This is a genomic window from Glaesserella sp., from assembly GCF_041817755.1.
Classification (GTDB): Bacteria; Pseudomonadota; Gammaproteobacteria; order Enterobacterales; family Pasteurellaceae; genus Glaesserella.
The window spans coordinates 1-56,551 of the sequence record NZ_JBGYBX010000032.1; the positions used below are offsets into that span (position 1 = coordinate 1).

Here is a 56,551-nt window from a genome sequence, read left to right on the forward strand (position 1 = left end):
TGGTGGGGGCGAATGAGCATTTTTATAATCATCTGTTATACGGCATTACCGTTACCGAATTTATTGACGGTAAGAAAATCAGTTGCACTGTGCCGATTATTGACTGGGAAAACCCTGAAAACAATCGGTTTCATTTTACTGAAGAATTTAGCGTAGCGAACGCTAACGGTTCATCGGTGCGTACGCCTGATTTAGTCTGTTTTGTCAATGGCTTGCCGCTGGTGGTGATTGAAGCCAAACGCCCGGACGGCAAACCGAAAAGTACCATTGAAGAAGGCATTTCTCAACATTTACGCAATCAACGCCCTGCCGAAATTCCCCACCTTTTTGCCTATGCCCAACTATTGTTAGCCGTTAATGGTTATGACGGGCGTTACGCCACTTGTGCGACCCCTGCCAAATTTTGGGCGGCGTGGCGTGAAGAAGAACAATCCGAGTTGGAAATGAGCCAACTCAAAAACCTTGCTATTTCTGCCGAAAATCTGACCGCTCTTTTACCAAAATCTGACGATCAGGCTTGGTATCAACAGCTCACCGCTCAGGGAAAATTAGCCGTAACAGGGCAAGACAGCTTGCTGATTAGCCTGTTACGCAAAGATCGTTTGTTTGAGGTGATCCGCTATTTCAGTTTGTTTGATCGCAAATCGCACAGCCGCATTATCGCCCGTTATCCGCAAGTGTTTGGGGTGAAACGCTTAATCGATCGGGTAATGTCGCAAAGCGAAAAAGGGGCGAGAAACGGCGGCGTGATTTGGCACACCACAGGTTCGGGCAAATCGTTTACGATGGTCTTTTTCTCGAAAGCCTTATTGCTCCACCCAGCCCTAAAACAGTGCCGAATTATCGTGGTAACGGATCGGGTGGATTTAGAACATCAGTTGAGCAGCACTTTTTATAACAGCGGTGAACTGGCAACCAAGCGAGATCGTAAGAATGCAATGGCAACTACCGGCAAGCGACTAGCCGAGCAAATCGGTTCCGGCAATGAACGCATTATTTTTTCGTTAATGCAGAAATTTAACACGGCGATTAATCAAGCGGAATGTTTTAATCCGAGTGCGAATATTATTGTGTTGATTGATGAAGGACATCGCACCCAAGGCGGAGAAAATCATATGGCAATGCGGCGAGCCTTGCCTAATGCGGCTTTTGTTGCTTTTACCGGCACGCCGTTGTTAAAAGACGATGAAACCACACAAAAATTTGGCAACATCATTCACGCTTATACGATGCAACGTGCGGTGGAAGATAAAGCGGTAACGCCACTGCTTTATGAAGAGCGGATCCCTGAATTGTCGGTGAATGAACAGGCGATTGATAACTGGTTTGAGCGGATCACCAAGTCGTTAAACGAAGAGCAAAAAACGGATTTAAAACGTAAATTCTCGCGTAAAGGGCAGATTTATCAAGCTGATGACCGTATTCATTTAATCGCTTTAGATATTGCGGAACATTTGGCGAATAAAATTCCGCAAGGCTTAAAAGGTCAGCTGGCGTGCGAAAGCAAAGCGACAGCAATTCGTTATCAGCGGTATTTGGACGAGATTGGGCTGTTTGAAAGTGCGGTGGTGATCAGTCCGCCTGACAGCCGTGAAGGAAATACGCAGCTTGACGAACAGGCAAGTGATGAAGTGGTGCGTTGGTGGGCAGCCAACGTGCAGGGCGATGAAGAACGTTACACGCAACAAGTGTTAAGTCGTTTTGCCGATCCTGACAGTCCGTTGCGTTTACTAATTGTGGTGGATAAGTTGCTCACGGGCTTTGATGAGCCGAGCAATGCAGTGTTGTATATTGATAAGCCGTTAAAACAACATAACCTTATTCAAGCAATTGCACGGGTAAACCGCTTGCATAAACAAAAAGAGTACGGGCTGTTGGTGGATTATCGGGGCATTTTAAAAGAGCTGGACACAACGATTGCCAAATACCAAGATTTAGCCAACCGAACACAAGGCGGTTATGCCATTGAGGATTTAGCTGGGCTTTATTGCTCAATGCAAAGCGAATATCTGCGTTTGCCGAGTTTGTATCAAGCACTTTGGGCAATGTTTGCCGAGGTTGAAAATACAATGGATCTTGAACAACTTCGCCGCCAGCTCATTCCAACTATGCAACTCGACCCAACAAGCGGTCTGTTTTTCGATAAAAACAGCAAAATACGCGATGATTTTTACCGAGCTTTAACTGCCTTTAACCGCTGTTTACAGGTGGCATTGCAGTCGGAAACCTTTTATCAAGACAAAAACTTTACCGATGCCGACCGCACTTTATATAAAAACACCGCCGCCTTTTTTGCCCAACTACGCCGTTTGGCACAACAGGACGCCGGCGAGCAAGTGGATTATCGCGAATATGCCCATCAAGTTGAGCAATTAATCGATAAGCACGTTGTTGCCTTAGGCGTAAAAGAAGCAGACGGCATTTATGCGGTCAATAAAATGGGCAAAACGGAATATCAAACGTGGAACGACACCAAAACACGCAACGAAGCCGATAAAATTCGCTCTCGTATTGCTCGTAGCCTTGAGATTGATTTTGACAACGATCCTTATGCCAAAGCCCGTTTTTCCGAATTATTGCAACAAGCCATTGAAGAAGCCGAAGCCTTGTTCGACCACCCGATAAAACAATATCTGCTGTTTAAAGAATTTGAAGAACAAATGGCAGAACGTAAATTGCCCGATATTCCCGACCGTTTTGGCGGCAACTATGCGGCACAAGCCTATTTCGGTGTATTTAAAACAGTTTTACCTGAAACCCTATCGCAAGGTGAAGGCTTTTGGGTAGATTTGGCATTTGAGATCGATCAGGCGGTTTTACGCTGTTTAAGCGAACATTCCATCAACCTTGAACAAGTGGAAAAAGACATTCGTAAACAGTTACTGCCGATGATATTTAAAATCTGCCAAGCCAACGGCAGCGGTATGTTACAAGCCAAAGAGATTGTCGAACGGATAGTACAAATTGTGCGAGTTGGGCGTTCAAATGGATAAGTTTGATCGGGTTATCATTCCTTATGGCGACCAGCATTTTACCGTTCGCTTAATCAAGAATGCCAAATATAAACGGCTACGCCTAACCGTGCAGCCCACGGGCGACATTATTGCTTATGTGCCGCCACAAGCGGTCAGAAATAAGCTAATTTTTGCCATTAGCAAACAAAGTCAATGGATTGCCGACCAGTTGCAATTTTTTCAACAAACCCCACCGCTTGTTGAACGGCAATATATCAGCGGCGAAAGCCATCGTTATCTAGGGCGACAATATCTGTTAAAAGTATATGAAACGCCAAATAAACCCAACCAAGTCCGCTTATGGCGTGGGCAGTTGGAGGTGTCTGTGCGAGGAAAAACAGCACGACAAGTCCAACAATGTTTGGATAAATGGTATCGACAAAAAGCCAAACAGATTTTTGCCGAACGTTTAAATTGGCTGCTACCGCAAACCTTTTGGGTTACGACAATCCCTCACATTCGCTTACGCACAATGGAAACCCGTTGGGGAAGTTGCTCCGTTCAAGGCTCACTATGCCTTAACCCCCACCTAATCAAAGCCCCGAAAGAATGCATTGATTATGTGATCTTGCACGAACTCTGCCACTTCGCCGAACACAACCACAGCGAACGTTTTTATCGATTAATGGGGCAAGTGATGCCGCAGTGGAAGGAAGTGAAGATGAGGCTGGATCGAGTGGTTTAAGAAATGGAAATGCAAGCAGTAGGATTTGAAAAGAAATTTGCAAACTGAAAAAACTTCGCAAAATCCGACCGCTCTTTATAAAAAGCCCGAAAGTAAATGCCGTTTGAATGTAAACTCAAACAGCATTTTCCTTATTTCATCAATCAATTCCTGCATACTTTTCACATAGTCAATCGTAGGAATGTTATTGCCCAAACATCTTCCAAAACGGCACGACTTCAATGGTTTTGTTCTCTACAATCATCTTATCTTCCTGATCAAAAGTGATGATTATGCCTTGTTCAAAATGGAAGAAATTCATTGCGTCAATCAATCCATCACGTTCACGAGCGATATTTTCTGCACTTAATTGCCAGCAAACTTGGATAAGTTGTACGGGCGAGCTGTTTTTACATACCACAAAATCACATTCTTTGTTGTTTTCGTTGTAATAATACAGCTCTGAAAATTGTCTTCTTAGCGCCCAAAATACTGCATTTTCTAGCTTTCTTCCTTGATCTTGAGTGAAAGACGGGCTGATGACACGCTGCAATCCATTGTCTATGAAATAGGCTTTGCGCGGATTAGCCAGTTGTGTTTTGTAAGAATAGGAAAACTTCGGTAGCAAGCTGATCACATAGGCTTGCTCTAAATGCGAGAGATATTCCTGCACAGTGGCGGTGCTTTTGACTTCAAGGCTCTGTTTGAGTTTGCTGGCGGTAATCAAATTGCCCACGTTGCCAGCTAAGAAAAGCAGCAAACGCTTCATTGAACGCTCATCACGAATACCGAAACGCACGATAATATCGCGATACAAAATGTCGTTGATAAGTACATTCAAAATCTCGTCTTCATTGAATTGCAAATATTGCGGAAAGCCGCCTAGATGAAGATAATCCGCCACGGTATCGGCATTTTTTTCTTTGCCAAGAAACTCGCAAAACTCCAAAAAAGAGAAAGGGAAAAGCTCACGACTAATGTGCCGCCCCGTAAGTTTTGTACCGAGTTCACGACTTAATAAAGAGGCATTTGAACCTGTTACCACCACTTGATAGCCCTGATCGAGCTTGCCCCGCACGTAAACTTCCCAACCCTCAATAATCTGAATTTCATCAAAATAAAGCGTTTGGATTTGGGCATTCTCCGCAATAATTTCATCTAACAATGCAAAATCGCTAAATTCAAAATTAAATAATTGCGGTGTATCAAAATTGAGAAAGAGATAGCTGTTTTCCGTTTGTTTTTCAATGAGTTGAGCTAATAACGTACTCTTTCCGCTACGGCGAATACCCGACACAACCAAAGCAAAATCAGGTAGCACTTTAATACTGCTAAGCATTTGACGTGGATATGTTTTTTGTTCCAACAACTTACTCTGCTGAGTTTGAATGGCTTGTTTTATCTCTGTTTTTAATAACATTTTATCCCCCAACAAATCGTTTAATGCAAACGAATAAAACTATTCAATAATAATGAACAAAACCGTTCAATACTAATGAACAAAATTCTATACCTAAAAATAAGTTGATTCAAATGGAAAATGTTTGTAGGTCATTGTGTCGCTAAAATCTTTTAACTACACAGTTCATCTCATAAAGAAAAGCGGTGGGATTTGAAAAGAAATTTGCAAACTGAAAAAACTTCGCAAAATTCTACCGCACTTCACCTCTAAATCCAGTAAATTTTAAGACTATTTTTTCCTTGTCTTTTCTCTTTCTCACACCTAAAATAGCATTTTATTTAGTAATTTTTAAGACTATTAATATGAGTAACTTCGACAAACTAGGCAAACGAATCAGTGAAGTAGATGCCACAATGGACGCTTGGATTGCTAAATTAGGCTTAGGTTATAACCATTTTGCGGTGCTGTATTCGTTGGCGGCGGCGGAAAGTGGGCAGTGTACGCAAAAGCAGATTTGCGATGAGTGGCTGTTGCCGAAACAGACGGTGTTTAACGTATGCAAGGAATATAAGGAAAAAGGCTGGATTGAGTTTAGCGAAAGTGCGGTGGATAAACGGGAAAAAATGATGCGTTTAACCGCAGACGGCAAGGCGAAGGCGGAACCGGTTTGGCAGGCGACACAGCAGTTGGCGGATAAAACTTTTGCAAAATTAGGCGAGAAAAAGACCGCTCAACTGTTTGCTTTATTGGCGGAATTTTGCACGGTTTGCCGTGAGCAAATCGACAAAACGGATACGGTGGCTTGATGTCCTTAGAAAATCTTGAAACCACCCTTGAACCAACAATGTTCCGTTCGCTCAAAAACCTTGCTTTGCAACATAAAAAACGGCTGTTCGCCACATTCGGCTTGGTAGCGGCGGAAAATTTGCTGTTGTTGATTTATCCTTTGGTGGGCAGTTTTGCGGTGAATGCGGTGCTAAACGGGCAACTGGTTTCCGCGCTCGCTTACGCCTTGATGGTGCTGATTATTTGGGGCGTGGGGGCGGCTCGCCGTGCGGTGGACACTCGTGCCTTCACTCGTATTTACACGGAACTTGCCGTGCCGGTGATTTTAAACCAGCGGATTAAAGGCATGGACACTTCAACCACCACCGCTCGTGTGGCGTTGTCCCGTGAGTTCGTCAATTTCTTTGAACACCATTTGCCGACCTTGATTACTTCTGCGTTTTCGATTATCGGGGCGGTGGTAATGTTGCTGTTGATTGAGTTTTGGTCGGGCGTGGTGGCATTGTTGATTGTGGTGGGCTTTGGCTTGCTGTTGCCCCATTATGTGAAGGTCAATGACCGCCTGTACTTCAAACTCAACAACCGCCTTGAAAAAGAAGTGGATAGAGTGGAACGTGCCAAAAACAGCGAGCTGATTAAACATTATCGCTTGGTGGAGCGTTTCCGTATCCTGATTTCCAACCGAGAAGCCCTGAGCTTTTTGTGTATCGGTGTGGCAATGTGCGTGCTGTTCGGCGTGACGCTCACGGTTTTAACCCTCAAACAAGGCGTCACCGCAGGGCATATTTATGCGGTGATTACTTATCTCTGGACCTTCGCCATCAGCCTTGATGACGCACCAAGATTGGTGGAAGAATTGTCGAAGTTGAAGGATATTGGGAAAAGGGTGGAAGTGGCGTGATACAGGCGGTCGCCTTTGCAAAAACTGTTGCAAATTCGACCGCACTTTACGTTATTTCAAACTACTTTTTTGCCACCGTAAAACGTTTAAACAAGTGCGCCTGTTTTTCCGCGTCATCGGCAATGGCAATGGCTAAATCTGCTACGCTGATGCCTGCCGGCGCGTCGCCAACCATCAGTAAATCGTCGCCGCCCAAACGGTATTCGCCCGTGCGATCTTCGCTGAAACCGGCATCGGCGCCTAATAACGCCGGTGGAGAGATAAACGCCCAGTTGACATCACGGCGATCACGCAAGTCGCTGAGCAAATTACGCGCCGCATTAGCCCCGGCAAAAATCTCTTTCGGGAAAGCGTCTGTGTCAATCAGTTGCACATTCGGTGCAACATATAAGCTACCCGCTCCGCCAATCACTAATAAATACGGCACTTGTGCCGCTTTTGCTGCTTCGGTAATCGCATTCGCTCCACGAGTAAAATCTTCGGCGATATTTGGATTTGTCCAACCTGGGTTAAACGCACTCACTACCGCATCAAACCCTTTTAACTGCTGTGCAAAATCCGCAGAATTTACATCAAAACTGACCGCTTGCACGTTGTCCGCTTTTGCCACTTTGTCGGCATTGCGCGCAAACGCGGTGACTTGATGACCGCGACGAGCTAATTCTGCTACGACTGCACTACCTACATAACCTGTTGCACCGATAACTGCGATTTTTTTCATGTTGTTTTCCTTCTGTTAAGTTGATTAAGATTGCCGATTGGCTGATGTGATGCAGTATATATCCATAACTTACTTTTTAAAAGTACTTACAAAAATGTAAGCTTGAAAATAATTTTTAACCGATTGAAACTAAAAGGAATAGATTTGAAAAATTTTTCGTAGGGCATGTTTGCTAACGCATCACGGATTGCTGACAAAGTTAATTTTAATAAATAACCTAGCACAAGCCGTGCTAGGTTCATTAAACCCAGCCCCGCCGGGGCTGAATGGAAGAGCCGCAGAGCGACTCAGATTAAATAACCCTATACGGTTCGTATGGGGTTTGTCAGTGGTTTGGAGCGCATTTGCCAACGCACCATTTGCGATTTGTTGTAAAAAAGGCATTTAAACGCCCCCGACAAGCGATCGTTTTCACAAAACGTTTTGCAAACCGACCGCACTTTCTTATCCCCCCGCCTGCACACTCGGGGCAACGCCAAAATAGCGTTTGTACTCTCGGCTAAACTGGCTGGGGCTTTCATAGCCGACTTGATATGCCGCCTCGGCGATAGGTGGATTTTCTTGACAAATCAATCGCTTAGACTCCATTAAACGCAGTGATTTTTGATATTGCAACGGCGACAGTGTGGTGATTTCTTTAAAATGATGATGAAATCCCGAAATGGACATTCCGCATAATTCCGCCAGCGTTTCTATGCGCACCGTTTCACGAAAATGCCGTTGCAAATACCGAGTGGCTTTGGCGATTTTTTGCGTATTAGACCCAAAACTGACCATCTGCTTCAGTTTGTTGCCTTGCTCGCCTTTAAGTAGCCGATAATAGATTTCCTGTTGAATCAGCGGTGCAAGAAAAGCGATGTCGCTTGGATTTTCGTGCAAGAGTAATAAGCGCTCAAAAGCGTTTTCCAATTCGTTATTCAAATGCCATTGCGTGAAAGCGGTCGGATTTATCTCAGATTTTGCAATGGGTAACTGTTGTTCAAACAGAATTTGATTGACTGTCTGCAAATCAATTTTCATTGATAACACCACAAAAGGTTCATCGGGTGTTGCCTTAACAATCTTACCGCACATCGGAATATCCACAGGGCAAAACATAAAATGTCGCGGATCAAACAAAAAAGACTGCTCTCCCAACCGCACTTCACGCTCGCCGTTTATCACAATGCAAATACTCGGCTCTTGTATCACATTTTCATAGGAAAACGGCTGATCGCTATGATGAATAACCAGTCCTTTAATCGGAGAATGATAGGTCTGATTATGCGGAATGATATGAAGCAGTCGCTGTAAAGTGTTTTCTGAAAACATCATCATTTAGAGAATTAGGCAAGCATTTTGCAGAAATCATATACGCCCATTAATAGAAAATCAATAGAATAGAGTTCAACATTTATTCAGGAGGACGAGTGTTGCTATCGCTTTGCAAATAAGTTAAGACAGCACACCAGCCTAAACCTTTAACCCAATAAAACAAAAGGAAAAAATATGAAAATTTTTTACAAAACATCAGCAACCGCAACCGGCGGGCGGGACGGACGCACTCAAGTAGATGACGGCTCCATCGGCTTTGATTTGGTGAGTTTTCAAAACGAAAGCGGCAAAGCTGGCACCAATCCTGAGCAACTTTTTGCCATGGGCTACGCTGCCTGCTTTGACAGTGCAATGAACCATGTTGCCCCGAGTTTGGGTTTAAAACCCACTTCATCCAGCACCACCGTGGGCGTAGGCATCGGTCAAAAAGCAGACGGTGCATTTAGTTTGGATTTGGATATTACGATTACTGTTGCAGGTTTAAGCGTAGAAGAAGCAAAACAGTTGATTGAAAAAGCCCATGCCGTCTGCCCTTATTCTAATGCTACACGCGGAAATGTAGATGTGCGTTTGCATGTGAATGTAGTTCAGACTTTTGATTTGTGATGCTGTTTAAGATTGAATAAAAGATAAACGGTGGGATTTGGGGAGAAATTTGCTAATTGCAAAATCTCGCTAAAATCCCACCGCCCTTTTCCATCCATCTACCCCAACAACCCCCGATAAATCTCCCAATCCACATCTTTAAACACATTAAACACCACGTTCATTTGTGGGTTGTCGGCTAAAAAGGCTTTGACGGTTTTCACCGCAATTTCTGCCGCCTCTCGATTAGGGAAACGAAATTCGCCTGTGCTGATACAACAAAAGGCAACGCTCTCAATACCGTGTTGCTTGGCGAGTTCTAGGCAAGAGCGGTAGCAACCGGCGAGCAGTTCGCCATCTTTTGCCGATAACGCACCGATGATAATCGGTCCGACCGTATGCAAAACGTAATCGGACGGCAAGTTAAACGCTGGGGTGATTTTTGCCTGCCCTGTGGGTTCTAAATGCCCTTGTTTCGCCATCAATTCGGCACAAGCAAGGCGAAGTTGCACGCCTGCTTGCGAGTGAATGGCGTTGTCGATACAGGCGTGCAAGGGGTGAAAACAGCCGAGCAGTTGGCTGTTTGCCGCATTCACAATCGCCCCCACTTTGAGCCTTGTGATGTCGCCTTTCCATAGGTAAATCTGCGGTTGAATAGGCGTTAAATCCGCCAGCGACACCACGCCTTTTTCCGCCACTTCTTGCTGTAACAGCTTATCTTGCAACGCCAAAAATTCCGCTGTTTCCGCTTGCGGCGGACGAATGTTCATCAAGGCTCGCAACAGTTGGCGTTTTTCCGTTGTTGATGTGGGAATATTGATATCGGGATCAAGGAATTTGATAAGTTGTGTTACTTTATTTTCCATAAGATTTTCCTTTGTAAACAAATCTCCCCTAACCCCTCTTTGCTAAAGAGGGGGATCAGATCGAAGAAGATTATAGGTTCATCTGAAAATCAAAAATTGTTTTGAAGAACTTTAATATTAAATTGCTGCTTGCTCTAATTCCCCTCTTTAGCAAAGAGGGGGTAGGGGAGATTTATTCGCTTACGCTCACACTTCGTGCCGTTGCTAAAGCAACGTTCAAACGCAAGCGTTTGTGGCAGAATAAATTTACGAAGAAAACAAATAATCAGCCTGACGTTGTTAGCCAATGTTGCAAAATATAGGCACAATCTTCCGTAAGAGAAATCGTCTGTTTCGCCGTTTCCGCAAAGCCTTCGGGGTGATCCCGATTTAACCGAATCAGCGTTGCCTGCGGATTGCGGTAGGTCATCTGTTCAAAAGGGTAACGAATAATGGTCGGCGTGTTAAAGCCAATCCCCAGCTCCAAATACACCGTGTTGCCCTGCATTGCTTGCTCGGCAAATGCGGCATAACGCTGTTGGGCGGCGTGCCATTGTTCCGTTTCCACAAAACGGTGATCGACACGTAAGTGCATCGCCATTTTGCCGCCACACACAGGGCATTTCGGCACAAGTGCGGTGGGAATTTGGCAATTTTTTTGCTGCGAACGCCATTTTTGCACCAGCGTTTCGTTGTCGTAAACCTGCGAATGGTAAGGCTTGGCACATTGCAATTCGCCGTAATTGCCTTGCACTTCAAAGAGTTTATCAAGGTCAAAGCCTGCTTTGGCAAACTGGCTATCCACGTTAGTGGTAATCACAAAATAATTTTTGTCTTTCACCAAGGCAAGCAGCTGTTGATACAAGGGCAACGCCGGCGGCTCAAAACGGTTCGCCCAAATATGCTCCGCCCAATACGCCCATTTTTCTTCTTCTGTTTCAAAGGGATAGAACGCCGCCGAATACATATCCTGCATACCGTAACGCTGGATAAACGGCTGAAAACGTTGGGTAAACCGCTCGCCGCTGTACGTTAAACCTGCCGCCGCAGAAAAACCTGCTCCCGCACCAATTAAAATAAAATCTGCATTTTCAATATGTTGTTTGGCTTGTTGTAACATCTTAAACCTCCCGATAAGCAATGTCGGCAATCTGTTGTTCAAATTCGGCAATAGACATCGGCGTTTCGCTTTTGATTAAACACACATTGTCCAGCCGCCGCACCAGTTTCATCGTACAGTCGTCAAACCGCAACACCACCGAATAAAAATCAAAAAAATCGTACGCCGTTTCTTGCACCTTGCCATAATTTTGCAAAGCGGGCGCAAGCTGAAAATAACCGTGAATAGCTTGCTGCCGATTGTCAAACGCCACTTCTTCCAAATAAAAACGCTGTTGATTGTGGGTAATCGTTTTAGCAAAACGGAAGGTGCCGAAATGCAGTAAACGCGGTTTCTGCCGAACCGCAAAAATAAAGATAGCACTCAAAATGAGTAATAAGATAAACAGCATTTTGTTTTACTTCCTAAAAGTAAGTAATTTGAGAGCAGTATAGATGCTTAACTTATTTTATGGAAGTACTTACAAAAATGTAAGGTTTGGGGTTTAATTCTAACTTATTGAAAGTTAAGGAAATGAATTTTGAAAAATTTTCTAGTAGGGTGCGTTTGCTAACGCACCTTTTGCAATTTGCGATAAAAAGGTGCGTTCATACGCACCTTACAAGCGGTAAGATTTTGAGAGAAATTTGCAAATGGCAAAATCTCGTGAAAATCCCACCGCACTTTTATGTATAACGCTTTTTCAAGATTTCCGTCAAGCGGTCAAATACAAACAGCACTCTTGGCGAGGTAATGGTTTGATAGGGGCGGTATAGGTACAGCTGCCATTTATCAATGGGAATTTCGGGGAAGAGTTTGACTAACTCGCCACTGGCAAAGTAAGGCTTGCAGAACAGCTCGCTGATAAAGCCCACCAAATTGCCACGCAATACAGCTTTTAGCTCGCACTCGGGATCGGAGCTATAAAAAAGCACTTCTCTCGGTAGCAATTTTTGCTCGTCATTCATTGTTAAATCCCACGCACGCCCTGTTTCTACGTTAATCGGCAAGGAAAACGGGAAATTTCGCTGTAAATCGTCTAAATCTTTCGGCGTACCCAATCGCTCCAGTAATTTCGGGGACGCCACAATCCAGTCTTGCAAATCAGCAATTTTTCGCACGATAAAATTCGGGTTCGGTTCAGGTCCGATACGCAAGCCAATATCAATGCGATGTTCCACCGCATCAAATTTGGTCATATCCTCACGCCAATCAATCACCAACTGCGGATAGGGCGCAAGTGCGGTCAACAGTTCGTCCAAAATCTTGTCATTCTCACGCCAACGGGGAAAAGTAATCCGCACCACGCCTGCCATTTCGTCTGTCTGTTGCTTGCCGAGTTTGAACAGATTATCGGTGTCCGCCAGCAACTGTTTTGCCTTAATCAAGAATTGCTCACCAAAATTGGTCAGCCGAATTTGGCGCGTATTCCGCTTAAACAACTGCTCGCCCAATTCCTGTTCCAATTCCGCAATCACACGAGTAACTACCGAAGGCGAAACCGCCAACTGCATTGCCGTTTCCCGAAAATTCAGTGTTTCGCTAGCAAGGCAAAAATATTTAATCGCATCGAGTTTGTTCATTTTATTATTCTCTTTTTGACAATAGACAATTCTATTTTTATTGATTGTAGTGCAATCACCCGCCCACTACAATACCCCCATCAAAACCAAACAGGAGAGCAAAATGAACAACATTGAAAACAAAGTCGTGATTATTACGGGTGCAAGTAGTGGTATTGGTGAAGCGACCGCTTATAAACTGGCGCAAGCAGGTGCAAAATTGGTGCTGGGCGCACGCCGTGAAGATAAACTTCAAACCATCGTAAACAACATTAAAGCTAACGGTGGCGAAGCGGTGTATCGTGTGACCGATGTGGTTAAACCGGAAGACAATCAAGCCTTAGTGGCGTTAGCCAAATCCGCCTTCGGCAAAGTGGATGCGATTTTCTTGAATGCAGGGCTAATGCCAAACTCTATGCTTTCCGCGCTTGAAACGGATAATTGGAATGCGATGGTTGATGTGAATATTAAAGGCGTACTCAACGGAATTGCCGCTGTGTTACCAACGTTTGAAGCACAAAAATCAGGACATATTTTAGCAACCTCTTCCGTTGCAGGTTTAAAAGTGTATCCTGGCTGTGCCGTCTATTGCGGCACGAAATGGGCGGTTAAAGCGATTATGGAAGGACTGCGAATGGAAAGCGCACAAGCAGGCACGAACATTCGTACCGCAACCATTTATCCAGCGGCAGTGCAATCGGAATTAGTGGCAAGTATTACTAATCCTGAAATGGCTGAAGCGATGCGCGGTTTATATGATACTTACGAAATCCCCGCCGAACGTGTGACAAACGTGGTGGCATTTGCGTTAAACCAACCCGAAGATACCAATATTTCTGAATTTACACTGGGTCCGACTACTCAACCTTGGTAAATTTCTATTGTGGGGGCAAATTACATTTGCCCCAAAACAATCGTGAGGACATCCGGGCAAATATGATTTGCCCCTACAAATGATTTCGTTATAGGTGTAACACAATGAAAAAACTGGCTTTTCTATTAGGACTAACAATGAGTTTATCAACCCAAGCCGAGCCGATTATCCGTATTTTTGAAATGCAAATCCGCCCCGAAAGCGTGGAAAAATTTACCGAATTAGGCAAACACAATATTCGCCAATCGGTCAATACCGAGCAAGGCGTATTGGGAATGTATGTGATGACCGACAAAACCGACCCAAACAAATTTTATATCGTGGAAGCCTATGCCGATGAAACCGCCTATCAAGCACACCGTGCTTCACCCCATTTTCAAGCGTGGCTCAATGGCGCAAAAGAGATGATTGTGTCACGTAAAATGATTGAAACCAATCCTGTGGTGTTTGGTTCAAAAGCGGTGGGTGTGCCGTAAGTATGATTAACGTCTTTTTAAGGTAACAACCAATGCGAACAGGACTACTCGGCTTATTGCTTTCGATCTTTATGACCCAGAACGCTGCCATAGCAGCCGAAAATACCGTTAAATATCAAGGAAATACAATGAATATCACCATTGGACAATCTACGTTCAACGCAGAATTAGCCGACACACAAGCAGCAAAAGAATTGACTGCACTTTTGCCTTTAACGCTCAATATGCAAGATCATTTGCACAATGAAAAATTTGCCGAACTACCAAAATCCTTAAGCCGCCAAGACCAAGCGGTCGGTCGGATTGAGGCCGGCGATATTATGCTTTGGGGCGGCGATACCTTAGTGGTGTTTTACGAAAGTTTCCATTCGTCCTATCGTTATACCCGTTTAGGCAAAATTCAAAACGCGGACAAACTAAAAAATGCGGTGGGAACAGGAAAGGTAAAAATGACTTTTGCACCTTGATCTTTGAACATTAACGTGAAAAGTGCGGTCAGATTTCAGCGAGTTTTTTCATTGGCAAAAACTTCTTAAAATTTGACCGCACTTTTTCTGATTTTTAGTATTTCAACACTTCGCCTTCTTTCGGCACAGCAACCTTGCTTAATTTATGTTCTTTCACAAATTTTCGCATTTCATCAGAAGTAACGGCAGCGTGATTGACGGCATCCATATGCACGGTAATGATGTCAGCTTTCGGGGCGGCTTGGCGAGCTTTGGCGACATCGGCTTTACCCATAATAATGCTGTCTGAAAAACCTTGTAGTTGAGCGTAGCCTGTATTCATTACGATGACTTCAGGTTTATAGCGGTTGAGTGCAAAATCCACATCTTCATTCCAAATGGTGTCGCCTACGATATACAGCGTTTTTTCGCCGTCTGCTTGCATCACCACGCCCATTGCCTCGCCTGCTAATTCAGCTAGCTGCGGAATAGCATACATTTGATCCGTGCCGTGTTGTCCGCCTGTTTTGCTTAATTTCACCTGGTTAAATTCGGTATTTTTGCCGACTACACGCACATCTTTAAAACCTTGTGAACGGATAATTTGTGCATCGCCTGCATTTTGTACGAAAATCGGTAAGGTTTTCGGTAACACTTTTTGTGCGTATTCGTCCCAGTGGTCGGCGTGGGTGTGGGTAACAATCACGGCATCTACGCCTTCAAGCACTTTTTCTACAGGTTCTTTCATATCAATCAACGGATTACGTTTTTGGCTGTTGATGGTGCCTTCAAAGCCTGCGTAACTGCCTTTCGGTGCAAGATAAGGATCGACCAAAAATGTACTGCCTGCCATTTCAATTTTAGCGGTGGCGTTACGGATATGTTGATAGCTAATTTCAGCATGAGTCGTGGTTGCAACGGTGGTTGCTATTAAAGCAAAAATAAGAGATTTCAGTTTCATTGTGTTTCCTTTTGTAAAAAATAAGATAAATTAAACCGCTTGTTTACGATGGGGGTATTATGAAACCAATGAGAAATGAAAAACATTGACTTATAATTCAAAAATCGTAAAAATCAGGTCAAATTTATTCAGCGAGTAAAAAATGTCTATTCCAACCGTTGCCTTAGTGCTTTATCCCCAATTTAGCCCTTTTCATTTTTCCGTGCCTTATATGGTGTTTTCTACCGAAATTGACGGCAAGCCGCTATTTAACGTGAAAGTGGTCGCAGAAAACCCAACAGTTACTCAATCCAAGCCAGCCATTATTCAGGCAGACGGCGATTTGAGTTTGTTGGAACAAGCGGATTTGGTTGTGATGATCGGTTGGGACAAGTTGGAACAAATGCCGTCTGCCGCCTTAACGCAGGCATTGCAGCAAGCGGCACTGGGTGGTGCAACCGTTGTAGGATTGTGTTACGGCGCTTATCCCCTTGCCTATGCAGGTTTGTTGAACGGCAAAAAAGCCACTACGCACTGGCTGGGCGAAGCGGATTTCAAGCAACGTTTTCCGCAAGTGAAATTAGATTGCAGCGCCATTTATATTGAAGATGAAAACATCATTACCTCCGCAGGCACAGCGGCAGGGTTGGATTGTTGCCTAGCGATTGTTCGCCGCCAATATGGGGTAAAAATTGCCAATCAACTGGCGCGTTTGTTGGTCATCTCGCCCCATCGGGAAGGCGGACAAGCACAATTTATTGAACAGCCCATCACTCGTAAAACCGCCAATGAAAACATCAACGAATGGCTAGACATGATGCGAGCCAACCTAAACGTAGATTATTCCATTGACACACTCGCCGAAAAGTTAATGATGAGCCGTAGCACCTTTACCCGCCATTTCCGCAAAGCAACGGGAATGGCATTGACCGAATGGCTGATTGAAGTGCGGTTACAAAAAGGGCGAGAATTATTAGAAAGCACCAAACTCGGCATTGAAGAAATCGCCCATCAAATCGGTTTTCATTCCGCCACCGCCTTCCGCCAGCACTTTAAAGCGAAACATCACATCAGCCCGAAACAGTGGCAAAAACGGTTTCAGGCTGACTGAAAGCTAAAAGTGCGGTCAAATTTCAGCGAGTTTTTTCATTGGCAAAAACGTCTTAAAATTTGACCGCACTTTATCGGTTCGCCACTAACTTTTCGCCCGAACCAACACCGATGTCATACTGAGCGATCCTGCGATCAATTCATCATTAAACAAAGTGATGTCGTCGTTTTCATCACGCTGCGCCATCACATAAAGCAACGGCAAATAATGATCGGGAGTTGGGACGGAAAGCGCAGCGCTTTCGCCAAACTGCTCAAAATGGATTAACGCCTCATCATTATGTTCGTGCATGGCTTGATTGATTTCATCTCTGAACTGATACGCCCAATCGTAACCGGCGCCCACTTGATCGATATGTTCCCAACTGATCGCCCTTAAATTATGCACAATATCGCCGCTGCCTAAAATCAACACGCCTTGTTCGCGTAACGGACGTAATTTTTTCGCCAATTCATAATGCCATTGCGGCGATTTAGTGCGATCCAAACTGAGCTGAACCACGGGAATATCCGCCTCCGGATAAAGATATTTTAACACCGCCCAAGCGCCGTGATCGAAGCCTCGAGTCGGATTAATTTCCACCTGTTCGGGCGCCAGTAACGCTTGAATATGTCGAGCAAATTCAGGATCGCCTTTCGCCGGGTAAACAATCTCGCTTAATTCAGGCGGAAAGCCGTGGAAATCGTAAATCATCGGCGGATTCTCCGCCCCCATCACTTGCAATTTTGCGCTATACCAATGAGCGGAAATACATAAAATCAACTTCGGTTTCTCAAAGGTTGAGGTAATCTGTTGAAAACCTTGGTTAAAGATATTTTGCGGATCCAACGCATTCATCGGATTGCCGTGTCCGACAAAAAGTGCGGGCGATTTTTTCATTGTATTATTCCTGATAAATTGAAGGTGAAAATAGGATAAACATATTTCGACCGAAAGAGAATTTAGTAAAACTGAAGAGACAATTCAGCCGTACTGCCATTTGCAAATTTTCACGAAAATCCGACCGCTTGTTTTTATTTTATTTTTCCCTCTTGCGTTTTCATTTTTCCGCTCTATAATAAATGACTAATTAATCATTTAATGGAGATCGATATGGCTCGTCCGTTAAGTTCGGATAAACGCAATACTTTAATTCAAGCGGCAATTCAGACGATTGCGACGCAAGGATTATCGGCAACCACGGCGTTGATTGCAAAAAATGCCGGCGTGGCAACAGGATCGTTATTTACCTATTTTGAGAGTAAAGAAACGTTGCTCAATGCCACTTATTTGGAGATTAAACGCCACATCGCCCAAGCGGTAATGCCGAATTTTCCGCAATCGGAATTTGCATCGCAGTTGTTACATTTATGGAATCACTATATCGATTGGGGTATTGAGCACCGAGAAGCACGCCAAACCTTGCAACAGTTAGAGGTTTCAACCATTCTTACGGAAGAATCTCGACAAGAAGCGAAGCAGATCTTTTTGCCGATGCAACAGATGTTCAGTACAGCGGAAGCGGATAAGCTTTTTTTCCCACCGCTGGAGTTTGCAATCAAAATGATGGAAGCGATGGTTGAAGCGACGATTCAGCAGATTTTACAAGAACCGACCAAGCGTGATATTTATAAAACGCTCGGTTTTACCATGATGTGGAAAGCGATTTCTCATCACTAACAGGCAAACAAGCGGTCAGATTCCGCTTATTTTTTACCAATTTAATTGACTGACCAATCATTTATTTATAAGGGTTACATATGACACAAACAGCATTAATTACCGGCGCATCAAACGGTATCGGGTTGGAACTGGCAAAAATTCACGCACAAAAAGGCGGCAACGTGGTATTGGTGGCGCGTTCTGAAGACAAATTAGCGCAACTGGCTTATGAATTGGAAAGCCAATACGGTATAAAGGCGTGGGTGATTGCGCAGGATCTCGCACAGCCGAATGCCGCTCAAACGATTTTTGAAATGACGGAAGCCCTAAGGCATTACGGTGGATATTTTAATCAATAATGCCGGTTTTGGCGGGCACGGTCTTTTTTTTGAACGTGAATTGATAAAAGAGCAACAAATGATCCAAGTAAATATCACCGCTTTAACCGAACTCAGCCATTTTTATCTGAAAGGCATGGTGGAACGCCGTCGCGGTAAAATTTTAAATGTGTCGTCAACCGCCAGCTTCTTACCGGGACCGTTGCAAGCGGTCTATTATGCAACGAAAGCCTATGTGACGTCCTTCAGTCAAGCGATTGCCGAAGAAGTGGCGAAATTCGGCGTGACTGTCACCGCACTTTGTCCGGGAGCTGTGGATACAGGCTTTATGATTGCTGGCGATTTACAAGGTGTAAAAACGTTGGAGAATGCAAAATCCGCAAAATCTGTTGCCGAATGTGGCTATCAAGCAATGTTAGATGGGCAGTTGGTGGCATTTAATGAAGGTAAATTAAAATTTGCTATTGATTGGGTATTTCCATTTTTACCACGTAAAATGGCACTTAAACTTTCTCGTAAAGCGATGGAAAAAAGCCAATAAGGAGGCTATATGCAGGCGATGATCATCGGTGCTACAGGCGCAACGGGGCAGGCTCTCGTTCAGCAGTTACTGGACAATCCCGATTATTCGCAAGTGATCGTGTTTGTGCGCAGAGCAATGTCGTTGCAACACCCTAAATTGACGGTGGAAGTGATTGATTTTGACCAACCGCAAACGTGGCAAGATAAAGTGCGTGGCGATGTGCTGTTTTCTTGTTTGGGCACCACGCTTAAAGCTGCAGGCAGCAAAGCCGCGCAATGGAAAATCGACTATCAGTACCAATATGATGTTGCCAAGATTGCACGCCAAAACGGCGTGCCACGTTGTGTGCTGGTGTCATCGGGCTATGCGGACAGTCGCTCTCGTTTCTTCTATACGCAAATGAAAGGGCAACTCGAGCAAGACATCATGCAACTGGGCTTTCCGCAATTGCTGATCTTCCGACCGCCGTCGCTGATTCGCCCGAATACCGACCGAGCCGGCGAACGTTGGGCGATTAGGGTGTTAAACGGGTTGAATAAAATCGGCTTGTTGCAAAACATGAAACCGATGCCGACCGCTGTATTGGCTAGCGCGTTAATTCAAGCGGTTAAACAGAAACCGTTCGGTACTTTTATTTTTGAAAGTGTGGAGATTTGGAGTCTAGCAAAATGATAAAACGGGGCAAATGCCCCGTTATTTATTATTTACTGACAGCTTGTAACAGCTCATTAGCCGCTAAAATACCTAACGCATTTGAGGCTAAAGGGCTGTCACCGGTTAAGAGCTTGCGATCTTGATGAACTTGACCGCTAATGCCCTCGTTCATCACTTTTACGCCTAATTGTGTCAGTCTTTCCGCTAAGAGCCATTGCAATTTGCCCGGCATATAGCCAATTTCAATATTCGCCCCTTCGTCTAAGGCATCAGGGAAAACACAAATTTCATAATCTTTGAACGGATAATTTTCCGCTTTTTCGTCCACAGTAGCCGCTAATAATGCCGCTGGTCCGTGGCAAAGCGTGATGATATGTTTATCTTGCGCCAATGCCCAATTTAGTACCGATTTTACCTCACGGCTGAATGGAATAGCGTGTAAAGCCGCGTGTCCGCCCGGAATAAATACCGCTAAATACGGCGAGTTTTCTGCCGTTACATCAGCCAAAATATCCGCCAGTTTGCTTGGCTTTTGTAATTTCGGTAGATAAGTGTGATACAAATCCATCACCGCTTTATCTTCCGTTGGCATTGCCCACATTTCTAATTTCACCGCATTGCCCGATAAAGTCGCCACATCAATTTCAAAACCAGCGTGATGAATATGCAACATTGGCAATAAAGTTTCTATTGGGTGGTTACCTGTTGAGAACAGTTTGCCGTTTTTCATTTCTAAATAACGTTCGTCAGAGGCGATCATCAAGACTTTATGTTTCTTACCTTGATAGGCTTTTTCAAATTTAAAACCGTCAAAGTCTGATACTTTGGTGGTATAAAGGCTTAACGAATAATCCGATGGAAAAAACGCATTGTGTTCTGCACGGTCCGGAACGGGTTGTTTGTTTAGTTCAGTCATAAATTGATCCGTAAATAAAATACGTAAAATGTTAATGTAGACGTATTGTAATTCAGTTTTTATCTAAATAGAATGCACAAAACTGGATGCCTTACATTGTTTTTGTATTGCGAGTGAAACCTTAAATTTTCGTGAAACTGCTCAGCGCCTTGCCGTTTCGCCACAAGTTGTGAGCCGAACAATCGCAGAATTGGAAGCTGTACTAGGAGAACCTCTATTTAAACGTAATACCAGACAAGTGAAATTAACCGAATTTGGTCAGCAATTTTTACCAAAAGCCTTACAATTTCTGCAAGAGGGGGAGCGCCTATTTGCTTCATCTCAAATTAGCGAAAAACAATTACAAGGTTTGGTTCGGATTACCTTACCGCCTTTGCCACAGAACGATCAAATTTTATTTGCATTGCTACAAGCGTTGGAACCGTATCCTAATTTGGTCATTGATTGGCAAGTAAACTTAGATAAGCTAAAAGCTGTGGATGATCAAATTGATATTGGCTTACGTATTTGTCTTGCTCCCGAAGAAGATTGGATTGGTCTACCTATTTGTCAGTTACATGAAAAAATTGTGGCATCACCTGCCTTGATCAAGCGGTTAGATTTACCGAAAACTTTGCAAGATCTTGAAAAACAGTATCCATTAAGCGTGTTATTCAACCCTAAACTAAAACGTGCGTGGAAATGGCAAATTAATTCATTGCAATATCTTCAACCTACTAATCCTGTTTTTATCAGTAGCGATATGTTCAGTGAGTTACAATCCGCCTTGTCAGGGAGAACCTGTTCTCAATTGCTGAATATTTTATGTGAACCTTATCTTAAATCAGGCCAACTTGTGGAGCTTTTTCCTGAAGTAGAAAAACAGACGTGGCTACTATATTTATATCGACCTTATCAAACATCCACGGCTCCACGGGTATTAAAAGTGTTTGAATTGTTAAAAGAGATTTTGGATAAGCAATTTAATGAAAGGGCGTAACATTTCAATGAAACGCCCTCGGCTGTTAGTCTTTACTTTGCAAAATCCCCGCTAAATTCTCTTCCAACCAATCGACTAAATCTGCCAGTTTTGTTCCCGCTTCTCTGCCATAATCGGTCAGCGAATATTCCACGTGCGGCGGGACGGTGTTATAGGATTTGCGAATCAGCATGCCGTCTTGTTCCAACTGTTGTAGCGTTTGGGTCAGCATCCGTTCGCTCACGCCTTCAATCTCTTTACGGATTTCGCTGAAACGTCTGGTGCCTTTCATCAATACGATCATCACCAACACGCCCCAGCGGTTGGTCAGATGCTGCAAAATCTGTCTGGAAGGGCAATTTGCCGCTAACACATAGCCTCGTCCAGCTAAATCAGAAAATTTTTCCATTTTTATTTCCTTTAATTTCAATCAGCTAAAAAACACTTCAAGCTTACGTTTTGATAAGTACTTTCTAAAAGTAAGTTATATGCATATAGTACGCCACATCAGCCGATTTGGCAATCTTCATCAAGGGAACAGAGAGGTGTGTAAATGTTTTACGGTGGCAAGGGGGTTGCCTGATGAGACAGCACGCCGTCGGTGACAACCAAGTGTAATCCTTAACGGCATGATTCGCCGAGTTCGGCTGTGGGAACGTGCAACAAGCGGTCGGATCCGAGCAAAAATTTGCAAATTTCACGCTGTTTCCGACCGCTTGTAAAGAGGCTCTCGCTTAGTTTAGCTTAACGCCGCCGGTGCCGAAGGCTTCCATATGAATTTGTTCGGGGGAAATGCCCAATTCGACTAACGCATTATGCTGCGCTTGCATAAAGAACGTCGGACCGCACAGGTAATAATCGGCATCGGGCGGTAATATCTCGCGCGGGACTTGGGTTAAATCTAAACGACCAATCATATCCGCTTCTCCCTCATTTGCTTCTTCGTAGGCGACGAAACTGCGGACATTCGGGTACTGCGCTTTGATCTGTTCAAGATGCCCTTTCATGGCGTGTACCTTGGCATTACGGCAAGCGTGAATAAAACTCGTCGCTTGCGGAATGCCCGCTTCAACCAGCTGATTTAGCATGGCAATCATCGGCGTTAAACCGACACCGCCGCTGATAAAGACGTTTTTCTTGTCTTGATTGATTAAAAAGAAATTGCCGGTCGGTGCGGTAACGTCAATTTCATCGCCTTCTTTTAGATTGTGCAAGGTATTTGAAACCCAACCTGCGGCAAAGTCCCCTTTCGCCTCTTCACGTTTAACCGAAATGCGGAGGTGATCGGCTTTCGGGCTATCCGATAACGTATACTGGCGTGGCTGTCTTAAACCGAGCTCTTCAACGAACACCCTGACCGACACATATTGCCCCGCTTTGTATGGCGGTAATGCGCCGTTGTCCGACGGTGTTAAATAAAAGGAGGTGATTTCATCGCTCTCTTGTACTTTTTTGGCGATTTTAAACTTGCGCCAGCCCAACCAGCTGCCTTGGGTTCGGGCATGTTCGTCGTAAATGGCTTTTTCCGCACCGATCAATATGTCGGCAAGCTGCCCGTACGCCGCCGCCCACGCCTCGATCAACGGGTCGTCCATCGAAATATTGAGCACTTCACTGATGGAGTGCAGCAAATTCGTGCCGACAATATTGTAATCGGGCGCCTGAATTTCCAAGCTGACGTGTTTGTGCGCCATTAATTCGATCGCCGGTGCCAACACCGACGGGTTTTCAATATTTTCCGCATAGGCTAATACCGCCCCGGCAAGTGAGCGGGCTTGAGCGCCGCTACGTTGATGCCCGAGGTTGAACACTTCTTTTAATTCAGGGTGATTGCCGAGCATACGATTATAAAAATAACCGGTAAGCGCCACGCCGTTTTCTTTTAACACGGGAACAGTCGCTTTAATTAATTCGATTTGTTGAGCGGTTAATGCCATTTTCTTTCCTTTTGGTGAATATTGTTAAAAAGATGTATTTATAATATATCTTTTAATCACAATTGCGCAACCATAATTTAAAATACTAAACGGGAAAAATCATTTACACTATAGTAAGTAATAGATTAAAACGAGAATGACTGATGCAATTAAGTAAATTTACCGATTATGCCTTTCGCGTGTTAATGTACGTTTCCCGTCATCAAGATGAATTGCATACCATTGCCGGTTTGGCGGAAAAATTGAACGTGTCGCAAAACCACTTAGTGAAAGTCGTGCATTTTATGGCAAAGCAACATTGGCTGATTACGATGCGCGGAAAAGGGGGCGGTATTAAGGTGTCTGCCGCGGCGTTGGCAATGCCGGTGGGGGAAGTGATTCGAACTTTACAGGGCAATCCGCAGTTAGTCAGCTGTGATGCGCCCGTGTGTATTTTAAAATCCGGCTGCCGCTTAAAATCATTGTTGGACGAAGCCCTTGAGCAGTTTTATCAATCGCTGAACCGCTACACGATTGCCCAATGCGTCGATTCGGCGCAACCGATTGAGCTGATCCCGCTGAAGCAATAATCGATTCGGCTCGACAAGCGGTCGGATTCGGGCAGACATTTGCAAATTTCGGCGCCAAACAGACCGCTTGTTTTTACCACAAACTTCGCAGGGTATCCCAATAATCCAAGCCCTTTAACAAACACCACCCGATCACAAAGAATTGTGCCGTCCCGAGAATAATCCCCCAAATGCTGGCGAACAGTACGGTGTGAAACGAGAGTTTCATCGAACCGGCAAGTAACGGCATGAATTTGGAGAGCGGGCCGGTAATGCGGGCAATAAAAATCGCCGTGCCGCCGCGCTTGAGCATTAAACGGTAAGCCCGACGGTAATGCAAACGGCGTTTGGCACTTTTACGGACAAAACGGGTTACGATCTGCTTGCCATAAAAGCGTCCGATCACATAGCTCACGATGTCGCCGATTAATGCTCCCGCCCAAATCAGCGGAATCAACCACCATTCACCGCTTTTTGCCACCACATAGCCGCCGGCGATAAAAAACAATTCGCCCAATACAAACAGGCTGGTACCGATAAACGCATCGGCAAAGGCGCCGGCGAATAAGACGACGGGCATCCAAGGCGAGGCGAGCAAGGCGGTAAGCCAATCCGGTAATGCGTCCATTACACTTTATCGTAATGACCGAACGGATAGTGAATTTCGTTATTGCGCAGCTCACCGCGCCACATCCGCAGGGTGTTGGCTTTTAAATAGACATAGCCCATTTTGAACAAGCCGTCTTGATTCAAACGGCGGGTGTTGAATTCAAAAAAGACCGGCAACATGCGGAATTTGACCGTTTTAGACGCGCGATTGACGTAATCGCAGTCTTCACACAGGGTAATTTGCGTATCGAAGCCGCCGAGCATTTGATGAACGGATTTGGTAGAGAAAATACAAGCCCCCGTACACGTCGGGAAGGTGTATTGGGTTGCCACCATGCCTAAATCAAATAAACGTACGCCGATACGGTTGAGTAAATGCGGTTCGGTACTTGTCATTCTGCCGGCGCCAACGAGTAAACGGCGTTTGATTAAGGCTTGCAAGGCTTTTTCTAAAAAGTCGGGAGCAATACGCACATCGGCGTCGAAAAAGACAATCCGCTCATATTTGGCATGTTCCGCCCCGGTATTGCGTCCAAGACTGTGTCCGCGGTTTTGCATCACGACGGTGCGCAAGTCCAACCGATCTTGGTAAGAGCGGGCAATATCCACAGTGTTATCGTCACTATTGCTGTCTACCACCAAAACTTCAAAGTTTTTGTAACTTTGTGTAGCTAAATCATTAAGAATATTCCCGATATTTTGAGATTCATTTAAGGTGATAACTACTACGCTCAGCGGGCAATCATCTGAAAAAAGTGAAGAATGGTTCATCGTTTGCTTTCCTATTTATAAATCTATCTCTATCAATAAATACATCTTAATAAAGAGATATTAAAAAAATCTGAAGAAAAATATAATCGGACAACGTTCGCCGAAAACATCTTGGTACTATACGGCGTTTTTGCAAAATACTGCGCGGATCACACCGCTTGTCGCTGAAAAAATAAGCAGCCATCTCAATACGCTCACACCATTGGATCTTTGACCCGTAAATATTGCCGTAGTTTCAGACTGTTGTACGGAAAACGCTTAATACGTCTCCTTATCCCTCAATAAATGTGCATTTCCTTTACGGCGTAAAAAGCCCGAACGGTCAAAATACTCAATGAGCTGTACGGTCAGTTTACGTCCGTATTGAATTTCATCTCTAAGCTGATTTACCGAAATTTCGCCGTGTTGTTCAATGAAATTTTTGATGATCTGAGCAAATGCACTGATCTGTTCGTGTAATAAGAAACGGTCTTTGACAATCGGCACCAAATAGCCCAACTTCCCTGCTTTATATAGCAAGTTACGCATTTCTGTTTCGTCTATGGACAGTTCGGAAGCAATATCTCTCACCCATAAGGCTTGATTAGTTCGTTCAAAGAGCGGTCGGATTTCCGCCCAAATTTGTAATTCGGCATCGGTGAACTCAATGCGGTGTGTCGGCGTATGAATCCAACCGCGGGTTTGTGCCAAGGTTTTATTCGCAATTAGATCATCAATCAACGCAAAAGTAAGCAGTTCAGGTTGCTCTAACGCAGCCATACGATGTAAGCGGGCTTTGGTGACTCCAAGCTGATCGCTATGCTGTTGATGATACTCTTCGAGCTTCGCCACAATATGTTGCTGGATACGGGTTTTAAATGCACCGTTAAACAGATGATTCGCATCGAGGTAGTAATCCGATTTCTCTGCCAGCTTTTCTAAATCGGTAGCAAAAATCTGTTCCGCCCATAATAGTTGGGTTAAATTCACGGCTTTATGTTGTAAATACAGTTCAATGCGTTCCGGATAGGTCGTGCAGTCAGCTAGCTGTGAAAGATAGCTCAAACGCGCTTCACTGCGTTTATGACGTTTCGGCGAGTGAATTTCGATTACTTCCGCACCGGCAAGCGTTTGACTATCATCGCCGCTACGCAGAATAAGTTTATCTTCTAAAGCGATATGCAACGGCACGTCTAGAATCAGCTCGGCTATCGCGGTGTCATTGGCAAGACATTGGCTTCTATCCAGTAAATTTAACTTGGCGGTAGTGTGGCTGGCAAAGTGGTAGAGATGCACAACGCTGTTTTCTTTTAAGGCTTGTGCCGCCGTTAGACGAACGGTCATGCGGTCGCAAGCAAATTGGGGATCTTGCTGTGTAATCCAGTCGCCACGCTCAATCTGCTCTTTTTCTACATTGGCAATATTTAAGGCTAAACGTTGCCCTGCAACCCCGATTGACGCTTCGTTATTTTGAGCGTGAATGTTTTTTATCCGAACTTTCGGACCGCTTGAGAGATAAAATTCATCACCGATAGCCACTTTCCCTGCGACCGCAGTCCCCGTAACTACCAAACCTGCACCTTTCACATTAAATACACGGTCAATCGCATAGCGGAACGGTTTATCTATTTGTGTGCTTTGGTGATTAAGGCTGATCAGATAGCGCTTTAACGGCTCAATTCCCTCGCCTGTCTGAGCCGAAGTCACAAAGAAATGTGCTGAAGCTAAAAATGGATAACGCTGTTTTAATTGTTCGATCAGCTGGGTAGTGCGAGTCGCTTCTACTCTGTCCGCCTTGGTGAGTACGACAATAATCTGCTTAAAATTCAACAGGCGAAGAATGGCAAGATGTTCTTCCGTCTGCGGTTTAATCCCCTCGTCTGCCGATACTACCAACAAAGCGTGTTGGATACCGCCAAGCCCTGCCAACATATTAGACAGAAATTTTTGGTGACCCGGTACATCAATAAAACCCAAAATATCATTTTCAATCGACAAATATGCATAGCCAAGATCAATCGTCAGCCCCCGTTTTTTCTCTTCAGGCAAGTGAGCAGTGTGAGTGCCTGTTAAGGCGTGTAAAAGTGATGTTTTGCCGTGATCGACGTGTCCTGCGGTGACGATGATCATAGTTCCTCCAACATAAAAATAAGTGCCTCAAACTCCGCCACACTTCGAACATCCAGCCACATTTTTTGTTGTGCAAAACGAGCAATGATCGGGTTTGGATAAGCTTTAAACTGTTTTTCTAATTCAAGTAAATCGCTCTGTTTGTCTGACGAAATAGTCACGGCAAATGATGAGATTTTTTCTGTCGGTAACGCCCCACTGCCGATTTGAGCTTCACTCGGTTCGATTTGCAAAATATAGTGCGAATCTAACCGCTTGTAGAGCGCCTCTTTTAAACGTTCAGCCTTGTGTTGCAAGGTATCGAGAGATTGCGTCAGCAAGTGTAAGGTCGGTAAATCGTTCGCTAAACGATCGGGGAAAAGATAGTGGCGTAAGGTAGCTTCTAAGCCTGACAAAATCACTTTATCACAACGTAAAACCCGTTTGAGCGGGTGTTGTTGAAGCTGATCGATCAAGGCTTTTTTCCCGACGATAATCCCGGCTTGTGGTCCGCCAAGTAGCTTATCCCCTGAAAACGAGACTAAATCCACACCTGAAGCCACTTTTTGTTGCACCATTGGTTCAGCAGGCAAATTCAGGGCTTGCATATCAGTGAGCGAGCCACTGCCTAAATCGCTGATCACAGGCAGATTAAACTCTTTGCCTAATTCAACCAATTCTTCTTCACTCACGCTCGAAGTAAATCCTTGAATTTGATAATTACTGGTGTGAACTTTCATTAAAAAGGCGGTATTTTCGTTGATGGCGTGGCGATAATCTTTTAAATGGGTGCGATTTGTCGTGCCGACTTCAACCAGTTTGCAACCCGCCTGAGCCATAATATCGGGGATTCGGAAAGCTCCGCCGATCTCAATCAATTCACCACGAGAAATAATCACTTCTTTGCCTTGAGCAAACGTGGCTAACATTAACAATACGGCGGCGGCATTGTTATTTACTATACAAGCGGCTTCCGCTCCTGTCAGTTGCTGCAACAGCTCGGAAATATAGAGATCACGATGACTGCGTTTACCCGCGTCAATATCAAACTCCAACGCCACGTTATTTCGCATTGCGCCGGTGGCGGCTGAAATCGCTTGCTCCGACCACAAACCTCGACCGAGATTGGTATGCAATACGGTACCTGTAAGATTAAAAACCTTTTTGATTTCAACTTGTTGAAGCTGATTTAGGCGTGTTTCGATCACGGAAAAAATAGAGGTATCCGAATCAATAAAATCAGGCAGTGAATGCGTTTGCTGGATTTGTTGACGAATTTGCTCGATAAGATGACGGGCTTGTGCCACAACGGCGTTGCGACCAAAACGTGTAACCAGGCTTTTACCTTGGGGCGTTTGAAGTAATTTGTCTATTGAAGGAATAACGCGAAATAAATTCTGCATATAAGAAATCCATTGAGATATTTTGCACAATTCTAATAAATTCAGTACAATAGCGCCACTTTTTCGGAGGTGTGTCATATCCGGTGATGTGGCAGGACTTCAAATCCTGTTGAGGACGCCAGCGTTCTCGGGTGGGTTCGACTCCCATACGCCTCCGCCAATTCATCCTTCCCCGCTCAAATAGCTCAATTCCTTTTTAAATCAAAATAATCCATTTGTAACGGTTTCTAAAATAATGCGATAAGCGCTCAATACAATAAGCTGAATTTGTTATTTCTTTCAATCAAAAAGGCTGAATCCGATAATCGAATTCAGCCTTTAAACTCATTTTCTAACTCTAACTATTAGAAAAATAGGTTAAGCTTTTCAGCTTAAGAAGTTATTACATAGAAACTTCTTTTGAACCTTGAACTTGGATTTCAACACGACGATCCGGTGCTAAACAAGCGATTAACGCTTTACGACCTTTAACCGCATCACAAGTGTTACCTGTTACCGGATTCGCTTCACCGTAACCTACTGCAGTTACGCCAGCCGGGTTAACACCTTTAGAAACGATGTAGTTCGCAACGGTTTCCGCACGACGTTGTGAAAGTTTTAAGTTAGCTGCATCTTTACCGATACGGTCTGTGTAGCCGTTTACTTGCACTGCCGGGTTCGCTAAACCTAAACCGGAAATTTCAGTATATGCCGCATCTAACGCTTGTGCTGCAGCCGGTTTTAAGTTTGCTTTACCGAAGTCAAATAATACGTCTGAGCTGAATGCGAAGTTTTTAGTCACCACTTCAGGTGCTGCTACCGGTGCTGCACCTTGACCGAAACGGTATGTTAAACCCGCAGATACAGAATGTGAATCCGGGCTATATGTTGTATCATCATTCCAACCTGCTTTTGCAGCTGCTTTTGTGTAGTTACCGATACGGCTTAACCATTGGTATTCAACACGGAACGCTAATTCCGGAAGAATTGCATACTCCACACCTGCACCTAATAATAAAGAAGTTTTTAAATTATGCGCTTTGTCTTCAGTGTCATAGAATTTATAGTCATTACGTACTAATGCAGCACCGACTTTACCGTAAACGTCTAAACCGTTTAATACTTCATAGCTTGGTTTTAAGCTTAAGTGTGTACCGTGCGCAGTATGTTTGAATACTCGAGTTTCTTGCTCGTTACCACGAACACGACCAAAGTAGTCATAACCTAACTCAATAGCTAAGTTATCAATAATTTGATAACCGCCGAATACACCGTAAGTTACTGAGTTACGGTTAATACCAAAACCTCTGCCATTGTTAGTCTCAAATGGCTGGTAACGTGAATCGTTAGCGTACTTAGAATCAAGTTGATTTACGTCGTTGTGGAATGTCGCCCAACCCGCTTTCGCACCCACATAGAAAGTATTTGCTTGTGGCGCTGCGTTTACTGAGGTAACGGCTAAACCAGATACAGCTAATGCAATTAAAGATTTTTTCATTTTGATGATCCTCTATTTAATCGTCATCGGAATAAATAAACAGCGTTAAAGATTTTAACGCTAACTTAACCTTTAGAACATAATGTACTAAAGGGGCTTTTTATAGTCGCCTTTATTATATCAATAAAAAAATAAAAAAACACAATTATTTTTTTTAGTAAATTAATATAAACAAAAATGCCCGTATAAACGGGCATTTTTCAATTTTTCAAACGGTTCACTTACATAGTAACTTGTTTTGAACCTTGGACTTGGATTTCAACGCGACGATCCGGTGCTAAGCACGCGATTAATGCTTTACGACCTTTAACCGCATCACAAGTGTTACCTGTTACCGGGTTCGCTTCACCGTAACCGACTGCCGTTACGCCGGCCGGGTTAACACCTTTAGAAACGATATAGTTCGCAACGGTTTCCGCACGACGTTGTGAAAGTTTTAAGTTAGACGCTTCTTTACCGATACGGTCTGTATAGCCGTTTACTTGTACTGCCGGATTATCTAAACCTAAACCGGAGATTTCAGTGTATGCTGCATCTAATGATTGAGCTGCAGCCGGTTTTAAGTTTGCTTTACCGAAGTCAAATAATACGTCTGAACTGAATGCGAAGTTTTTAGTCACCACTTCAGGCGCTGCTACCGGTGCTGCACCTTGACCGAAACGGTATGTTAAACCCGCAGATACAGAGTGGATATCCGGGCTATAGCGATAGCCTCCGGCTACTGCATTGTCATCATCACCTGCTTTACGTAATGCTTTGTCTAAGTTACCGACACGGCTTAACCATTGATACTCTAAACGGAATGCTAATTCAGGGAGAATTGCGTACTCAACACCCGCACCTAATAATAAAGAAGTTTTTAAATTGTGTACTTTAGAACGAACACCGGTTTCTGCATCGACTTCTTTATAGTCGTTACGAATTAGCGCTGCACCCACTTTACCGTAAATATCTAAGCCGTTTAATACTTCATAGCTTGGTTTTAAGCTTAAGTGCGTGCCGTGAGCTGAATGTTTGAAAAGTTGTTTTTCGTTACCGTCTACTTGTGCGTTGCCACGTACACGACCGAAGTAGTCATAACCTAATTCCACCGCCAAGTTATCAATAATTTGGTAACCGCCGAATACACCGTAAGTTACTGAGTTACGGTTAATTCCGTACCCCTGAGCATTACCACTAGTATCTTCGTTACCCACTACAGTGTAGCGTGAATCATTTACATATTTAGAGTTGAATTGGTTAACCCCATTGTGGAATGTCGCCCAACCCGCTTTCGCACCCACATAGAAAGTATTCGCTTGCGGCGCTGCGTTCGCTACTGATGCAACGGCTAAACCAGATACAGCTAATGCAATTAAAGATTTTTTCATTTTGATGATCCTCTATCTAATCGTCATCCAGATTTGACAAAATACTTAATACTAAAATCTTACCTATAGCATTAAGACTTTAATGCCCTTTCTATTTCGCAAAGATGAAAAGAAAGTCGAAATTCCGAGCGCATTCGTCTTTTATAAATGACTAACAAGCAAACCAATACACCAACTTGTCTACTCAGAATCACTACATTATTCCCGTCTTTATCGGTTAACTCCTAAAAGGCAAGAACGGCTTCATTATTACCATTAATCTTTGTAAAATCAATTTATTAGGCAAATTATAATGTAATAAAGTGTAAAAATAACTTCTTTTGCTTCTCAATTGAAAGCTTACGTCAATTATGCCTTATTATTTTTCATCAATTGAAAATCTTGCTAATATCTCACCAGCTTTTTTAACATTGATAGAATTATGATCCCACGCCTTGCAAACATACCCCAACTTAAGCCGCTCGTTCAGCAATATTTGACTGAACTCAAACAGCAACATTTTAGCGGTGATATTGCTTCCAATTATGCTGATCGCCTTTCTCTCGCCACCGATAACAGTGTCTATCAGCAACTGCCCCAAGCGATTTTGTTTCCGAAATCCGTTGCCGATGTGGTGATTTTAACCAAACTGGCACAGAAAACCGCATTCCAAGCCTTAACCTTCACACCCCGTGGTGCAGGTACCGGTACGAACGGGCAGTCGCTGAACAACAATATTATTGTTGATCTCTCTCGCAATTTAACTCAAATTTTGGAGCTGAATGTGCAAGAGCGTTGGGTGCGAGTGCAAGCCGGCGTGGTGAAAGATCAGCTTAATCAATTTCTCAAACCGCACGGGCTATTCTTTTCGCCTGAACTTTCGACCAGTAACCGAGCCACCTTAGGCGGAATGATCAACACGGACGCGTCGGGGCAAGGTTCGTTGCAATACGGCAAAACGTCCGATCATATCTTGGCGGTTAAAGCGGTGTTGATGAACGGCGATATTTTAGAAACACAAGCGGTCAGATCCGATGATTTTTTTGCAAATCTTGATCAGCTTAATCTCACGGCGAATGGCAAAAAATTACATAGCGAGATTTTCCAACGTTGCCAAGCATTACGCCCGACGGTGCTAAAAGAGCTACCGCAACTGAACCGCTTTTTGACGGGCTATGATCTGAAAAATGTGTTTAACGACGATCTCTCCGAATTTAATTTAACCCGTATTCTCACCGGTTCCGAAGGCTCGCTTGCCTTTATTTGTGAAGCCAAACTCAATCTTCTTCCTCTTCCTGAATACCGCACGCTGATTAACATTAAATACAATTCCTTTGATGCGGCGTTACGTTCCGCCCCTTTTATGTTGCAAGCCCAAGCCTTATCGGTTGAAACGGTGGACTCAAAAGTGCTGAACCTTGCCAAACAAGATATTGTGTGGCATTCGGTGTCGGATTTGCTCACCGAAGATGAACACAATCCGATTTTGGGAATTAACATTGTTGAGTATGCTTCCAATGATAAGGCTCAGAATGAAGAACGGATTGCCAAGCTATGCCAAGCCTTAGATGAAAAAATCCAAGACGGCACAAGCGGTATCATCGGCTACCAACTTTGCAACGATTTGGCTTCGATTGAAAAAATTTATGCAATGCGGAAAAAAGCGGTCGGTTTGCTGGGCAATGCAAAAGGTTGGGCAAAACCTATCGCTTTCGTGGAAGATACCTGCGTACCGCCTGAGCATCTGGCAGATTATATTGTGGAATTTCGCCGACTGCTCGATGATCACGGCTTAGACTATGGTATGTTCGGACACGTTGATGCAGGGGTGTTGCACGTTCGCCCAGCCCTTGATTTATGCGACAAAGAACAGGTTGCCAAATTTAAAGCGATTTCCGACCAAGTCGTTGAATTGACGGCGAAATACGGCGGTTTGATTTGGGGCGAACACGGCAAAGGTATGCGTTCTGCCTATGGCGAGCGGTTCTTCGGCGAAACATTATGGAAAGAGTTGCGTTACATCAAACAGCTTTTCGATCCGCAAAACCGCTTAAACCCAGGCAAAATCTGCACACCGTTAGACAGCCAAGCCAGCCTTTATCCGATTGACTCGCAAATGCGTGCCGATCTGGACAGACAAATTCCTATTCAAGTGCGAGAAGCCTTTAAAGGGGCAATGAATTGCAACGGCAACGGTTTGTGCTTCAATTTTGATGTACACAGTACAATGTGTCCGTCAATGAAAGTGTCGGGCAACCGCCTGTTTTCACCGAAAGGGCGAGCAGCGTTAGTGCGTGAATGGCTACGTTTACTGGCGGAACAAAATGTTTCCCCTGATGAATTGATCTTTGAAAAACAGCAAACCTCGGCGAAATTAGTCGATTTTGCGAAGAAAATCCGCAATCAGTGGCGAAAATCGCAAGAGTATGATTTTTCCCACGAAGTGAAATCAGCAATGGATACTTGCCTTGCTTGTAAAGCCTGTGCCAGCCAATGCCCGATAAAAATTGATGTGCCGACATTCCGCTCACAATTTAACGAACTCTATCACCGCCGTTATCTGCGACCACTGAAAGATTATGTGGTGGCAAACCTCGAATTTGTCGCACCGCTAATGGCAAAACAGCCGAAGTTGTTTAACTTTTTCAGTGCCAATAAACTGGCTGAAGCGGTTGCAGGTAAAACAATTGGAATGGTCAATCTGCCGGCGTTATCCGTGCCGACCTTACAGCAACAGTTAGTTGAAATCGGCTATCAAGGCAAAACCTTAGCACAACTGGAGCAAGAAACAGCCGGGGCAAATCCGGCGGAAATTTGCAAATACGTGATTATCGTACAAGATCCGTTTACCTCTTATTACGATGCGAAAGTCGTCGCCGATTTTGTTCAGCTCACCCAAAAGCTCGGCTTCAAACCGATGGTATTGCCGTTTAATCCGACAGGGAAAGCCCAACATATTAAAGGCTTTCTACAGAAATTTGCCAAAACCGCACAAAACCAAGCGGATTTATTAAATCGGGTAGCAAAATTAGGGATAACGATGGTCGGTGTCGATCCCGCATTAACCTTGATTTATCGTGAAGAATATCAACAAATTCTAAAAGAAACCCGTGGTGAATTTAAGGTGTTGCTGGCTCACGAATGGCTGTCGGCTCAACTGAAAAACGGCACTCTCGACCATTGCAAAAAATCAGCCGAAACCGACCGCTTGCCGTGGCACTTATTTGTACACTGTACCGAAAGCACCTCGCTTCCAAACAGCTTGAAAGAGTGGCAACAGATTTTCGCCCATTTCGGCGAAACCTTAACGGCGGAAAATATCGGTTGTTGCGGAATGGCAGGCACATTCGGACACGAAACCAAGCACCTTGCGATGTCAAAAGGGATTTACGCACAATCGTGGCAAGTTAAGTTACAAGGCAAAACCTTATCCCGTTGCCTTGCTACTGGCTACTCTTGCCGTAGCCAAGTGAAACGAATGGAACATCAGCTACTCAAACACCCTGTACAAGCGTTGTTGGAAGTGATTTGACCTAGATAAAAAATAGGCATAAAATAGAAACAAGGAACGATTGCCGTCGCCCCTTGCCAGCGTTATCTGCTACATTATTCCAGTTGTGTCACCTTTGATCAACAAGCACAGTAGAATAACGACGAGAAATAAAAATAACTTCTTCATAGTTTTTATCCTATGTTGAATAAACTTAGGATCTACATTAACAGCCCGTCAGGTGCGAACTGGCGGACTGTCTAGCAGATCCGCCTCTGTTTTATTATGTTCAAATAATAAAACATTGGGGAAAAATTATACACAAAGCCTGTTTATTTGAACAGGCTTTTGTTTTATCTATATACGGAAAACACAAAATGATTTGGAAAAAAAACACAACAATTGAGCAACTTAATCAACTCTGCCAACACTCTGCTATTTCGCATTTAGGCATTGAATTTACCGCTCAACAAAACGATAGTCTAGAAGCGACCGTGCCTGTCGATCACCGCACAACACAGCCATTCGGCTTATTACACGGCGGTATTTCTGCGACTTTAGCGGAAACTTTAGGATCTGCAGCTGCATTACTTTGTTGTGAAGAAAATCAAACTCCTGTCGGTACAGAGTTGAATATCAGCCATTTAAAAGCGATAAAAAGCGGAAAGGCAACCGGCACAGCTACCCCGTTACATTTAGGCAAAGAGAGCCAAGTGTGGCAGGTGGAAATTCGAGATGACGCACAAAATTTATGTGCCGTGGCGAGAATCAGCGTTCGCCTACTCCTTCAACGCTAGGCATTCATATAAACCGCTAAATTAAAAGTAAAGCAACCAGCCGTTCTGCCGAAAAGAGCAGCGGAACCCGCCCTCTTTGCCAAACCGGAATGCGGTTCTCCTGCCAAATTTTTTTCATCTCTTCTCGATGGGTTTTGCCGTAACACTCTACCTTGCTTGGATAGCGGTTGGTTAGGCGAAGTGGGGTTTGTTGTAACGCTTCTGGCAATAACAAGCGGTGAGATTTGCCTGATATTTTGTAAATAATCTCTGTGCCGTTGCGTTGAACAATGCCAAGCGAAGCGGGCAGTTGAATTTCTTCACTTTGCGGTGGCAGTTCCAACTCAAAATCATCTATCTCTGCTTGAATAGGGGTAATGAAGATCTGCTGTTGGTAACGGCGAATAAGATGTTGTTCAAGTTTGACCTGCGGATTTTTATCGGCTTTTGCCAAAATGAGATGTTGGATAATCTGTTCTAGTTGAGCCACGCTTGGCATTGCAAGGTGAGCCTGTGCCAGCCACAAACGGACAAGCTGTTGTTGCTTTAACAAAGAAAAATGCTCAAAGCCGGTGATGTCTAAACCGCCATTTTGTAGCCGACTAGCCAGTTCGGGGTGTAGCAATTCTTCAATCAGTTGTTGTTGCTCGGCACAATGTTGGCTTGAGCGTGCCACCATTTGATTAAACTGTTGCCAACGTTGATTGAGCAAAGGTAACGCTGTTTGACGTAGGAAATTGCGGTCAAAATCGGTGTTGAAGTTGCTTTCATCTTCAATCCATTCCAGTTGATGTTGTTCAGCATAAGCGAGAATGTCGGTTTTATTGAAGCTGAGAAGCGGTCGGAAAATCGCAATATTTTGCCAAAAACTGACCGCTTGCATTGCCCCTAGTCCTTGAATACCGCTTCCTCTTTTTAATGCAAGGAAAAAGGTTTCAACTTGATCGTCAAGATGATGTGCAGTTGCCAACATTTCATTCCGTTGAATATGCTGTTGAATGGCTTGATAGCGCGCTGTTCGAGCATTGGCTTCCAGCCCTTGCTTGCCTTGTACTTGAACCTTGCAGACAGTCAAAGGGATTGCCCACTGTTCGCAAAGCTGTTCACAGAATGTTGCCCAGCTATCTGCATTTGGGCTTAAGCCGTGATGGATATGGATTGCCCTGAGCTTAAGGCTAAGGGCTTGGCGAGCTTGTGCGAACAGATGCAGTAAGACTACCGAGTCCACCCCACCGCTTAAACCGATGAAGAAAGCGGTCTGATTAGGGCAATGTTTTGCAAGTTGTTGCTGGAGCTGTTGGTGCATTGCCGTGCCTATACTTGTAGCCAAAAGGTGACAGGCCCATCGTTCTGTAAGCTGACCTGCATATCGGCGGCAAACTGTCCCGTTTGGGTATGGATTTTGAGTGCCGCTTGTTGATGAAAATAGTCGTAAAGTGTTTGAGCGAGTACTGGAGTTGCCCCACGAGAGAAACTCGGGCGTAAGCCTTTTTGGGTATCGGCGGCAAGGGTAAATTGGGACACGACTAATAAACTTCCCCCTGCTTGCTGAACGTTTAGGTTCATTTTGCCTTGTTCATCGGCAAAGATACGATAGTTCAAGACTTTTTCCAGTAAGCGATCTGCCTTAGCCTGATCGTCACCTTGCTCAACACCTAATAATACTAATAGTCCCGTTGAAATTTCGCCGACCGTTTGGTTATCCACTTCCACTTTCGCCCATTTTACTCGTTGAATTAATCCGATCATGTTGTACTTTCCTCTAGGGGGTTGGCAAGTTCACCGCGTTTAATCATCCCCATATCTTTCAATACCGAGGCAAATTGCCCGCCAAGTAACACCACATTCCAACTTAAATGAATCCACACCATCATGATCGGAATCGTTGCCAGCGCCCCGTAAATCGCCTGATACGACGGAAACGTCGTGATATACCACACAAACGCTTGTTTACCGAGGGTAAAAAATAATCCGGCAAACAGCGCACCGATGGCGGCATGTTTAAAATTCACTCTCGTATTCGGTACGATCCAATAGACCAAAGCAAACATCAGCCATGTCAGCAAAAACGGTACGAATTTCAATAAATGGTAGCCCAGCGAAAACACGCTTTCACGGTTAAACAGTTGTAATGAAAAAATATAAGAACTCACTGCAATACTGGCACCGGCTAAAATCGGTCCTAAAATAAGCACAATCAAGTAAATGCCGAATGACCATACCATAGAGCGTTGTTTGGTATTATGCCAAATTTCATTCAAGGCATTGTCAATACTGGAAATCAACAATACGGCAACCACCACTAACCCCGCGATGCTGATCATCCCCATTTTTTTCGAGTTTTCCACAAACAGATCAAGATACTGCTGTACCATATCGCTGGCGCTCGGTGCAAAGTTGTCGTAGACCAGTTCTTTTAACTGTGCGGTCGCCTGCTCGAAAACCGGTAATAGCGTAAACACCGAAAACACTACCATAATCAGTGGGACAATAGACAATAACGAGGTATACGTCAGATAACCGGCATAAACCGAAATTCGGTTTTGCTGAAAGCGGTGGATAAAGAGTTTAAAAAAGAAGAGAAGATTTGTCATATGATTTCCCCTTGAAGTGGAGAAGTTTAGCATAGCTTAATGGCTTGTGGCACATTCAGTTGGGGTTTTGTCTGCTTGTATTTTTATTGTTCAAAGTATACACTTGTGCTATACACTACAATTTATGGAGAATTAATATGGAAGCATCTGTATTTATCACAAATCGCACCCAAGCGGTGAGATTGCCAGCAGAAATGCGTTTTGCAAATGATGTGAAAAGAGTATCTGTGCGAGCTATAGGCAATGAACGTATCCTAACGCCTATTAATCATCACTGGGATAGTTTTTTCTTGGGAGGAGCTAAGGTTAGTGATGATTTTATGGCAGAGAGAGAAATCAGTGTTCAGCCAGAACGTGAGGAATTTTAATGCTCACTTATATGCTTGATACCAATATCGTGATTTATGTCATCAAACGTAGACCGCTTGAGATACTAGAGAAATTTAACCAAAATGCAGCTCGGCTTTGTGTTAGTAGCATCACTGTGGCAGAACTGTATTATGGGGCAGAGAAAAGCCAATTTCCTGAACAAAACCTTGCAGTCATTGAAGACTTTTTATCTCGATTAACGATTTTAGATTACACGAATAAAGCCGCCGCCCATTTTGGCAATATCAAAGCAAATCTAACGAAACAAGGCAAAATGATTGGTGAAAATGATCTTCATATTGCCGCACATTCAAGAAGTGAAGGGCTAATACTTGTCACAAATAATTTGCGAGAATTTGAGCGTGTCGAAGGGCTACGTTTAGCTAATTGGGTGTGAGTTTGATTTTAACCAGTAGTCAATTTTTTAATAGAAAATGGTAGGGACGCCACGCTTAGCCTCCCTAATTTTGCATTTCAAGAGGCTATTCTCTCGTCAAATAATCCCCTTCACACACCCATTTATAGGTCGTGAGTGCTTCTAGCCCCATAGGTCCACGGGCGTGTAGTTTTTGGGTGCTGACCGCCACTTCTGCCCCTAAACCAAATTGTGCCCCGTCGGTAAAACGAGTGCTGGCGTTGATATATACCGCCGCCGCATCGACTTGTTGAACGAACTGGCGAGCCAGAGCATAGTTACCGGTTAAGATCCCTTCGGAGTGTTGGCTACCATAGGTACGAATATGCTCAATCGCTTGCTGAATACCATCTACAACCACCACACTTAAGTCTAACGACAGCCACTCTTGGTGTAATTTCGCTTGATCAAGCGGTCTGATTTGCGGATTTTTTTGCAGATCTTCAGAAAAATCATCGCTATGCAATGTCACTTTCAATTGGCAAAGATGTTCCGCAAGTTTCGGTAAAAACTGATCTGCAATCGCCTTATCGACCAACAAGGTTTCTAGGGTGTTACAAGTACTTGGGCGTTGGGTTTTCGCATTGGCAATCACATTCAGCGAACGCTCTAAATCCGCACTGGCTTCCACATACAGGTGACACACTCCGATACCACCGACAATCACAGGGATAGTCGAGTTTTCTTTGCAGAACTGATGTAAACCCGCTCCACCACGCGGAATAACCATATCAATGTATTGATCCAACTTGAGCAATTCGAGCAATAAAGCACGGTCAGGATCGGTGACGGCTTGCACGGCTAATTTCGGTAAGCCAGCCTGCTCTAGGGCAGATTGTACGACTTCAACCAAAATCGCATTGGTAAATTTCGTTTCTTTACCGCCTCTTAAAATCACCGCATTGCCTGTTTTCAAACAGAGCGAAGCAACATCAATGGTCACATTCGGACGAGCTTCGTAAATGGTCAAAATCACCCCTAACGGCACTCGTTGGCGTTCGATTTTCAACCCGCTATCCAACACACCGCCGTCAATTACCTGCCCGACAGGATCGGCAAGGCTTGCCACATTCCGCACATCATTTGCAATCCCACGAATACGCTCAGGTGTTAGCAACAAGCGGTCGATTATCGCCTCTGAAATCCCTTGCGACTTGGCATAATCAATATCCTTCGCATTGACCGCTAAAATCTCCTCGGTACACTGTTCCAACGCATCGGCAATGGCGAATAGGGCTTGGCTCTTTTGAACATTGCCAAACTGTGCTAACTCAACGCTCGCTTGTTTGGCTAGTTTTGCAATTTCAATCATTGTCATAAGAAATTCTCATCAAAAAAATAATGGCGATTGTAGCACAGCTTGAAATTTTTTTAGGGGGTGAAATGTGCTAAAGTAATATTATTGATTTTTAACCTATGAATGATGAGCCAATGAAGCCTTTAATCCAAATCCTACCCCCCCAACTCGCCAACCAAATTGCCGCAGGTGAAGTGGTAGAGCGTCCTGCGTCTGTGGTTAAAGAGTTGGTGGAGAATAGTTTGGACGCAGGGGCGACACAAATTCAGATCGATATTGAGAAAGGCGGATCGCAGTTGATCCGTATTCGGGATAACGGCTGTGGAATAGGCAAACAAGATCTTGCCTTAGCTTTGGCTCGTCACGCCACCAGTAAAATTGCAACGCTTGAAGATCTGGAAAGTATTTTGAGTCTTGGCTTTCGTGGCGAAGCCTTAGCCAGTATCAGCTCGGTGTCCCGTTTAACGCTCACTTCTCGCCCCGAATATCAGGCAGAAGCGTGGCAAGCCTATGCACAAGGGCGTGAAATGGAGGTTGAAATCAAGCCTGCTTCTCACCCTGTCGGCACGACTATTGAAGTGGCTAACTTGTTCTTCAATACCCCTGCCCGTCGTAAATTTTTGCGTACCGATAAAACGGAATTTGCCCATATTGATGAAGTGGTTCGCCGTATTGCATTGGCAAAACCGAATGTGACTTTTACGCTGACCCATAATGAGAAAAAAGTGCGTTACTACAAAGCGGTGGCGACACAACAGCTTGAACAGCAACAAAAACGGGTTGCAACGATTTGCGGTGATGAGTTTATTCAGCAATCGGTACATATTGATTGGCAACACGACGATCTACATATTTACGGCTGGGTCGGCTCGCCAAGTTTAGCGAGAGTGCAAAACGATCTCTGTTACAGCTATGTCAATGGGCGAATGATGCGAGATAAAACGATCAACCACGCTATTCGCCAAGCCTATGGGGAACGGTTGCCGAAGGATCATTACCCTGCCTTTGTGCTATTTTTAGATCTTGACCCGAGCCACGTTGATGTCAATGTTCACCCGGCAAAACACGAAGTGCGTTTTCATCAAAGTCGCTTAGTCCACGATTTCATCTACCAAGGTGTCCTAAACGCCCTTGAAGATCAACATCATTTACCGCTGACAACGAATGTCAGTGAAGCATTGCCGAATTATATTGCCGACACCAACCGTGTGGCTTCGGGGCAGAATATTTTTGCTCACCACTATCGTGAGCCAAGTTCGACTTCATCAACTTACAGCGAACGTCCGAATTACAACCACTCTCGTTCATCAGGGGTAAGCAAAAGCGAACAGAAGTGGTATGGCGAGTTGCTTTCCACATCGCCTATACAAGACTATAAGCGGTCAGAACCCGTTCAAAATTTGCCAAAAACAACCAAGATCACACCGCTTGTTGAAGCGATAGCCGAGCCGGTCACACCCTATGCTCAAGCCTTAGCGGTAGTGAAACAGAAAGCCTTGTTGATGAAACAGGGCGAAACCTTTTATCTGCTTTCCCTTGAAAAATTGGCTCAATTAAAACTACACGCTGAGTTAGCTAAAAGGGAAAATCAAGCTCTGTTGATCCCGTTGAGTTTAACCCTTGATGAACAGCAAACAGCGTCTTGGCAACAACTACAAACCGCTTTGCCAGACTTGGGTTTTGATATTCAAACAAAACAGTGGCAAGGGCAAACTCGCCTTACCATTCAAAAAGTCCCAACTTGTTTACGTGAACAAAATCTGCAACAACTGCTGTTTAGTCTATTCAATCAACAAGCGGTCGATTGTGCCGAATTTTTTGCAAAAAATACGACTTATCCTACCGCTTGCAGTTTGAGCGAAGCAGTAGCGTTATTGGCGGAAGTCGAACAATTGCCGAAAGGAAAACACATGTTGGAAAAATTCAGGATCGAGGTCGATTTTGCACAATATATCGACAATCTTGCTGTGTAAAACGATTTCATAAACGTAAATTTCGCATAAAAATGTGGAGTACTCCGCATTTTTTCATTTTGCTTGCTGACAATATTGACTAAATCGGTAGAGTATCATCCGTTTTACAATTTTTCTGAGCAACATCTATGGAAGAAGCTTATACATTAACCCCTGAAACGTCTACCGTTCGGATTCTCCACATTACCGATCCGCATTTATTTGCCTCAGACGGCGGTCAATTGCTCGGCATCAATACCACACAGAGCTTTCAAGCCGTACTGGATGCTATCGGTCAAACGGATTTCAATTATGATATTGTGCTCGCAACCGGCGATTTAGTCCAAGATCATAATCGGGAAGCGTATCATCGTTTCGCTCAAATGGTGAAACCGCTGCAAAAGCCGATCTTTTGGGTAGAAGGAAACCATGACATTCAACCGCAAATGCGTAATGCCTTGGCGATGTATTCGCAAATTCAACCCGCCAAACAGATTCTCGCCGGTGAAAAATGGCAGCTGATTTTATTGGACACGCAAGTTTACGGCGTGCCACGCGGTGCGCTCAGCTATGCGCAATTGACGTTTCTCTATTCGGCATTATCCGCACATCCCGATCGTTACGCACTCATTGTCTTTCACCATAATGTGTTACCGACCAACTCCGCTTGGTTGGATCAGCACAGCTTATCGAATACGCATGAATTGGCGAAAGTACTGACCCGCTTTAAGCATGTCAAAGCCGTTTTACACGGGCATATTCATCAGGAAGTGGATCGTATGTGGTACGACTATCGCATCTTGGCCACGCCCTCTACCTGCATTCAGTTTAAACCGAACCATAATGAATTTACCTTAGACGATGTGCCGCCCGGCTGGCGCGAACTCCTTTTATTACCGGACGGTTCGATTGAAACTACCGTCAAGCGGTTAGATTGCCACGATTTTTTACCGAATTTTAAAGCAAAGGGTTATTAAGCTTCGGGCAATGCATTTGGTAAAATAATCGCCTAAACCGACCGCTTGTTTGAAATATTTGCGTGATTTTGGCAAATTTATGTAAATTTTCCCATCGGCTATATTTCATTTTTCGGAAATCAAGTATCTTTCTTGTTTCGCAAATAGGTATTGCGAAAGTGCATCTTATTTCTGATTCAAGGATCCTATTTATGTCAAACACCAATGCGATCGCCAATGTGGCAAAGCTGATTCGTGATAACGATATCAAATTCGTCTTGTTAAAATTTACCGATATTAAAGGCAAAGAACACGGTGTGTCACTACCGGTCTCTCTTGTCGCCGATGATTTGGAAGATTTATTCGAAGACGGCAAAATGTTCGACGGCTCCTCCGTCGAAGGTTGGCGGGCAATTAATAAAGCCGATATGCTGTTAATGCCCATCCCCGAAACCGCCGTTGTAGACCCCTTCGCCCGTATCCCGACCCTCACCCTCCGCTGCAGTATCTTCGACCCGAACACCATGCAAAGCTATGATCGCGATCCACGCTCGATTGCCATTCGTGCCGAAAACTATCTGAAATCCACCGGCATTGCGGACAGCGTGATGTTTGGTCCTGAACCGGAGTTTTTCTTATTTGACGACGTACGTTTCAGCACCGAAATGAATAATGTTTCCTACCATATCGATGACATTGAAGCGGCGTGGAATACCAACCGCAAATACGAAGACGGCAATACCGCCTATCGTCCGTTGAAAAAAGGCGGTTACTGCGCCGTTGCGCCGATTGACACCGCACACGACATCCGCTCTGAAATGTGCTTAATTTTAGAAGAAATGGGCCTGGTCATTGAAGCGCACCACCATGAAGTCGCCACCGCCGGACAAAACGAAATCGCTACGAAATTCAATAGTTTAACCTTAAAAGCCGACGAGACCCAAATTTACAAATATGTAGTACAAAACGTAGCGCTTGAGCACGGCAAAACCGCCTGCTTTATGCCGAAACCATTCGCCGGCGATAACGGCTCGGGTATGCACTGTAACATGTCGTTAAGCAAAGACGGAAAAAACGTGTTTATGGGCGATAAATACGCCGGCTTATCGGAAACCGCACTTTATTATATCGGCGGTATCATCAAACATGCCAAAGCCTTAAACGCCTTTACCAACCCAAGCACAAACTCCTATAAACGTTTGGTGCCGGGTTTTGAAGCACCGGTCTTGTTAGCCTATTCGGCAAGTAACCGCTCTGCATCCATCCGCATTCCTGCGGTAACCAGTCCGAAAGCCACCCGTGTTGAAGCGCGCTTCCCGGATCCGCTCGCCAACCCGTATTTATGTTTCGCCGCCTTATTAATGGCGGGCTTAGACGGTGTGATCAATAAAATCCACCCGGGCGATGCGATGGATAAAAACCTCTATGACCTACCGCCTGAAGAGTTAAAAGATATCCCGGCGGTTTCAAGTTCATTAGAAGAAGCGTTGGATAACTTGGAAAAAGATTATGAATTCTTAACCCAAGGCGGCGTATTCAGTAAAGAGTTTATCGAGGCTTACATTACAATCCGCCGTAAAGAAGTGGAACGTTTGAATATGACACCGCACCCGGTAGAATTTGAAATGTATTACGCTTAACGCCAATAAAAAAGCACCTTGCGGTGCTTTTTTATTGGCTGTGATTTACAACCAACCTTTGCGTTTAAAATAAATATACGGCGTAGCGGCGGCACAAATCATTAAACCGATCGCCATCGGATAGCCGTATTCAAATTTCAATTCCGGCATCACCTCAAAGTTCATCCCGTACGTCGAGGCAACCAGTGTTGCCGGTAAGAACATCACCGATACGACCGAGAAAAATTTCATAATGCGGTTCTGCTCGATATTGATAAAACCCATCGCCGCCTGCATGAGGAAATTGACTTTTTGGAACAGCGATTCATTATGCGGCTGAAGCGACTCAATATCGCGCATAATATCGCGCGCTTGTTCCAGCTGATTATTCGGCAAGCGGGTTTTACGCAGTAAAAAACTCAGCGCCCGTTGAGTATCCATCAAACATAAACGGACTTTTGAACTGGCATCTTCCAATTCGGTTAAGTCGGACAACGCATCATCGAAATTATGCGTACCTTTGTGTTGCTCTTCCTGACCGCTCAACACAACCCGGCTGAGTTTTTCCAAATCAGCGTAGATATTTTCAATGACATCGGCAAGTTGCTCGATTTTGGTTTCAAACAAATCCAACAACAATTCGTAAGCATTACCGTCAATCAATTTTGCCCGACGCGAACGCATGCGATACAAACGAAACGCCGGTAAATCCCGATCCCGCAGCGTAAACAAGCGTCCGTCACGAATGGTAAAACCGACGGTGGCAATGTCGGCATAATCGTCATCGTCCAAACAATAAAAGAAAGAATGCAGGTGCAAGCCGTCTTCATCTTCAAAAAAACGCGCCGAGGCTTCCAAATCTTCCAATTCATGCTCTTCGGCCAACGTTTGGTCTAAACGATGTTCCAATACGGTACGTTCTTCATCGGTCGGATCGACCAAATCAATCCAGATGGCGTCATTTAATTGGTCTTGAATCGTTTCATCCACACTGATTAAGCGATCGTTATTTAACGAAAAAGCTCTGATCATGTCATACTCCTAAACAATGGTATGAGGCGATGAACAAAAATGAACAAAGAATAAGATACTGACAGGGGTTACCGAAACTTGTCGGCAACCAAAAGAGACGGGCGGACAAGTAAGGTTAAACTAAAACTGATAAGTATCGACTGTGACTGTCCAAAATGCGTATCCTCAAGTAAAAAAACGGGCGAATGGTACAGATTTCGCACCGAATCGTCAAGAAAAAGCCGGGCTTTTTCTGATTCTACACAATACAAGCGGTGTGATGTTGCAAAAATTTTACAATATCACACCGCTTGTAGGCTAATCGGCGTGGCGCTCCGCATAAAGCCATTCGGCAACTTGTTTGGCAAAATAGGTCAGAATACCGTCGGCGCCGGCACGTTTAAAGCAAAGCAGTGATTCCATAATGCACTCTTTCTCTTTCAGCCAGCCGTTTTGAATCGCCGCCATATGCATGGCATATTCGCCCGATACTTGGTAAGCAAACGTCGGCACACTGAAGGTTTCTTTCACCCGATAAACCAAATCCAAATAAGGCATACCCGGCTTCACCATCACCATGTCCGCGCCCTCTTGAATATCGAGAGCCACTTCCTGCAACCCTTCGTCACCGTTCGCCGGATCGAGTTGGTAGGTTTTCTTATTTCCGCCTTTGAGATTGCCCGCAGAACCGACGGCATCACGGAACGGACCGTAATAATTCGAAGCATATTTTGCCGAATACGCCATGATTTGCGTATGAATAAAGCCGTTGGCTTCCAAGGCGGTGCGAATGGCGCCGATACGTCCGTCCATCATATCGCTCGGTGCAACGATATCCGCACCGGCTTGGGCATGCGATAATGCCTGTTTAACCAACACGTCGGTAGTAATATCATTGACCACATACCCCTCATCATCAATGATGCCGTCTTGTCCGTGAGTGGTGAACGGATCCAACGCCACATCGGTAATCACTCCAAGTTTGTCACCGAAAGCTTGTTTCAACGCCCGCACCGCGCGTTGTGCTAATCCGTTCGGATTATACGCTTCTTCCGCCGTCAGCGATTTTTTCGCGTCGCCGACCACCGGAAACAGGGCGATCGCCGGTACGCCGTATTTAACTAACAGCGCCGCATCGATCAATAGTTGATCAAGGGTTAAACGTTCGACACCGGGCATCGACGGTACGGCAATCCGCTGATTTTCCCCTTCAATGACAAAGACCGGATAAATCAGATCCGCCGCCGTTAATGTATTTTCCGCCACCAAACGACGGCTGAAATCATGTTTACGTAAACGACGCATGCGTCGTGTCGGAAAAGGTGATAAAAGATATTGGGTCATATTCAATTCCTATTTTGCAAAATATGTAAATAATCAACCCGCTTGTAAGCGGGTTGACAGGGTATGCTATGCGTTATGTTCGTGTTTCCGATTCGTTTTCATCGTCTTTCGGTGTGTAGAATCGAGACACAATCACGCCGACCTCGAATAACAAGCACATCGGCACCGCCAACAAGGTTTGCGAGAACACATCCGGCGGTGTCAGCAACATGCCGATAATAAACGCCGCCACAATAATGTAAGGACGTTTGGCGCGGAGATCGTCCGGCGTCGTCACGCCTGCCCAACAAAGCAGAATAATCGCAACCGGCACTTCAAAGCACACACCGAACGCCAAGAAAATGGTCAGTACGAAATCCAAGTAGCTGTTAATGTCCGTCGCCATCACCACGCCTTGCGGTGCTGTTGTCGTCAGGAAACCGAATATCAGCGGAAAGACGATGTAATAGGCAAAAAATACCCCTAAATAAAATAGCAACGTACTGGAGATCAATAACGGATACACCAAACGCTTTTCGCTTTTATACAACGCCGGCGCGACAAACGCCCATATTTGATAAAGAATATAGGGAACGGACAAAAATACGGCAACCACTGCCGTTAATTTAATCGGCGTAAAAAACGGTGTGACGACATTGGTCGCAATCATAGTGGCACCGGACGGCAAACGCTCCGTTAACGGTGATGCCAATAAGGTATAAATATCGTTTGCCCAATAGACCAACGCACAAAAAACCACCAAAACACAAATCACGGCTTTCAACAAACGGTTACGCAATTCGACCAAATGCGTGATAAGGGGTTGAGACTCTTCAACTGACATTCTGTTTATCCTGTTTTGGTTGAGGGTCAACAGAAGCAAGATCATCGTCAGGCGGATAGTATGCCATCAGTTTTTCTTCATCTGCTTCGGCAAGTTCAGCGATTTCAGCCTCCGAAAGTTGAGGTTCTGTCGTTTCTACATCAACAAGCGGTGCGTTTGACTCGGAATTTTGCAAATTTCCCGACGCTAACGTTTGGCTTTCCTGCTCTATTTTGTTTTGAATTTCGGCAACTTGTTCTTCCGTAAGGTGCTGAATATCACTTTTGGCCGAGGTCAAATCCGCTTGCATTTTTTGCGCCGATTGTTTGAGTTCTTCCACGGTTTTACTTAATTCCGGTGAAAGTTTGCTTAAGTTCAACGCTTCGGCTTTTTTGATACTTTCCTGCAATTCCTGCAATTTCAGCTCTTGCGCCAATTCGTTTTGTACGTTTGCCGCCAATCCTCGAATAGTACGAACCCAGCCCATCACCGTACGAATGGCGATCGGCAAGCGTTTCGGCCCTAACACCACCAAGCCCACGATAAACACGAGGACTAATTCGGAAAAACCAATATCAAACACGGATTATGCCTGCTCTTTGTCTTTTGCTTTTTGTTCGCCCGATTCCGCTTGCTTTTGTTCTACTTTTTCAAATTCGGCATCTTTCGGTTTATCGTCGCTCATCGCTTTTTTGAAACCTTTCACCGATTCCCCCAAATCCGAACCGAGGGTACGCAATTTTTTCGTACCGAACAATAAAACGATAATTGCCACGACAATCAGCAGTTGCCAAATACTAATACCACCCATAGTGTTACCTCTTAGAATAAATAAAATAAAAAAATCTGCATGATTATACGTGTTTTCCGAGACGAAAACACGAATTTTGTCTCATGGTTGCGCCTATAGTTACACAGTTCCGTTGAATAAAAAAGAAGTAATGCTTCAAAATGCGTAAAAGATCACATTATTTTGCTTCATAAAATCCGTTTTGGTGCGCTTCTCGATAACGCTCTTTCACTCGCTTTCACAACAAGCGGTCAGTTTCGTGAAATATTTTGCAAATCCCCGTATAAATCGGTTTTCATAGTTGTGATAACCCGTATTTTCGGGGAAAATACCCGCCATTTTTGAAACAGAAAACGAGAATAGAATGTCATTAAATAACTACCCTCAAGAAGTGAATAAACGCAGAACCTTTGCGATTATTTCTCACCCCGATGCCGGTAAAACCACCATCACCGAAAAAGTGTTACTTTACGGAAACGCCATTCAAACCGCAGGTTCGGTAAAAGGCAAAGGCTCACAAGCTCACGCCAAATCCGACTGGATGGAAATGGAAAAGCAACGTGGGATTTCGATTACCACCTCCGTAATGCAGTTCCCTTACAATGATTGCTTGGTGAACCTCCTTGACACCCCAGGACACGAAGACTTCTCGGAAGATACCTATCGCACCTTAACGGCGGTGGACAGCTGTTTGATGGTGATCGACAGTGCCAAAGGGGTTGAAGAACGTACCATTAAATTGATGGAAGTCACCCGCTTGCGTGATACGCCGATTTTGACCTTTATGAACAAGCTCGACCGTGATATTCGTGATCCGATGGAACTGTTAGACGAAGTCGAGAACGTGTTGAAGATCAACTGTGCGCCGATCACGTGGCCGATTGGTTGCGGTAAGTTGTTCAAAGGGGTGTATCATCTCTATAAAGACGAAACCTATCTCTACCAAACAGGGCAAGGGCATACTATTCAGGAAGTGCGTATCGTCAAAGGGCTAAATAACCCCGAGTTAGACCAAGCCGTAGGCGATGATTTGGCTCAGCAACTGCGTGATGAATTAGAGCTTGTACAAGGGGCAAGCCACGAATTTGAACTGGACGCTTTCTTAAACGGCGAATTAACCCCTGTTTTCTTCGGTACGGCATTAGGTAACTTTGGGGTCGATCACTTCCTAGACGGCTTAACCGAATGGGCACCAGCGCCGCAAGCCCGTGAAGCTGATTTACGCAAAGTGGAAGCAAGCGAAGAAAAATTCAGCGGCTTTGTGTTCAAGATCCAAGCAAATATGGACCCAAAACACCGCGACCGTGTTGCCTTTATGCGTGTGGTATCGGGCAAATATGAAAAAGGCATGAAGCTCAAGCACGTTCGTATCGGCAAAGATGTGATCATTTCAGATGCCTTAACCTTTATGGCTGGCGACCGCTCCCACGCTGAAGAAGCCTATGCAGGCGATATTATCGGCTTACACAATCACGGCACGATCCAAATCGGCGATACCTTTACCCAAGGGGAAAACTTGAAGTTTACCGGTATCCCGAACTTCGCCCCTGAATTGTTCCGCCGTATCCGCTTAAAAGATCCGCTGAAGCAGAAACAGTTGCTTAAAGGTTTGGTACAACTATCGGAAGAAGGTGCGGTGCAAGTGTTCCGTCCGTTGATGAATAACGACTTAATCGTCGGTGCAGTCGGTGTACTTCAGTTTGATGTGGTGGTTTCACGCCTGAAAACCGAATATAACGTCGAAGCGATCTATGAAACCGTCAATGTGGCGACAGCCCGTTGGGTGGAATGCAAAGATGCGAAGAAGTTTGAAGAATTTAAACGCAAAAACGAGCAGAATTTAGCCTTAGACGGTGGCGATAACTTAACCTATATCGCTCCAACAATGGTAAATCTCAACTTGGCTCAAGAGCGTTATCCGGATGTGGAGTTCTTTAAAACGAGAGAGCATTAAAATTATTTTCTTCGTGAATTTATTCTGCCAAATCTCCCCTAACCCCTCTTTGCTAAAGAGGGGGACTGTTTCATAGGAAATTTAAATATCGAAGAACTTCAAAACGATATTAATTTGTCAAATGAATGAATAATTTTCTTCGATTTAATTCCCCTCTTTAGCAAAGAGGGGTTAGGGGAGATTTGGCAGCCTTAAAACACGAAGTGAGAGAAAACAATCAAAGTCTAATTTAACAAAATACTATTATGAGCGAACAAATCTACGGTATTCACGCCGTTAAATCCTTTTTAGATGTCGCACCCGAACGATTAATCGAAGTGTTTGTACTAAAAGGTCGTGAAGATAAACGATTAACCCCATTACTCAACGAACTGCAACGTTTGGGTATTCGAGTTCAACAAGTCAATCGTCAAGCTCTGGATAACAAAGCGCAAGGCGAAGTGCATCAAGGAATTATTGCCAAAGTCATTCCGGCCAAAGAGCTGAATGAAAGCGATCTTGACCAAATCTTAGATAATAAAGCGAATCCGTTCTTATTGATCTTAGACGGTGTGACCGATCCCCATAACTTAGGAGCTTGTTTGCGTACTGCCGATGCTGCAGGGGTTGATGCGGTGATTGTGCCAAAAGATAAATCGGCACAACTAACATCAACGGCTCGCAAAGTGGCTTGCGGTGCAGCGGAAACCGTGCCACTTATTCGCGTAACCAATCTTGCTCGTACTATGCGTGAGTTACAAGAACGTAATATTTGGATCGTCGGCACAGCTGGCGAAGCGACAGAAAGTCTATATCAGGTGAAATTAACCGGATCGATTGCGTTAGTGATGGGAGCAGAAGGGGACGGAATGCGTCGTCTTACTCGTGAACATTGTGATCAACTGGTGAGTATTCCAATGGCAGGCTCGGTATCGTCACTGAATGTATCCGTAGCGACAGGCGTGTGTTTGTTTGAGATTGTCAGACAGCAACTCGCCCGCCATATCCCATAATTTCCATAAAAAACCGATCAAGCGGTCGGTTTTCCCCAAAAATTTGCAAAATAGTCAACGGATCTGACCGCTTGTAAGCTGAGTAAAAGTAAGAAACAGTGGCGGAGGAAGTGAGATTCGAACTCACGGAGGGCGTTAACCCTCGCCGGTTTTCAAGACCGGTGCATTCAACCGCTCTGCCATTCCTCCGGGTTGAAAGCTATCACATTTTTAACGACGCTTGAGAGAGAAAACCTGCTGGCATTGCTGTCAACAGGTTCTGAATAAAGTGGCGGAGGAAGTGAGATTCGAACTCACGGAGGGCGTTAACCCTCGCCGGTTTTCAAGACCGGTGCATTCAACCGCTCTGCCATTCCTCCGCAATTGAAAACGAGCGAAATAATATCGGTAAGCGGGAATACGGTCAAGCACAAAATAGTCTAAACGTACTAAATGCTCTATTTTTCGTCATCTATACTTTACGAATCAACCACACGCCGCTTTCGATATGATCGGTATAGGGGAATTGATCAAACAGCGCACACCGCGCAATGCGGTGTGTACGGCTTAACTGTCGCAAATTATCCGCTAAAGTATGCGGATTACAGGAGATATAGAGAATCCGTTCGTAACCTTGCACCATATCAAGGGTCGCTTGATCCAGCCCCGCTCGCGGCGGATCGACCAAAATCGTATTACAATCGTACTGTTTTAAGTCAATGCCGCGCAAACGGTAGAATTCACGCACGCCGTTCATCGCTTCGGTAAACTCCTCCGCCGACATACGGATAATCTGCACATTCTGCACACCGTTCACCTCAATATTATATTGTGCCGATTCCACGGAGGATTTTGAAATTTCCGTCGCCAGCACCTTGCGGAACTGACTTGCCAATGCAATCGAAAAGTTACCGTTGCCGCAATAAAGTTCCAACAAATCACCGCGGCTGTTTGCCGTGCAACTTCTCGCCCATTCCAACATCTTGATGTTCATTTTGCCGTTCGGTTGGGTGAAACTGTTTTCCGTTTGATGATAATGATAGGCTTTGCCGTCGACCGTCAACACTTCTTCGACATAATCGCAATCTAAGGCGATTTTCTGTTTGGCGGCGCGACCGATTAGCCGAACATCAAAACCATAGCCGGTTAAACGCTGTTTGAGCCGTTCGGCTTGCTCAATCCACTCGTCCGTCAGCGGTTTATGATACAACATCGACACCGCAATCTGACCGCTGAGCGTACTTAAATAATCGATTTGGAACAGCTTACGGGTGAGCGCTTCATTACCTTTAATTTCCGCCAACAGCACCGTCATCATACGGTTTATCAATTGAGCGGCGATCGGAAACTGATCGACCCGATAACGCTGTTTACTCGTCGGATCGAACATAATGTGATAGAGATCGCCATTGTCATGCCAAACACGAAATTCCGCCCGCAGACGGAAATGACTCGTTTCTGACGCAAATACCTCAAGCTCAGGCGTGAAAAACGGCGCAAGTAACGCTCTCAAGCGATCGGCTTTTTTTGCAAGTAAATCCGGGTATTGATTGATGGGTAACGTCATGGAAATCGATGGTGGTTCAAAAAGAAATTCCCCTCTGAGAGGGGATTAACGGATTGATTATTCGCTATCGTCACTACTGCCGAGATCCGCACTGACATCTCCCGAAAGCGTATAAATACGTTTGGTTTTGCTGGTCAGCGTACGGTATTTCAACCAGGTTTTTTCCAAGAAAGTTTCCGCTTCTTTTTCGCCTTTTACCACGGCGACGAAATGTTTTTCTTCCGCCGTTGTCGCTTTACGTTCACCGTTTTCTAACGCCGAACATGCTTGACCAAACTGTTCTAACGTTTGCGATTCACGAATGGTGTAATCGCCGTGACGAGAGAAACCGCGCGGGTAATTTTTATCGTCAAAAAAGCGACGGGTTACGCTAAAACTTTCTGCCATAATATGCCTCTTATGCTATCTAAATTTTAAAATCAAAATCGGGGAAGCATTAAATCCAAATATCGGGAATAAATCAATGTTTTAATGCAAAAAGCGGTAAGATTTGCAAAATTTTTCGCAAATCCGACCGCTTGTAAACCGTAAATTCAGCCGAATTAATCAATCGCCGGCGTATATTCACCTTTCGCAATCGCATCTTTGATACGCTCTGCTTCACTCAAGACTTGAGCTAATAAAGCCTGAACGTTTTCTAAGGTCGCAATCGGGCTTAAGGTGGTCATTTTTAGTGATTGTACGTTGTTCACTTTGGTGACGCCGATATTCGCTTCGCCACGGGCAAAGAGTTCGTCTGCGACATTTTGGTTCAAGGTATCGACAAACTCTGCCGGGTAGCCTTGCGGTACAACACGGAACAACACGGAAGCGAATTGAGGTTCAACTAATAGCTCTAAACCATCGGTCGCTTTGATGTAGTCTGCAACGGCACGGGTCAATTTTACGCCGTGATCAATCATCGAACCATAGAGATTTTCACCAAGGGCTTCTACGGTAAACCATAATTTTAATGCGTCAAAACGACGGGTGGTTTGTAGTGATTTCGCCACTAAGTTTGGCACGCCGTGTTCTTCATCGTACTCTGAGTTGAGATAATCCGCTTTGTAGTCGATGTAGCGGTATTCGTTTTCATCTTTTAATAAAAACGCCCCACAAGAGATACTTTGGAAGAAGTGTTTGTGGAAATCAAGGGTGATTGAGTCGGTGAGTTCGATACCGTCTAGGAAGTGGCGATATTCATTGGATAGCAGTAATGCACCGCCCCACGCCGCATCAACGTGTAACCAAACACCGAATTTGTTGGTAATCGCACGAATGGCTTTGAGTGGATCGATCGCCCCTGCGTCCGTTGTGCCTGCTGTTGCCACAACGCAAGCCACAACTTTGCCTTCTAAATAAAGTTTGGCTAAGGTCGCTTCCAACACATTGGTGTCCATTTGAGCATTTTCATTGCACGGTACAGTTACAACAGATTGGAACCCCATTCCCATCATTGCCATATTTTTTTGCACAGAGAAGTGTGCGTTTTCTGAGCAAACCACTTTTACTTTTTGCATTGCATCAGGTGGAATACCGTCACGTTGCACCGACCATTCTGTACCGTCGGCATTTTTCCAGTGTTTTGCAATGCACGCATCACGAGCAAGTAATACGCCCATTAGGTTAGATTGCGTACCGCCAGAGGTGAAAACACCCGCTTGTCCTTTGCCGTAGCCTACTTTTTCACGCAACCACTCGATGAGTTGTACTTCCATTAATGAGCCTGCTGGGCTTTGATCCCAAGAGTCCATTGATTGATTGGTGGCATTGATTAATACTTCGGCGATTTGGCTGGTGACCATTGTTGGACAATGTAAGTGAGCCAAAGAGTGTGGGTGGTGTACTTTTAAACTTTTGTTGAGGAATAATTCAATTAAGCGATCTAGGGATTTAGCAACGCCTAAGCCTTCTTTTGATGGGGTAAAGGCAATTTCTGAGCGTAGCTGTTTAATGCTACCGCCCGTGTACATTTTTTCATTTTGTAGCCAGTTACTCACCGCTTGTACGGCAGTTTCCATTGAGCTTTGGTAGTCTGCAATGGATTGAGTGTCATTGCAGAATAGGGCTTGTTTGTGTTTTGAAATATCAGCCATTTTATATCTCATATTTTCGTAGGGGTGGGGTTTATCCCCACCCGTTGATACATATCGGGCGGGGATAAACCCCGCCCCTACATAAAAAATCAGATTTTGTTAAATTTGATTTTAATTGTTATCCACGCACTGCGTTCAATGCATCGGCAACCGATTTACTGAAACGTTTAATCATCTCTTCACATTCTGCTTGAGTGATGATTAATGGGCAAAGGATACGCACAACGTTACCGCCACGACCGCCACGCTCTAACAATAATTTGTTTTTAAAGCAGGCTTTTTGGATTTCCGCAGCAAGTCCGCCGTCAGCCGGGTAAGAACCGATACGATCTTGTGGCTGACGCTCATCAACAATTTCGATCCCCATCATCAAACCTTTACCACGAACGTTACCGATACACGGATATTGTTGTGCTAGTTTTTGCAATTCTGCTTTTAAGAATGCACCACGCTCTTCTGCGTTTTTCGCCAGATTTTGCTCACGCATAATTTTAAGTGACGCATAACCTGTTGCCATTGCTAATTGGTTGCCACGGAATGTACCTGTGTGTCCTGCTGGTTGCCAAGCGTCAAACTCTTTTTTGATCGCAAGCACAGCAAGCGGTAAGCTACCACCT

At 44.6% G+C, this 56,551-nt stretch carries 56 protein-coding genes and 3 tRNA genes (1 of these 59 cut by a window edge); 26 read left to right on the forward strand and 33 right to left on the reverse strand.

Going from position 1 to position 56,551, the window contains the following annotated elements:
- Both ACEYKX_RS03865 and ACEYKX_RS03870 read left to right on the forward strand, forming a co-directional pair.
- A partial coding sequence (locus ACEYKX_RS03865; RefSeq protein WP_373780510.1) for a type I restriction endonuclease subunit R occupies positions 1-2,993 on the forward strand: 2,993 nt, incomplete at its 5' end.
- Positions 2,986-3,699, forward strand: coding sequence for a M48 family metallopeptidase (locus ACEYKX_RS03870; protein WP_373767175.1), 714 nt, complete (start codon positions 2,986-2,988; stop codon positions 3,697-3,699). The genes ACEYKX_RS03865 and ACEYKX_RS03870, both read left to right, overlap by 8 nt.
- 184 nt (positions 3,700-3,883) lie before the next feature.
- Here the strand turns inward: ACEYKX_RS03870 and ACEYKX_RS03875 are convergent, their stop codons facing one another.
- Entirely contained in the window at positions 3,884-5,098 is a 1,215-nt protein-coding gene (locus ACEYKX_RS03875) for an ATP-binding protein (protein ID WP_373767176.1), read from the reverse strand.
- Positions 5,099-5,442: 344 nt separating this feature from the next.
- Here ACEYKX_RS03875 and ACEYKX_RS03880 point away from each other — a divergent pair, with 344 nt between their 5' ends.
- Both ACEYKX_RS03880 and ACEYKX_RS03885 read left to right on the forward strand, forming a co-directional pair.
- Positions 5,443-5,886 (forward strand): MarR family winged helix-turn-helix transcriptional regulator, encoded by a 444-nt coding sequence (locus ACEYKX_RS03880; protein ID WP_373767177.1) that lies wholly within the window; start codon positions 5,443-5,445, stop codon positions 5,884-5,886.
- Complete coding sequence (locus ACEYKX_RS03885; protein WP_373767178.1) at positions 5,886-6,767, forward strand: ABC transporter six-transmembrane domain-containing protein; 882 nt, start codon at positions 5,886-5,888, stop codon at positions 6,765-6,767. Before ACEYKX_RS03880 ends, ACEYKX_RS03885 begins: the two co-directional genes overlap by 1 nt.
- A gap of 61 nt (positions 6,768-6,828) precedes the next feature.
- Here the strand turns inward: ACEYKX_RS03885 and ACEYKX_RS03890 are convergent, their stop codons facing one another.
- Both ACEYKX_RS03890 and ACEYKX_RS03895 read right to left on the reverse strand, forming a co-directional pair.
- Positions 6,829-7,488, reverse strand: a complete 660-nt coding sequence (locus ACEYKX_RS03890) for an NAD(P)-dependent oxidoreductase (RefSeq protein WP_373767179.1) — start codon at positions 7,486-7,488, stop codon at positions 6,829-6,831.
- A gap of 444 nt (positions 7,489-7,932) precedes the next feature.
- The gene (locus ACEYKX_RS03895) at positions 7,933-8,799 is read right to left on the reverse strand and encodes an AraC family transcriptional regulator N-terminal domain-containing protein (RefSeq protein ID WP_373767239.1); all 867 of its coding nucleotides are present in this window, start codon (positions 8,797-8,799) and stop codon (positions 7,933-7,935) included.
- Between the two features lie 177 nt (positions 8,800-8,976).
- Here ACEYKX_RS03895 and ACEYKX_RS03900 point away from each other — a divergent pair, with 177 nt between their 5' ends.
- Entirely contained in the window at positions 8,977-9,408 is a 432-nt protein-coding gene (locus tag ACEYKX_RS03900) for an organic hydroperoxide resistance protein (RefSeq protein WP_373767180.1), read from the forward strand.
- 98 nt (positions 9,409-9,506) lie between these two features.
- Here ACEYKX_RS03900 and ACEYKX_RS03905 read toward each other — a convergent pair whose 3' ends face one another.
- The 4 genes from ACEYKX_RS03905 to ACEYKX_RS03920 all read right to left on the reverse strand — a co-directional run bounded on the left by ACEYKX_RS03905 (position 9,507) and on the right by ACEYKX_RS03920 (position 12,914).
- Positions 9,507-10,253, reverse strand: a complete 747-nt coding sequence (locus ACEYKX_RS03905) for a protein-ADP-ribose hydrolase (protein WP_373767181.1) — start codon at positions 10,251-10,253, stop codon at positions 9,507-9,509.
- Positions 10,254-10,518: 265 nt separating this feature from the next.
- Positions 10,519-11,352, reverse strand: coding sequence for a Sir2 family NAD-dependent protein deacetylase (locus ACEYKX_RS03910; RefSeq protein ID WP_373767182.1), 834 nt, complete (start codon positions 11,350-11,352; stop codon positions 10,519-10,521).
- Between the two features lies 1 nt (position 11,353).
- The gene (locus ACEYKX_RS03915) at positions 11,354-11,743 is read right to left on the reverse strand and encodes a hypothetical protein (RefSeq protein WP_373767183.1); all 390 of its coding nucleotides are present in this window, start codon (positions 11,741-11,743) and stop codon (positions 11,354-11,356) included.
- A gap of 274 nt (positions 11,744-12,017) precedes the next feature.
- Positions 12,018-12,914, reverse strand: coding sequence for a LysR family transcriptional regulator (locus ACEYKX_RS03920; RefSeq protein ID WP_373767184.1), 897 nt, complete (start codon positions 12,912-12,914; stop codon positions 12,018-12,020).
- Positions 12,915-13,017: 103 nt separating this feature from the next.
- Here ACEYKX_RS03920 and ACEYKX_RS03925 point away from each other — a divergent pair, with 103 nt between their 5' ends.
- From ACEYKX_RS03925 to ACEYKX_RS03935, 3 genes are all read left to right on the forward strand, one after another.
- Complete coding sequence (locus ACEYKX_RS03925) at positions 13,018-13,767, forward strand: SDR family oxidoreductase (protein WP_373767185.1); 750 nt, start codon at positions 13,018-13,020, stop codon at positions 13,765-13,767.
- 137 nt (positions 13,768-13,904) lie between these two features.
- On the forward strand, positions 13,905-14,243 hold the full coding sequence (locus ACEYKX_RS03930) for a putative quinol monooxygenase (RefSeq protein WP_373767186.1): 339 nt from the start codon (positions 13,905-13,907) through the stop codon (positions 14,241-14,243).
- A 32-nt stretch (positions 14,244-14,275) separates the two neighbouring features.
- Positions 14,276-14,710 carry a cyclophilin-like fold protein gene (locus ACEYKX_RS03935; RefSeq protein WP_320862854.1) on the forward strand — a complete coding sequence of 145 codons (435 nt, stop codon included), beginning with the start codon at positions 14,276-14,278 and terminating at the stop codon, positions 14,708-14,710.
- Between the two features lie 94 nt (positions 14,711-14,804).
- Here ACEYKX_RS03935 and ACEYKX_RS03940 read toward each other — a convergent pair whose 3' ends face one another.
- Positions 14,805-15,650 (reverse strand): MBL fold metallo-hydrolase, encoded by an 846-nt coding sequence (locus ACEYKX_RS03940; protein ID WP_373767187.1) that lies wholly within the window; start codon positions 15,648-15,650, stop codon positions 14,805-14,807.
- A gap of 142 nt (positions 15,651-15,792) precedes the next feature.
- Here ACEYKX_RS03940 and ACEYKX_RS03945 point away from each other — a divergent pair, with 142 nt between their 5' ends.
- A complete protein-coding gene (locus tag ACEYKX_RS03945) occupies positions 15,793-16,740 on the forward strand; it encodes a GlxA family transcriptional regulator (protein WP_373767188.1) in 948 nt (315 codons plus the stop codon).
- Positions 16,741-16,824: 84 nt separating this feature from the next.
- Here the strand turns inward: ACEYKX_RS03945 and ygiD are convergent, their stop codons facing one another.
- On the reverse strand, positions 16,825-17,619 hold the full coding sequence (ygiD, locus tag ACEYKX_RS03950; protein WP_373767189.1) for a 4,5-DOPA dioxygenase extradiol: 795 nt from the start codon (positions 17,617-17,619) through the stop codon (positions 16,825-16,827).
- Positions 17,620-17,832: 213 nt separating this feature from the next.
- Between ygiD and ACEYKX_RS03955 the strand changes: the two genes are divergently transcribed.
- The 4 genes from ACEYKX_RS03955 (at position 17,833) to ACEYKX_RS03970 (ending at position 19,914) form a co-directional block, all read left to right on the forward strand.
- Positions 17,833-18,399 (forward strand): TetR/AcrR family transcriptional regulator, encoded by a 567-nt coding sequence (locus ACEYKX_RS03955; RefSeq protein WP_373767190.1) that lies wholly within the window; start codon positions 17,833-17,835, stop codon positions 18,397-18,399.
- Positions 18,400-18,479: 80 nt separating this feature from the next.
- Complete coding sequence (locus tag ACEYKX_RS03960; RefSeq protein WP_373767191.1) at positions 18,480-18,740, forward strand: SDR family NAD(P)-dependent oxidoreductase; 261 nt, start codon at positions 18,480-18,482, stop codon at positions 18,738-18,740.
- Complete coding sequence (locus ACEYKX_RS03965; RefSeq protein WP_373767192.1) at positions 18,721-19,260, forward strand: SDR family NAD(P)-dependent oxidoreductase; 540 nt, start codon at positions 18,721-18,723, stop codon at positions 19,258-19,260. Before ACEYKX_RS03960 ends, ACEYKX_RS03965 begins: the two co-directional genes overlap by 20 nt.
- A gap of 9 nt (positions 19,261-19,269) precedes the next feature.
- Entirely contained in the window at positions 19,270-19,914 is a 645-nt protein-coding gene (locus ACEYKX_RS03970) for an NAD(P)H-binding protein (RefSeq protein WP_373767193.1), read from the forward strand.
- A gap of 28 nt (positions 19,915-19,942) precedes the next feature.
- On the opposite strand, the gene hchA is transcribed toward ACEYKX_RS03970, so the two are convergent.
- Positions 19,943-20,812, reverse strand: a complete 870-nt coding sequence (gene hchA / locus ACEYKX_RS03975) for a glyoxalase III HchA (RefSeq protein WP_373767194.1) — start codon at positions 20,810-20,812, stop codon at positions 19,943-19,945.
- A 67-nt stretch (positions 20,813-20,879) separates the two neighbouring features.
- Between hchA and ACEYKX_RS03980 the strand changes: the two genes are divergently transcribed.
- The gene (locus ACEYKX_RS03980; RefSeq protein WP_373767240.1) at positions 20,880-21,791 is read left to right on the forward strand and encodes a LysR family transcriptional regulator; all 912 of its coding nucleotides are present in this window, start codon (positions 20,880-20,882) and stop codon (positions 21,789-21,791) included.
- 25 nt (positions 21,792-21,816) lie between these two features.
- Here the strand turns inward: ACEYKX_RS03980 and ACEYKX_RS03985 are convergent, their stop codons facing one another.
- On the reverse strand, positions 21,817-22,179 hold the full coding sequence (locus ACEYKX_RS03985; RefSeq protein ID WP_373767195.1) for a winged helix-turn-helix transcriptional regulator: 363 nt from the start codon (positions 22,177-22,179) through the stop codon (positions 21,817-21,819).
- Between the two features lie 325 nt (positions 22,180-22,504).
- On the reverse strand, positions 22,505-23,707 hold the full coding sequence (hmpA, locus tag ACEYKX_RS03990) for an NO-inducible flavohemoprotein (RefSeq protein ID WP_373767196.1): 1,203 nt from the start codon (positions 23,705-23,707) through the stop codon (positions 22,505-22,507).
- Between the two features lie 143 nt (positions 23,708-23,850).
- Here hmpA and ACEYKX_RS03995 point away from each other — a divergent pair, with 143 nt between their 5' ends.
- Entirely contained in the window at positions 23,851-24,276 is a 426-nt protein-coding gene (locus tag ACEYKX_RS03995) for an Rrf2 family transcriptional regulator (protein ID WP_373767197.1), read from the forward strand.
- A gap of 73 nt (positions 24,277-24,349) precedes the next feature.
- On the opposite strand, the gene ACEYKX_RS04000 is transcribed toward ACEYKX_RS03995, so the two are convergent.
- The 4 genes from ACEYKX_RS04000 to selA all read right to left on the reverse strand — a co-directional run bounded on the left by ACEYKX_RS04000 (position 24,350) and on the right by selA (position 29,126).
- Positions 24,350-24,883, reverse strand: a complete 534-nt coding sequence (locus ACEYKX_RS04000) for a DedA family protein (protein WP_373767198.1) — start codon at positions 24,881-24,883, stop codon at positions 24,350-24,352.
- Complete coding sequence (locus ACEYKX_RS04005; protein ID WP_373767199.1) at positions 24,883-25,635, reverse strand: glycosyltransferase family 2 protein; 753 nt, start codon at positions 25,633-25,635, stop codon at positions 24,883-24,885. Before ACEYKX_RS04005 ends, ACEYKX_RS04000 begins: the two co-directional genes overlap by 1 nt.
- 258 nt (positions 25,636-25,893) lie before the next feature.
- Positions 25,894-27,744, reverse strand: coding sequence for a selenocysteine-specific translation elongation factor (gene selB / locus ACEYKX_RS04010; protein WP_373767200.1), 1,851 nt, complete (start codon positions 27,742-27,744; stop codon positions 25,894-25,896).
- Entirely contained in the window at positions 27,741-29,126 is a 1,386-nt protein-coding gene (selA, locus tag ACEYKX_RS04015; protein WP_373767201.1) for an L-seryl-tRNA(Sec) selenium transferase, read from the reverse strand. Before selA ends, selB begins: the two co-directional genes overlap by 4 nt.
- 65 nt (positions 29,127-29,191) lie before the next feature.
- Here selA and ACEYKX_RS04020 point away from each other — a divergent pair.
- A tRNA-Sec gene (locus tag ACEYKX_RS04020) sits at positions 29,192-29,286 on the forward strand.
- 222 nt (positions 29,287-29,508) lie between these two features.
- On the opposite strand, the gene ompA (ACEYKX_RS04025) is transcribed toward ACEYKX_RS04020, so the two are convergent.
- On the reverse strand, positions 29,509-30,603 hold the full coding sequence (gene ompA / locus ACEYKX_RS04025; protein WP_373767202.1) for a porin OmpA: 1,095 nt from the start codon (positions 30,601-30,603) through the stop codon (positions 29,509-29,511).
- Positions 30,604-30,824: 221 nt separating this feature from the next.
- On the reverse strand, positions 30,825-31,973 hold the full coding sequence (ompA, locus tag ACEYKX_RS04030; protein WP_373767203.1) for a porin OmpA: 1,149 nt from the start codon (positions 31,971-31,973) through the stop codon (positions 30,825-30,827).
- Between the two features lie 421 nt (positions 31,974-32,394).
- On the opposite strand from ompA (ACEYKX_RS04030), the gene ACEYKX_RS04035 reads away from it, so the two are divergent.
- Both ACEYKX_RS04035 and ACEYKX_RS04040 read left to right on the forward strand, forming a co-directional pair.
- Positions 32,395-35,484 carry an FAD-binding and (Fe-S)-binding domain-containing protein gene (locus tag ACEYKX_RS04035; RefSeq protein WP_373767204.1) on the forward strand — a complete coding sequence of 1,030 codons (3,090 nt, stop codon included), beginning with the start codon at positions 32,395-32,397 and terminating at the stop codon, positions 35,482-35,484.
- Positions 35,485-35,819: 335 nt separating this feature from the next.
- Positions 35,820-36,239 carry a hotdog fold thioesterase gene (locus ACEYKX_RS04040; protein ID WP_373767205.1) on the forward strand — a complete coding sequence of 140 codons (420 nt, stop codon included), beginning with the start codon at positions 35,820-35,822 and terminating at the stop codon, positions 36,237-36,239.
- A gap of 16 nt (positions 36,240-36,255) precedes the next feature.
- On the opposite strand, the gene tilS is transcribed toward ACEYKX_RS04040, so the two are convergent.
- Genes tilS through ACEYKX_RS04055 form a run of 3 tightly spaced genes read right to left on the reverse strand, consistent with a single transcriptional unit; the run spans position 36,256 to position 38,812 of the window.
- Complete coding sequence (gene tilS, locus ACEYKX_RS04045; protein ID WP_373767206.1) at positions 36,256-37,524, reverse strand: tRNA lysidine(34) synthetase TilS; 1,269 nt, start codon at positions 37,522-37,524, stop codon at positions 36,256-36,258.
- A gap of 8 nt (positions 37,525-37,532) precedes the next feature.
- Positions 37,533-37,967, reverse strand: a complete 435-nt coding sequence (dtd, locus tag ACEYKX_RS04050; RefSeq protein ID WP_373767207.1) for a D-aminoacyl-tRNA deacylase — start codon at positions 37,965-37,967, stop codon at positions 37,533-37,535.
- Complete coding sequence (locus tag ACEYKX_RS04055; protein WP_373767208.1) at positions 37,964-38,812, reverse strand: virulence factor BrkB family protein; 849 nt, start codon at positions 38,810-38,812, stop codon at positions 37,964-37,966. Before ACEYKX_RS04055 ends, dtd begins: the two co-directional genes overlap by 4 nt.
- 137 nt (positions 38,813-38,949) lie before the next feature.
- On the opposite strand from ACEYKX_RS04055, the gene vapB reads away from it, so the two are divergent.
- Positions 38,950-39,180, forward strand: coding sequence for a type II toxin-antitoxin system VapB family antitoxin (vapB, locus tag ACEYKX_RS04060; protein WP_373767209.1), 231 nt, complete (start codon positions 38,950-38,952; stop codon positions 39,178-39,180).
- Positions 39,180-39,578: a tRNA(fMet)-specific endonuclease VapC gene (gene vapC, locus ACEYKX_RS04065; RefSeq protein ID WP_373767210.1), complete on the forward strand. Its 399-nt coding sequence runs from the start codon at positions 39,180-39,182 to the stop codon at positions 39,576-39,578. The genes vapB and vapC overlap by 1 nt, the downstream gene beginning before the upstream one ends.
- 85 nt (positions 39,579-39,663) lie before the next feature.
- On the opposite strand, the gene proA is transcribed toward vapC, so the two are convergent.
- A complete protein-coding gene (gene proA, locus ACEYKX_RS04070; protein WP_373767211.1) occupies positions 39,664-40,914 on the reverse strand; it encodes a glutamate-5-semialdehyde dehydrogenase in 1,251 nt (416 codons plus the stop codon).
- A 98-nt stretch (positions 40,915-41,012) separates the two neighbouring features.
- Here proA and mutL point away from each other — a divergent pair, with 98 nt between their 5' ends.
- From mutL to glnA, 3 genes are all read left to right on the forward strand, one after another.
- Positions 41,013-42,866, forward strand: coding sequence for a DNA mismatch repair endonuclease MutL (gene mutL, locus ACEYKX_RS04075; RefSeq protein WP_373767212.1), 1,854 nt, complete (start codon positions 41,013-41,015; stop codon positions 42,864-42,866).
- A gap of 128 nt (positions 42,867-42,994) precedes the next feature.
- Positions 42,995-43,822: a 3',5'-cyclic-AMP phosphodiesterase gene (gene cpdA / locus ACEYKX_RS04080; RefSeq protein ID WP_373767213.1), complete on the forward strand. Its 828-nt coding sequence runs from the start codon at positions 42,995-42,997 to the stop codon at positions 43,820-43,822.
- Between the two features lie 191 nt (positions 43,823-44,013).
- Complete coding sequence (gene glnA / locus ACEYKX_RS04085; RefSeq protein WP_373767214.1) at positions 44,014-45,441, forward strand: type I glutamate--ammonia ligase; 1,428 nt, start codon at positions 44,014-44,016, stop codon at positions 45,439-45,441.
- A gap of 45 nt (positions 45,442-45,486) precedes the next feature.
- Here glnA and corA read toward each other — a convergent pair whose 3' ends face one another.
- Positions 45,487-46,452, reverse strand: coding sequence for a magnesium/cobalt transporter CorA (gene corA, locus ACEYKX_RS04090; RefSeq protein ID WP_373767215.1), 966 nt, complete (start codon positions 46,450-46,452; stop codon positions 45,487-45,489).
- Positions 46,453-46,594: 142 nt separating this feature from the next.
- On the opposite strand from corA, the gene ACEYKX_RS04095 reads away from it, so the two are divergent.
- Positions 46,595-46,753 (forward strand): hypothetical protein, encoded by a 159-nt coding sequence (locus tag ACEYKX_RS04095; protein WP_373767216.1) that lies wholly within the window; start codon positions 46,595-46,597, stop codon positions 46,751-46,753.
- Here the strand turns inward: ACEYKX_RS04095 and hemB are convergent.
- The 4 genes from hemB to tatA all read right to left on the reverse strand — a co-directional run bounded on the left by hemB (position 46,750) and on the right by tatA (position 49,388).
- On the reverse strand, positions 46,750-47,775 hold the full coding sequence (gene hemB, locus ACEYKX_RS04100; protein WP_373767217.1) for a porphobilinogen synthase: 1,026 nt from the start codon (positions 47,773-47,775) through the stop codon (positions 46,750-46,752). The two genes, ACEYKX_RS04095 and hemB, sit on opposite strands and share 4 nt — an antisense overlap.
- A gap of 73 nt (positions 47,776-47,848) precedes the next feature.
- Positions 47,849-48,598, reverse strand: coding sequence for a twin-arginine translocase subunit TatC (gene tatC / locus ACEYKX_RS04105; RefSeq protein WP_373767218.1), 750 nt, complete (start codon positions 48,596-48,598; stop codon positions 47,849-47,851).
- Positions 48,588-49,160 (reverse strand): Sec-independent protein translocase protein TatB, encoded by a 573-nt coding sequence (gene tatB, locus ACEYKX_RS04110; RefSeq protein ID WP_373767219.1) that lies wholly within the window; start codon positions 49,158-49,160, stop codon positions 48,588-48,590. Before tatB ends, tatC begins: the two co-directional genes overlap by 11 nt.
- Before the next feature lie 3 nt (positions 49,161-49,163).
- On the reverse strand, positions 49,164-49,388 hold the full coding sequence (gene tatA, locus ACEYKX_RS04115) for a Sec-independent protein translocase subunit TatA (RefSeq protein WP_373767220.1): 225 nt from the start codon (positions 49,386-49,388) through the stop codon (positions 49,164-49,166).
- A gap of 343 nt (positions 49,389-49,731) precedes the next feature.
- Here tatA and prfC point away from each other — a divergent pair, with 343 nt between their 5' ends.
- Both prfC and rlmB read left to right on the forward strand, forming a co-directional pair.
- Positions 49,732-51,321, forward strand: a complete 1,590-nt coding sequence (gene prfC / locus ACEYKX_RS04120) for a peptide chain release factor 3 (RefSeq protein ID WP_373767221.1) — start codon at positions 49,732-49,734, stop codon at positions 51,319-51,321.
- 245 nt (positions 51,322-51,566) lie between these two features.
- On the forward strand, positions 51,567-52,313 hold the full coding sequence (gene rlmB / locus ACEYKX_RS04125) for a 23S rRNA (guanosine(2251)-2'-O)-methyltransferase RlmB (protein WP_373767222.1): 747 nt from the start codon (positions 51,567-51,569) through the stop codon (positions 52,311-52,313).
- A gap of 99 nt (positions 52,314-52,412) precedes the next feature.
- Here the strand turns inward: rlmB and ACEYKX_RS04130 are convergent.
- The 6 genes from ACEYKX_RS04130 to ACEYKX_RS04155 form a co-directional block, all read right to left on the reverse strand.
- A tRNA-Ser gene (locus ACEYKX_RS04130) sits at positions 52,413-52,502 on the reverse strand.
- A gap of 80 nt (positions 52,503-52,582) precedes the next feature.
- Positions 52,583-52,672, reverse strand: a tRNA-Ser gene (locus ACEYKX_RS04135).
- A gap of 92 nt (positions 52,673-52,764) precedes the next feature.
- Entirely contained in the window at positions 52,765-53,859 is a 1,095-nt protein-coding gene (gene trmA / locus ACEYKX_RS04140; protein WP_373767223.1) for a tRNA (uridine(54)-C5)-methyltransferase TrmA, read from the reverse strand.
- Between the two features lie 57 nt (positions 53,860-53,916).
- Positions 53,917-54,246, reverse strand: a complete 330-nt coding sequence (locus ACEYKX_RS04145) for a DUF413 domain-containing protein (RefSeq protein WP_373767224.1) — start codon at positions 54,244-54,246, stop codon at positions 53,917-53,919.
- Positions 54,247-54,401: 155 nt separating this feature from the next.
- Complete coding sequence (locus ACEYKX_RS04150; protein WP_373767225.1) at positions 54,402-55,934, reverse strand: aspartate aminotransferase family protein; 1,533 nt, start codon at positions 55,932-55,934, stop codon at positions 54,402-54,404.
- A gap of 118 nt (positions 55,935-56,052) precedes the next feature.
- Positions 56,053-56,551, reverse strand: the 3' end of a protein-coding gene (locus ACEYKX_RS04155; RefSeq protein WP_373767226.1) for a diaminobutyrate--2-oxoglutarate transaminase. 866 nt of this gene lie beyond the right edge of the window; 499 of the gene's 1,365 nt are visible here — the last part of the coding sequence; the start codon falls outside the window, past its right edge — the gene reads right to left on this strand; the stop codon is at positions 56,053-56,055.

What these genes read in the sequence shown, in the direction of transcription:
- ACEYKX_RS03870 (WP_373767175.1), top strand. Translation starts at nt 2,986, where the DNA reads ATGGATAAGTTTGATCGGGTTATCATTCCTTATGGCGACCAGCATTTT.
- ACEYKX_RS03875 (WP_373767176.1), bottom strand. Translation starts at nt 5,098, where the DNA reads ATGTTATTAAAAACAGAGATAAAACAAGCCATTCAAACTCAGCAGAGT.
- ACEYKX_RS03880 (WP_373767177.1), top strand. Translation starts at nt 5,443, where the DNA reads ATGAGTAACTTCGACAAACTAGGCAAACGAATCAGTGAAGTAGATGCC.
- ACEYKX_RS03885 (WP_373767178.1), top strand. Translation starts at nt 5,886, where the DNA reads ATGTCCTTAGAAAATCTTGAAACCACCCTTGAACCAACAATGTTCCGT.
- ACEYKX_RS03890 (WP_373767179.1), bottom strand. Translation starts at nt 7,488, where the DNA reads ATGAAAAAAATCGCAGTTATCGGTGCAACAGGTTATGTAGGTAGTGCA.
- ACEYKX_RS03895 (WP_373767239.1), bottom strand. Translation starts at nt 8,799, where the DNA reads ATGTTTTCAGAAAACACTTTACAGCGACTGCTTCATATCATTCCGCAT.
- ACEYKX_RS03900 (WP_373767180.1), top strand. Translation starts at nt 8,977, where the DNA reads ATGAAAATTTTTTACAAAACATCAGCAACCGCAACCGGCGGGCGGGAC.
- ACEYKX_RS03905 (WP_373767181.1), bottom strand. Translation starts at nt 10,253, where the DNA reads ATGGAAAATAAAGTAACACAACTTATCAAATTCCTTGATCCCGATATC.
- ACEYKX_RS03910 (WP_373767182.1), bottom strand. Translation starts at nt 11,352, where the DNA reads ATGTTACAACAAGCCAAACAACATATTGAAAATGCAGATTTTATTTTA.
- ACEYKX_RS03915 (WP_373767183.1), bottom strand. Translation starts at nt 11,743, where the DNA reads ATGCTGTTTATCTTATTACTCATTTTGAGTGCTATCTTTATTTTTGCG.
- ACEYKX_RS03920 (WP_373767184.1), bottom strand. Translation starts at nt 12,914, where the DNA reads ATGAACAAACTCGATGCGATTAAATATTTTTGCCTTGCTAGCGAAACA.
- ACEYKX_RS03925 (WP_373767185.1), top strand. Translation starts at nt 13,018, where the DNA reads ATGAACAACATTGAAAACAAAGTCGTGATTATTACGGGTGCAAGTAGT.
- ACEYKX_RS03930 (WP_373767186.1), top strand. Translation starts at nt 13,905, where the DNA reads ATGAGTTTATCAACCCAAGCCGAGCCGATTATCCGTATTTTTGAAATG.
- ACEYKX_RS03935 (WP_320862854.1), top strand. Translation starts at nt 14,276, where the DNA reads ATGCGAACAGGACTACTCGGCTTATTGCTTTCGATCTTTATGACCCAG.
- ACEYKX_RS03940 (WP_373767187.1), bottom strand. Translation starts at nt 15,650, where the DNA reads ATGAAACTGAAATCTCTTATTTTTGCTTTAATAGCAACCACCGTTGCA.
- ACEYKX_RS03945 (WP_373767188.1), top strand. Translation starts at nt 15,793, where the DNA reads ATGTCTATTCCAACCGTTGCCTTAGTGCTTTATCCCCAATTTAGCCCT.
- ygiD (WP_373767189.1), bottom strand. Translation starts at nt 17,619, where the DNA reads ATGAAAAAATCGCCCGCACTTTTTGTCGGACACGGCAATCCGATGAAT.
- ACEYKX_RS03955 (WP_373767190.1), top strand. Translation starts at nt 17,833, where the DNA reads ATGGCTCGTCCGTTAAGTTCGGATAAACGCAATACTTTAATTCAAGCG.
- ACEYKX_RS03960 (WP_373767191.1), top strand. Translation starts at nt 18,480, where the DNA reads ATGACACAAACAGCATTAATTACCGGCGCATCAAACGGTATCGGGTTG.
- ACEYKX_RS03970 (WP_373767193.1), top strand. Translation starts at nt 19,270, where the DNA reads ATGCAGGCGATGATCATCGGTGCTACAGGCGCAACGGGGCAGGCTCTC.
- hchA (WP_373767194.1), bottom strand. Translation starts at nt 20,812, where the DNA reads ATGACTGAACTAAACAAACAACCCGTTCCGGACCGTGCAGAACACAAT.
- ACEYKX_RS03985 (WP_373767195.1), bottom strand. Translation starts at nt 22,179, where the DNA reads ATGGAAAAATTTTCTGATTTAGCTGGACGAGGCTATGTGTTAGCGGCA.
- hmpA (WP_373767196.1), bottom strand. Translation starts at nt 23,707, where the DNA reads ATGGCATTAACCGCTCAACAAATCGAATTAATTAAAGCGACTGTTCCC.
- ACEYKX_RS03995 (WP_373767197.1), top strand. Translation starts at nt 23,851, where the DNA reads ATGCAATTAAGTAAATTTACCGATTATGCCTTTCGCGTGTTAATGTAC.
- ACEYKX_RS04000 (WP_373767198.1), bottom strand. Translation starts at nt 24,883, where the DNA reads ATGGACGCATTACCGGATTGGCTTACCGCCTTGCTCGCCTCGCCTTGG.
- ACEYKX_RS04005 (WP_373767199.1), bottom strand. Translation starts at nt 25,635, where the DNA reads ATGAACCATTCTTCACTTTTTTCAGATGATTGCCCGCTGAGCGTAGTA.
- selB (WP_373767200.1), bottom strand. Translation starts at nt 27,744, where the DNA reads ATGATCATCGTCACCGCAGGACACGTCGATCACGGCAAAACATCACTT.
- selA (WP_373767201.1), bottom strand. Translation starts at nt 29,126, where the DNA reads ATGCAGAATTTATTTCGCGTTATTCCTTCAATAGACAAATTACTTCAA.
- ompA (WP_373767202.1), bottom strand. Translation starts at nt 30,603, where the DNA reads ATGAAAAAATCTTTAATTGCATTAGCTGTATCTGGTTTAGCCGTTACC.
- ompA (WP_373767203.1), bottom strand. Translation starts at nt 31,973, where the DNA reads ATGAAAAAATCTTTAATTGCATTAGCTGTATCTGGTTTAGCCGTTGCA.
- ACEYKX_RS04035 (WP_373767204.1), top strand. Translation starts at nt 32,395, where the DNA reads ATGATCCCACGCCTTGCAAACATACCCCAACTTAAGCCGCTCGTTCAG.
- ACEYKX_RS04040 (WP_373767205.1), top strand. Translation starts at nt 35,820, where the DNA reads ATGATTTGGAAAAAAAACACAACAATTGAGCAACTTAATCAACTCTGC.
- tilS (WP_373767206.1), bottom strand. Translation starts at nt 37,524, where the DNA reads ATGCACCAACAGCTCCAGCAACAACTTGCAAAACATTGCCCTAATCAG.
- dtd (WP_373767207.1), bottom strand. Translation starts at nt 37,967, where the DNA reads ATGATCGGATTAATTCAACGAGTAAAATGGGCGAAAGTGGAAGTGGAT.
- ACEYKX_RS04055 (WP_373767208.1), bottom strand. Translation starts at nt 38,812, where the DNA reads ATGACAAATCTTCTCTTCTTTTTTAAACTCTTTATCCACCGCTTTCAG.
- vapB (WP_373767209.1), top strand. Translation starts at nt 38,950, where the DNA reads ATGGAAGCATCTGTATTTATCACAAATCGCACCCAAGCGGTGAGATTG.
- vapC (WP_373767210.1), top strand. Translation starts at nt 39,180, where the DNA reads ATGCTCACTTATATGCTTGATACCAATATCGTGATTTATGTCATCAAA.
- proA (WP_373767211.1), bottom strand. Translation starts at nt 40,914, where the DNA reads ATGACAATGATTGAAATTGCAAAACTAGCCAAACAAGCGAGCGTTGAG.
- mutL (WP_373767212.1), top strand. Translation starts at nt 41,013, where the DNA reads ATGAATGATGAGCCAATGAAGCCTTTAATCCAAATCCTACCCCCCCAA.
- cpdA (WP_373767213.1), top strand. Translation starts at nt 42,995, where the DNA reads ATGGAAGAAGCTTATACATTAACCCCTGAAACGTCTACCGTTCGGATT.
- glnA (WP_373767214.1), top strand. Translation starts at nt 44,014, where the DNA reads ATGTCAAACACCAATGCGATCGCCAATGTGGCAAAGCTGATTCGTGAT.
- corA (WP_373767215.1), bottom strand. Translation starts at nt 46,452, where the DNA reads ATGATCAGAGCTTTTTCGTTAAATAACGATCGCTTAATCAGTGTGGAT.
- hemB (WP_373767217.1), bottom strand. Translation starts at nt 47,775, where the DNA reads ATGACCCAATATCTTTTATCACCTTTTCCGACACGACGCATGCGTCGT.
- tatC (WP_373767218.1), bottom strand. Translation starts at nt 48,598, where the DNA reads ATGTCAGTTGAAGAGTCTCAACCCCTTATCACGCATTTGGTCGAATTG.
- tatA (WP_373767220.1), bottom strand. Translation starts at nt 49,388, where the DNA reads ATGGGTGGTATTAGTATTTGGCAACTGCTGATTGTCGTGGCAATTATC.
- prfC (WP_373767221.1), top strand. Translation starts at nt 49,732, where the DNA reads ATGTCATTAAATAACTACCCTCAAGAAGTGAATAAACGCAGAACCTTT.
- rlmB (WP_373767222.1), top strand. Translation starts at nt 51,567, where the DNA reads ATGAGCGAACAAATCTACGGTATTCACGCCGTTAAATCCTTTTTAGAT.
- trmA (WP_373767223.1), bottom strand. Translation starts at nt 53,859, where the DNA reads ATGACGTTACCCATCAATCAATACCCGGATTTACTTGCAAAAAAAGCC.
- ACEYKX_RS04145 (WP_373767224.1), bottom strand. Translation starts at nt 54,246, where the DNA reads ATGGCAGAAAGTTTTAGCGTAACCCGTCGCTTTTTTGACGATAAAAAT.
- ACEYKX_RS04150 (WP_373767225.1), bottom strand. Translation starts at nt 55,934, where the DNA reads ATGGCTGATATTTCAAAACACAAACAAGCCCTATTCTGCAATGACACT.